Below are 48,521 nucleotides of genomic sequence, written 5' to 3'. Positions count from 1 at the left end.
GCTGTTCTTCGCGCTGGCCGCGGGTCCGGCCTTCCGGTCCTGGGCCGGTCTCGCCACGGTCCTCAACGCCGCGGCCCCGCTAGGCATCCTGGCCGCCGCCGTTGCGCTGCTGATGATCGCCGGCGAGTTCGACCTGTCCGTCGGCGCCACCATTGGCGCGTCCGGGATGCTGATGGCGGGGCTGATCGGCGAGGCGGGCTGGGATCCCACCGTGGCCGCGCTGGCCGGCCTCGCGCTGGCCGGCGCGATCGGCGCGTTCAACGGCGCCGTCGTCGTGCGCACCGGCCTGCCGTCCCTCATCGTAACGCTCGCGGTGATGTTCGCGGTGCGCGGGGCGACCATCGGGCTCGCGAGAGGGCTGACCGGGAGCACGCAGCTCGCGGCGTCCGGGTCGAGCGCGACGTGGGAGGCGCTGCGCGCGCTGCTGGCTTCCGAGGTCGCCGGGCTGCGCGTCTCCATCGGCTGGTGGGTCGCGATCACGGCGGCGCTCGGCTGGGTGCTCGCGCGTTCCGTGCTGGGAAACTGGATCCTGGCGGCCGGCGGGGCTCCTGAGTCCGCGCGCGCCGCGGGGGTCCCGGTGCGCGGGGTCAAGGTGACGCTGTTCGTGACGACATCGGTCGCCGCGTGGCTGATCGCGCTGATCCAGTTGCTGCGCTTCGGCGGCTCCGACGCGCTGCGCGGGCAGGGCCAGGAATTCCACGCCATCGTGGCGGCGGTCATCGGGGGCGCGCTCCTGACCGGCGGGTACGGCAGCGTCCTCGGCGCGGCGTTCGGCGCGCTGATCTACGGAGTCGCGCGCCAGGGGATGGTCATCACCGGGGTCGACGCGGACTGGTTCCAGGCGGCGCTCGGTGCGCTACTGCTGGGCGCCGCGTGGCTGAACCACAGGTCCAGGATCGCCGCGGCGAGATCGGCGGCGCACGCGGGCGAGACCGAAGCCCCGCCCGCCCCGACGCAGTTCGCGCCTGCCGTGCCGCCGTCTGCAGCGGGCGCGACGACGCCCGTCCTCGAGGCGCGCGAGGTGAGCCGCTCCTACGGCGCCGTCGACGCGCTGCGCGAGGCCTCGCTTCGGCTGCACGCGGGCCGGGTCACGTGCTTGGTAGGGGACAATGGGGCCGGGAAGAGCACGCTGATCCGGACCCTCACGGGGGTCGAGGCTCCGGACCAGGGCGCCGTGCTGCTCGACGGCCGGAAGGCGCGGCTGCGCTCGCCCGCACATGCGCGCAGGGCGGGCATCGCGGTCGTGCACCAGCACCTGGCGCTCGCGCCGCTCATGAGCGTGTGGCGCAACTTCGTCCTGGGCGCGGAGCAGGGCGGCGCGCCGCTGCGGCCCCTGGACGCGACCGCCTGCCGCTCCGCGACGCGAGCCGGTGCCGCGGCCCTCGGGGTGTCGCTGGATCCCGTCGACCGGCCGCTGGCGGCGCTGTCCGGAGGGCAGCGACAGGCGCTCGCCATCGCGCGTGCTCTGGCCGGCTCCCCCAGGGTGCTCATCCTGGACGAGCCCACCGCGGCGCTTGGCGTAACCGCTACGGACAGGGTGCTCGACGCGATCCGGGCGGTCCGGGGCGCCGGCGTGGCCGTGCTCCTCGTCACCCACGACCCCGCTCAGGCGCTCGCGGTGGGCGACGACATCGTCGTCCTGGCGCGCGGCGGCGTCGTCGCGGACGAGTCCGCTGAGCGATACTCGGCCGCGCGGCTGCGCTCGCTCATGAGGGGCATTGATCCACAGGACACGTGACGCAATGTTAAGACGTTCGGTTACCTGTCGACGCACACATCCTGCCGAGCGCCGAGGCCGATCGAACCCTTGATAGCCGCCGCCGCGCCAGCGCGAGACTAAGAGTCCGCAGCGCGGATTCCGATAGCGAATCGGTTCTCAGCGAGGAGGCCGCCATGGCCTACGTATCTCCCGAGGTTCTCGTAGACACGTCCCAAGTTCTCGTAAACACGGACTGGGTGGCGTCGCACCTGAACGACGCCGGTGTCCGGGTGGTGGAAGTGGACGTCGACACTTCATCATTCGATGACGGCCACATCCCCAACGCGGTGGGCTGGAATTGGACGACGCAGTTGTGCGACACCGTCATCCGGGACATCACTCCTCCGGCCGAGCTCGCCGCACTCCTGGGCGCATCCGGGATCTCTCCGGACACGACGATCGTGCTGTACGGAGACAACAACAACTGGTTCGCGGCCTGGGCGTTCTGGCAGCTCAAGCTGTACGGCCACTCAGACGTGCGGATGATGGACGGCGGGCGCGCGAAGTGGATCGCCGAGGGTCGCTCGCTGAACACCGACGCGGCGGCGCAGCAGACGACGTCCTACCCGGTGCCCGATGCCGACCCGGCGCTGCGCGCGATGCTGCCGGACGTGCAGGCGGTGGTCGATGCGAATTCGGCCGGGCTGGTGGACGTGCGCAGTCCCGCGGAGTTCTCGGGCGAGATTCTGGCGCCTCCGGGCCTGCCCGAGACGTGTCAGCGGGGAGGCCACATCCCCGGCGCGTCCAACATCCCGTGGGGCAAGGCGGTGAACGAGGACGGGACCTTCAAGTCCTACGATGAACTCGCGGCGCTATACCAGGGCGAGGGCATCACGCCCGACCGGCCGGTGATCACCTACTGCCGCATCGGCGAGCGCTCCAGCCACAGTTGGTTCGTGCTCAAGTACCTGTTGGGCTATGACGACGTCCGCAACTACGATGGGTCCTGGACCGAGTGGGGCAATCTGGTTGGCGCGCCGGTGGAGCGGTGAGCGCTATCAAGCCGGAGGATTGGGCGGAGCGGCGCCTGGAGTTGGCAGGCTGGTCCGTCAGGGTTGTTTCCTACCGATTGGGCGACACCTACCTGTGTACGGTCGACAACGTCGATCCGGGTGCGCGCGTGGCTCGCGGGCGCGGATCGACGAGGGAGGAGGCCGAGGGCGTCGCCATCGATCGAGCGGAGACGAGGCTCGCGGCGACCCGCAGGCGCTCGGCCAGCTAGCCGATCACGGCGGGGGTGGCCGTGTGGCCACCCCCGCCGACCGGCTCCCCACCTCAGAAGCGGCGCCGCTCGTCGGCCAGCAGATCCAACTCCACGAAGACGTCTCTCTCGCCGCCCTCCAGGAAGCACCGGAATTGCGCGTCGGCGAAGGCGTCGATGCGACCGTGACGGAAGCGCCCCTCCAGCCGGCGATCTCGGTGGATCACGCGACAGCCGTGCTCTACCTCGAACACCCCGAAGCGTCCGTCCCGGAGCTCTATCTCCAGGTCCAGATCGCCGTCGGAGTACACGTGTCCGCGGATCCTTCCCGAGCGCTCGGGGATACAGTCGCCGAAGGTCGACAGGATGGCGTGCCGGCCGGAGAAGTCCTCGCCGCGCTGCCGGGTAATGTCCAGGTGCCCGTCGCAGTCACCCTCGTCGGCTATGCCCAGGCTCGGCACGTCCACGTACCATATCCAGAGCGCGTCGTAGTCTCCGGTGATGCGGTGCCGGGGATCGGTGAGCGACAGGTCGCAGGCGCCGGCGGCGAGGGCCGGCACCAGCGCGAGCGCCAGGCAGGCAATTCGCTGAGCGTTCATGGCATGACGGGGAACGGCGGGGTCCTATCGATACTACCCGACCCCCCGTCTCCATGATCCGCTCGAACCCCTAGTGTACCGTTGCAGAAGTCCCGTAGGCATTCGGCCCGCCCTGCATCCCACGCGCCTCGGTGCACACGGGACTTCCGCGCCGGCACACTAGCGCTTCCGCCAGTCCGCGATCGCGCCGAACGGACCCGCGCCGGTCACCCGCACCCCCGTGAGCCGCGGTCCTACCGCAAGCGCTCGCGGTGAATAGACGGTGTAGACGGTCGGCACGTCGCGCGCGATCGCGCGCTGCAGCTCGCGGTAGATGTCCGCGCGCTCGCCGGTGTCGGTGATCTCGGAGAGCGCGTCGATCAGCGAGTCGACCTCGGCGTTGGCGTAGCCCGCCAGGTTCGCGAATCCCTCGGAGTGCAGCTCGCCGAAGGGATCGAAGGTTTCGATCCGCTCCGGCGTGAAGAGCAGAGCCATCGCCGCGGGCCGGCGCTCCGGGTCGGTGATCGCCTCGATGAAGGAAGCGCCTTCCATCAGCTCCAGGCGCGCGTCCATCCCCACGCGACGGAGCTGGGACTGGACCGCGGTGAGGATGTTCTGCGCGCCCAGCGGCGCCACGATCGCGAAAACCAGCGGCTCGCCCGACGCGTTCACGCGTACGTCGGAATCACCGGGAAGCGACCAGCCGGCGCTGTCCAGCAGCGCGGAGGCGAGCGCCGGGTCGTTGTCCGGCTGCACGATGTCCGGGTCACGCGAGCCGCTGGCGGACGGCATGAACGTGCCGGCCGGGCTAGCCACCGGCGACAGGACGCCGGCAAGTTCCTGACGATCCAGCGCCGCCGAAAACGCGCGCCGGACGCTCGCGTCGTCGAACGGAGCCACGTCGTTGGAGAGCGGGATCACCTGTACGCCGACGGGGCCGACCGCCATCCCCTCGATGCCCGCGGCTTCCTCGGCCTCGTCCAGCGCCGACCCGCCCATCAGGCAGAGGTCCGCGCCGCCCGTCTGGAGCTCGATGAGTTGGGTGGACACCTCTGGTATGAAGCGGAAAACGAGTCTCTCCGGTCCTCCCCTCGGATCGGTGGGCACCGCGTCGTGACGCTGCAACGTGAGGCTCCCGTCCGCCGCCCACTCCACGAACGCGTAGGGCCCGCTGCCGGTAGGCTCCCGGTGGAATACGGCCTGCGCGAAGGTCTCGGCGGGTTCCTCGGCGAGCAAGTGGACGGGGAGGATCGGGAGCACGGCGAACGGCTCCAGGCCCGGCACGTAGGGCCCGTCGAAGGTGACCAGGATCTCCCGCTCGGCGGTGATCTCCGCGCTCACGAGTCCCTGGAAATCGGCGCCCGCCCAGTAAGCGTAGGCCGGGTCGGCCGCGGTGCGCAGCGTCCACACCACGTCCTCCGCTACGAGCGGCGTGCCGTCGTGCCAGGTCAGGTCGTCGCGGAGACTGAATCGCACATCGGACCCGTCCTCGCTCCACTCCCAGGAGGCGGCCGCACCCGCTTCGATCCCGGCCTCTCCAACGCGTACGAGCGGCGTGTAGAGGAGCGGCAGCAGGTCCACGGCGACCTGGTCGGGAGTGACGAAAGGGTTCAGGGAGGCGGGCGGCACGTCGGTGCACACGACCGCGATGGCGGGAGCGGTCGCCCGGGCTCCGTCACCGCCGTCCCCGCACGCCATTAACGCGAACGTCCCCACGAGCAGGGTCCCCGCCGTCCGTCCTCGCATCATGCCTCCAATGTCGTTAGCAGTTCGTCCGCGGTGCGGGTCAGCGCCAGCGCTCCGAGCCGTGCGCTCGCCTCGCGCGCCTCACGCGCCAGGACGATCGCGGTCGCGGCGTCCTCCGGCGCGAGCAGCTGGGCCCGTTCCAGGTGGACCCGCGTCCATTCGTACGGGTCGAGCTGCTCCAGACGCTGCTCCGCCGCACGCATGCTCTCATCCGCATCCTCCGCCCTTCCATCGTGCGCCGCCAGCCGGGCGAGGAGGAGGGCGTAGGCCTTCCGGTCCTCGCCCCAGTCGTCGCCTTCTCCAAGCAGTTCGCGCGCTGCCTTTTCCGCCTGGCGCGCGCCTTCCACGTTCCCCAGGGCCAGTCGACAGGTACCGATACCGCACCAGGCGATGATCTCCTCGGCGGCAAAGCCCCCCGCCGAAGCTCCCTCGAGAAGCTGTCGCCAGCGCGCCTCCGCCTCCTCCCACGCACCCTCCATCTCGTAGCTTTCGGCGAGATTGTACAGCGGCGCGTACGTCTGGGCCGGCGCGTCCATGCGCTCGGCCAGGGCGATCGCCTCCATGAGCGCCTCTCTGGCGTCGTCGAAGCGCCCCTGCCGGATGAGGCTGACGGCGAAGTTCTGGCGCGCGATGGCCCCCATCGAGGGATCGACGAGGTCGTCGAAGATCGCGATCGCCTCCAGAAAGTGATCGTCCGCGGTGGCGAGGTTGCCGAGCACGGTCTGGGTGATGCCGAGGCTGTTCAGGCAGCTCCCCTCCTTCGCCCGGTCGCCCAGCCGTCGGTAGACGTCGCGGGCCATCTCCGTCTGCTCCAGCGCGGCTTCGGGGGCCCCGGCAAGCGTGAGAGCGATTCCGAAGATGCCGTGGCCCTTGGCGGTCAGCCTGTCGTCGGCCTGTTCCTGCGCGATCGCCAGCGCCTCGCCCGCCAGCTCGACGTCCATGGCGGCGTTGGTGGCCGGATGGATGATGAGCTGCCAGAGTATCTCGCACGTTTCGCCGTGCGCCTGCAGCCGGGAGGCCTCTGTCCGCAACTCCTCCAACTCGGAGAGTATCTCGGGGGCAGGGCGCGCCCCGTGGTCGCGTTCGGCCAGAAGGAGGAGGCGTCGTACGCGCAGCGTGACTTCGTCGTCACCGGCTTCCCGCACGAAGCCGAGCGACTCGCCGAAGGCGCTCTCGGCCTCCGTGTAGCGTCCGACCGCGTATCGTTCCTGTCCAAGGAGCTCCCACGCCCGGCCGGAGTCGGCAGGAGCCTCGGCGCTGCGGATCGCCCGCTCGAGCTGCTCCATCGCGTCCCAGTGGGCGTACAGCGCCGCGGCGCGCTCGGCGGCCATGACCGCGAACTCGAAGGCCCGGTCCTTGAGCCGCCCCTCCTCGAAGTGGACGGCGAGTCGCGACGAGATGCCCGCGAGATCCGGTGCGAACGTCTCCTCCAGGATCTGCGCCACCTTGCGGTGGAGGAGAATGCGGCGCTTGCCCTGGATGGCGTCGTGCAGCACCTCGTGCACGAGGGAATGGCTGAATGAGTAGATGCTGGCGAGGTCCCCATCCGGCATGTCGCGCGTGTCCACGAGCCGAATGAGCTGGTGCATTCGCGCCAGCGGCTCGAGCCTCTCCTCGAGGTCCAGCTCGTCCACGTCCAGCAGGCGCGCCACCGTGGTGGACGCGAACTCGCGGCCCTCCACGCTGGCGTACTCGAGCGTGCGCCTTTCCTCCTCGTCCAGCCGCTCCAGGCGCTTCTCGATGGTGGCTACCGCCGAGCGCGGGATCTGTACCTCCTCGGGGTGGCTCGCGAGAATGGCGGTTGCGCCCCTGGTCGCGATGAACCCCTCGGCAGACAGCCATTCCAGCATGCCCTCGAAGAACAGCGCGTTGGTGCCGGCTCTCTGCTCGAGCCACGCCAGCAGCTCTTCATCCGGCGCCGCGCCCACGCGACCGCTGACCAACTTCGCGAGCGCGGCCGTGGCGAGCCGCTCCAGGTGCAACTCATCGGCCACGCCGTAGCGCTCCAACTCTTGTCGGGCGTTCCGCATGGGATGACGGGACACGTCCACGTCCACGGGTCTGTATGAGCCCAGGATCAGGATGCGCTGGTCGCCCACTCGACGGGCCATGTGCGTGAGCAGCGAAACGCTCGCGGTGTCGGCCCAATGCAGGTCGTCGATGAACAGCACTATCGGGTCCGACTCCGCCGCCGCGAAGAACAACTGGGTGTACTGGAAGAACAGGGCTTCTTCGCTCGGCGCATCGGGGGCGCGCCCGCCGGCCCCCATCGACTGGCGCAACTCCTTGGCCGTCGTGACCGACGCCGCCAGAAACTCGCCCGCCACGGGGATCGCCGCGATCCAGTACGGCGCGATCTTCTTGGCGATCTCGCGCAGTCCCGTGGGCTTTCCTGCGGCGTCCTCGGCGAGCAGTCCGCGGAACGCCTCCACGAACGGCTGGTAGGGCTCGCCGCCTCCGTACTGCTCCGAGCAGCCCGCGCGCAGGATGCGCGCTTCGGGGTTGGAGTCGGCCACCCGGGACAGGAAATGGTCCACCAGCGTCGACTTGCCGGCCCCCGCCTCGGCGGAGAGGAACACCGCGCGCCCGCGGCCTTCCAGCGCGCCGGCGAGCGCGCCGTTCAACGCCTGCATTTCGGTGTCCCGGCCGACGAAGATGCTCATGTGAGGAAAGGTAGGGCGATGCGGCGCCGTCCGCCTCCGCGGCACCCGACCGGGAAGAAAAGCGGGGCCCTCCGATCGGAGGGCCCCGCGTGTGCCACGGCGTGTCCTGCTAGGCCCTAGAACTTCACGCTGAAGCGGCTGCCGTCGAACTCGTAGTCGCAGGACGCCGGCGGCGGCGGCACTACCTGGCGGGCTTCGCCTCCCTCCTGGGCCGGATCCGGAATGCCATCGCCGCCCTGCTCTCCGAGGGAGAAGGCGAACTCGGTACGGTCCGGGCTCAGGCCGCTCTGGATGATCGCGTACTTGACGTTCACGCCGTCATCGCTCACGCAGAAAATGACTGCGTTGCCGGTATTATCGGGGAAAGCGCAAACCACGTCCCCGTCCATCTGGCTAATCGCGGTGAACGTCAGGTTCTCCCCGTTGGCTCCGTTGGGCGTGGTCTCCTTCGACTTGAACTGGCCGTTCGCGGGGCTGCCCAACAGCAGGAAGTCGCCATAGACCGCTACCTTGGTCAGGTCGGGCACCTGGTCGTCGGGGTCACCCGGCACGCCCGGGTAGTTGAGCGCGGTGGCCCCGAACGTGGCGTTCAGGTAGTCGATGTTCTTGGCGCTGCCCCGCGTGTCCTCGATGAAGCCGGCGCCCGCCGCCGGAGGCAGCACGCACAGCGCCGGGCGCGGGAACAACCGCAGAACGTTGTTCGCGTCGGCGTCCGAGCAGGGCGCCGAGACGGCAATCAGCTCATTGCTCGCACCGCCCTCGCCTATCACTTCGATGACGCAGTCCGGGTCGTTGGGGTCGCCCATGACGAGCGCCGTAGCGGCGCCGCTCTCCTCGTCCATTCCGGTGACGTAGGCGATGCCCTTGCCGCTCTCGCACAGCGCGAGTTGCTCGGCGTCGGCCGCGATCCACGGGATGTCGTCGCACGCGGCGGCCGCGCCGAAGGGCAGCAGGGCCGACACGGGCAGTTCCGTATCCGGCAGGTCCAGGTTAAACAGCTCCACCACGATGGGCGCCTGCGGCGGCATCACGATCGTGACCTCGGAGCCGTTGTTGCGGATACGGACCGGCGGATCGTCCAGCGCGGCCAGGTAGTTGCCCAGCGTGACCGGCAGCGAGGCGCCGCGATCGCCGGTCATCGTGGCCGCGTGCGCAGGATCGGGCCCCATCAGGTCCAGGTCCGGCTCGTTCAGTGGCGGTGGCGATAAGTTCAGCGCCGCCGCCGCCAGCGTGACGCCGTCGCGGACGTGCACGAAGCCTCTGGTCGCCACGAGATCCGCGAACACGATGGTGCCGTTGAAGACCGTGTCTTCCAGGAAGCGTATCGGGCCGCACACCGGGTGCACGAACACCGCAACGAAGCCGGTGGTGAGCGGCAGACCGGTTGCGCCGTCGATGACGTTGACGGTCAGAGGGCTGGTGCCGACGAGGGCGGGGTCGCCGCTGCAATCGACGCCGCCCTGGTGTCCCGAGAACTGCGGACCCGCGGGCTCGTCGTCGCGCGTAGCAGCATCGGCGCAGGCGGCGAGGGCGACAACGACCCCTGCTGCGACAAGTCGCCAGGGGTTCCGCGTGATGGGGAGTGCACGCACTTTCTATCTCCTAGCGCAGGGGAGCGTCTCGCTCCGAAGCTTTTTGTGAGCCAGGCCTGTGATCGTCTTGACCGACGGCGCGCACCCAAGAAGCCCGAAAGCTGGGCTGAATGCGAAGTCGGGTCGGGCGCAGATACTGGGAAAATATTGCGCCGTCCGGGGGTGCTTGTCAAAGGCCCGGCCGTTCCACGGCCTGGCCCTACGCCCCTCGGGCCAATGCGGGAGGCGACGAGTCTCTCCGGCCGATTCCCCAAGTATGCAGATGCCTGGGACGCTCTATGTAGGGCAGATTACGGGAATTCGGTGGGAGGAACTCTGACTCTCATGGGCACATCGCCGCGACCAGGGCGTGGTCAGCCGGCGAGCCACGCGCGTCGGCCGGGCGGGTCAACGAACTCGAGCACGTCTACGAACTCCGCGTCGCGCTCGACGGTATCCACGATCGTGAGCACGCCGGCGCGCACGAGCCCGTGTAGCGCATCATCGAGATCCTCCGTGGAGGAGCCCACGCGGGCGGCGAACTCGTCGGCGTGGAAGCGCGCACCCAGGGATGCGGCGGTACGCAGCAGATCGGCCTGCTCTGCCGACACACCTGGTAGAGCAGCTGCCTGCGGCGGGCCAACGGCGGAGGCGGGCGGGGCGGCGCTCCAGGTCCATCGCCCCGAGACGGATGACAACGCCCCGGCGGCGTGCGCCTGCCCCAGCAGTCGCCACAGTCGCGCCGGCGTGCCGTCGAAGTGGTCGCGCCACCACGCTTCCCAGGCTTCGGGAGGCGGCGATCCCACGGCCGTTGTGACCGCGCGCATGGCGTCCTCGAACGACAGCGGCGGAATCTCGTGGTGGGCCGCGATCCCCAGCCGATCGGCCTCGAGCATCAGGTCCCGCGTTCGTCCCCCGGCCCCCGCGCGCGCGGCAGCCACGAAGACGAGCGGGACGCCCTTAAGGCGCTGCACCAGCGCGGCCGCCCCCGCGAACTCCTCCGTGTCGCCCGCGTCCAGGTTGTCCATGAGGATGAGGCGTGGGCGCTGGGCTCCCAGGCTGAGCAGCATGCGGACCTGCGCGACCGCGGCATCGGACGTCTCTTCGGGCGGTCGCTCTGCTTCGCCCTTGAGCGCGTCGCGGGTCTCGATGGTCGCCTCGAGCACGCCTCCCACGAGCGGGATGAGGCCGACCCAGCCGGACGCCGAGCGCTTGAGCGCCGCGCTCAGCCTGTCCCTACGGGTGAGCTGAGAGGCGACCTGCGACCAGGCCGACGCGTCCGGGTCGGCGGCGTCGCAGAACGCAGCCGACAGCGCCTTCCCCCTGTAGGTGGCGGCGTTGGCGAAGCGGTGGAGCAGTGTGGTCCTGCCAGATCCCGGCGGGCCCTCGATGAAGACCGCCCGACCTCCCCCCTCGACGCCGCGTGCGAGGTCGGCCGCCAGCGCCTCCAGCAGCGCCTCGCGCCCGACCCAGGGGCGGGGTCCCGGCCACGTAGGAGAAGATGCTGCCTCCAAAGGGTTCCCTCCGGTAGCTGTGCTGCGCGTACCAATCGTCCCCGGGTGTCTCAGGGTAGTCGCTGCGCGGCGCGCGTGCCAAGGCCACTTGTAGACCGCCCACGCGATCGCCAACGTGCGGCCATGGAATCCGGATCCGAGCGCCGCCCGCGCCTTCTGTTCGTGTGCGTCGAGAACTCCTGCCGCAGCCAGATGGCCGAGGGGTTCGCGCGCGCTGTCGGCGGGGAAAGCCTTGAGGCCCTGAGCGCGGGTTCGCGGCCGTCGGGCGCGGTCAACGAGCGCGCCATCGCGTTCATGGCGGAGCGCGGCGTCGACCTCTCCACGCACCGATCCCGGTCGATCGACGAGGTCGCGTCCGGGGTGTTCGACGCGGTGGTCACGATGGGCTGCGGCGACGCCTGTCCGCACGTCCCCGCCGATCGGCGGTTGGACTGGGATCTGCCGGACCCCAAGGAACTGGACGACGCCGGGTTCCGCGCCGTCCGCGACGAGATCGAGCGGCGCGTGCTGGAGCTTATCTCTTCGACCGGCTGATCCGCGCCGGCTCGTCCGGCACCTCTCTGGAACATCACCAAACCGCCCAACGCGCGCCGGTGTCACTCCTTCTGTTACCGCAGGACGTACTTTCGCCCAGGAGGTTGTTCGTGCTTCGCGTCCGCTCGGCCTTACTCGCAGTGTTCCTCGTCGCCGGCGCGGCGCCGGCGTCAGCGCAGGGTCGGCCGGCGTCGCCGGCTTGCGCCGAAGTGGAGTCGTTCGCTGAGCTGGACTTCTGGCTCGGCGAGTGGGACGTGCTGGTCAACGACCAGGTCGTTGGGCACAACCGGATCGAGAAGATCCTCGAGGGCTGCGCGGTGATGGAGCACTGGACCGACTCCGGCGGGGGAGAAGGCAAGAGCCTCTTCTACCACATCCCCGCCACGGGCGACTGGAAGCAGGTGTGGGTGACCGGTAACGCAACGAGGCCGGGCGGTGTCAAGGAGAAGACGCTGGTCGAGCGCCCGGGCGAGGGCGCGGTCCGTTTCCAGGGCCGGATACAGAGACCCAACGGCAGTACCTACCTGGACCGGACAACGCTCACGCCATCCCCGGACGGCACGGTTCGCCAGGTGATCGAACTCTCGACCGACGAGGGCGAGACGTGGCGATCGGTTTGGGACTCGGTGTACCGCCGCAAGGAAGACTAGGCGTCGCCCGCGGGGGCGCGTCAGGACCCCACCGGCCCGCCGACGACCTGTTCGCCGCGCCGCCACGAGCCATCCCCCTGGAGGGTCCAGGCGTCGGGCGCTTCCAGGTAGTCGGTCAGGATGCCATCCAGCGCGGCCTGGTGGTCGGCGTCGTAGACCGGCGTGGCGACCTCGATGCGGCGGCGCAGGTTGCGCGGTCGCAGGTCGCCGGAGCCGATGAAGTATTCCGGCTCGCCGGCGTTGTGGAAATGGAAGATCCGCGAATGCTGGAGGTAGCGACCCACCCGGCTCACGATGCGGATGTTTTCCGACAGGCCTTCCACGCCTGGCCGCAGCGCCACCAGCTCGCGAACCGCCAACTCGACGCGCACCCCCTGTTGGGAGGCCCCGTAAAGCGCACCTATCAACGTGTGGTCGGTCAGGCCGTTGAACTGGCCGCGGATCAGCCCCTCTCCGCCGGCGCGCGCGTGCTCCACTTCGCGCTCTATCCTGGACTGTAGCGCACCCGCCATGTTGAACGGCGCGACCAGGAGATGGCCGAACTCACCCGGCGCGGAGTAGCCGGACAGCAGGTTGAAGACGGCGTTCACGTCATCCGTGATGCCCTCGTGACGGGTCAGAATCCCCACGTCCACGTAGGCGGCGGCCGTCGCCGCGTTCAGGTTGCCCGTGCCCACGTATGCATAGCGCGCCAGGCCTTCGCCCTCGCGCCGCGTAACGAGCGCCAGCTTGGCGTGGACCTTGTAGCGGGGCGGGCTGAAGATCACATGGATCCCCGATCTCTCCAGGGTTTTCGCCCACTCGATGTTGCGCTGTTCGTCGAAGCTGGCCTTGAGCTCCACGAGTGCCAGGACGTCCTTGCCGTTGGCCCTCGCCCTCCTCAGAGCCGCCACCACGGGCGACGCGCGGTCGGTCCGGTACAGGGTCACGCGCAGGTTGACCACGTCGGGGTCGTCGGCGGCCTCCTCCAGGAGGCGCACCACGGTTCGCTCGAAGTCGTCCCGCGGGAATTCCAACAGGCGATCCTTGTCGGCGACTTCGGCGATTAGCGAGGCGGCGCCTTCGAAGGGGTCACTCTGCTGGGCGGGCGGGAAACGCAGGTCGGGCCGGTGTACCGCCGCCAGCTCCTTCAGCGCGGCCAGGTCCACGAGCCAGTCCGCGGCGTACACGTCCGCATCGGTGAGCGACGCCGCGCCGGCGCGATCCTCGGCCTGGAGCCGCGCGAGCAGGTGCGCGCGCATCCAGGCGGGCATGGGACGGTCCACCTCCAGCCGCACCGCCTGGCGGAACGGCCTGGACGCTATGCGCTCCTCCACGGCGCGTAGGACGTCGAGCGGCCCGTCCTCGTCGACCTCCCTGGTCGCGGCGCTGCGGGTCACGCGGAAGGTGTGGGCCGCGGCGACATCGAAGCCGGGGTAGAGCTCGGGGAGCGTGCCGACGATCACCTCCTCGAGCGGGATGAAGCGCGCGCCGCCGGGGAGCGGCACGAAGCGCGGCAGCTCGCCCGGCAACTCGATGGCCACGAAGTGCTCGCTCGCGCTCTCCGGCAGGCGCAGCACCACCGCCAAGGCCGGCCTCAGGTTGCGGATGTGCGGGAAGGGATGGCTCGGGTCTGCCGCCAGCGGCACGATCACCGCCTCGGCCTGCTTGCCGAAGCTCGAGCGGAGGTAGTCCTGCTCCTGCTCGTCCAGCGCGTCCCAGCGCGTGATCTGGATGCCCTCGGCGGCGAGCGCGGGCACCAGCTTGGTACACATTGTGATGTACGCGCGGGTAAGCAACTCGCGGGCGCGCACGCCTATGGCGTCCAGTTGGGCGGCCGGTCCCAGACCGTCGGGCGTCAGGTGAGTTTTTTCGCCGCTCAGCTCATCCTTGTACTTCGCCACCCGGCGCATGAAGAACTCGTCTTGCCGCGCGCCGAACATGGACAGGAAGCGCACGCGCTCGAGCAGCGGCACGTCGGGGTCGTTGCAGACGGTCAGGATGCGCTCGTCGAAGGCCAGCCGCAGTAATTCCTCGTTGAGCAAGTGATCGGGCGGGATGTCCTCGCCCGGCGCCACCGGGGCGGCCAAGCGGGCCCAGGGTGGAGCTCCGCTGCGCGCACCGAGCTGGCCCTGGATGGCGACGGGCAGCTCGGGCGCCCCCTCGCCGGAGCGGACGGGCAGCTCCGAGCGCGCGAGCACGTTCAGAGCCGCCAGCGTGCGCGGGTGGCGCAGCGCCGGTCCGCCCACCATGCCGAGCACCTGCTCCACCGGAAGCCACACGGATCCCTCTCCGGCGTCGTCGGCGTTGCCGCCGATGCCCTCGGCCACCCACACCTCGACGGTGGGGCGCGCCCCCGACCCGGAGCTTACGCCCAGGAGCCGCAGCGCTCCTCCGGCGCGTCCCATGCCGGCGCGGAGCGGCAGGCGCGCCGCGGCCTCGCCCGTACCGAGGCCGCACATGACCCTCAAGCCCTCCGCCGTCTCGAGCAGCGCGACGCGGCCGTCGTGATAGGGAAGGACGGCCACCTCGCGCGCCCCGCGGATGGCCTGTTCGAGGACCGCGACCTCGAGGTCCTCCAGCATGTCGCGCGCGCGGTGCGCGAGGTCGCCGAGCACCGGCCGCACCATGTATTGGGTCTCGAAGGCCTGGACCAGCCCGGCCATCTGGCCAGCTTCCTCTTCCGGAATGCGGATCTCGAGCTGGTGGATGTCGGCGGCGGTCTCGCGCCGGCGCAGGGTGACCGAGTCGTAGGCGAAGCGGATGGAGTCGCCGTCGCCATCGGGGGGCTCCGCCAGGCGGATGCGCCGCAGGGTCTCCAGCTGAAACGCCACGCCCAGCAGCTCCGGGTCCACCAGCGCCCGCACCAACGCCGCGGGCTCCGAGTCGCCGCGCACCAGGGCGGCGATGTCCTCGTCCGGCACATCCGCGACGCGCGTGCGCCGGCGCACCCCGCCGTCTTCGGCGGGCTCCCTCACGTCCGCGGTGAGCAGGCGCCGGCCGGAGTCGTACACGCGTAGCCGGACGTGGGCGCCGCGACGGTGCAGGTCGCCTGCGGGGGTGTCCAGGTAGACGTCGCGGAAGACCTCGACGATGAGCTGGCGCACGGGAAGGTCGAAGGGGAGCGGATCCTCCGCCGCCCGGTCCAGCGTAGCCCTGTCGGAAAACTCGAAAGAGAGTACTCGATCTTCTTTCATTTCAGTCTGTTATCCATAGGGGCACCACTTCGAAGCGATCTACGTCCACGAGGCCGTGGTCGGTCAGCTTCAGCGCCGGAATGACCGGCAACGCCAGAAAGGATAGCGCCATGAAGGGCTCCTCGTGAGTGCCTCCCAGGCCGGCGTACGCCGCGGTCACCCGCTCCACCCCCGCGGCCACTTCCTCGAGCGGCCGGTCGCTCATGAGTCCGGCGATCGGCAGCGGCAGCCGGTCCAACACCCGGTCTCCCCTGGCGACCGCGAGGCCGCCCGCCTGCTCGGCGAGCGCCGCGACCGCCGTGCGCATCGAGTCGTCGTCGGCGCCCGCGGCGATGACGTTGTGCGAATCGTGCGCTACGGACGAGGCGATGGCCCCGCGCGGAGGTCCCACGCCCCGCGCCAGTCCCACGCCGACGCGGCCCGAGCGGCCGTGACGCTCCACGACCGCCAGCTTGCACAGGTCTTGGTCCGGATCGAGGCCGAGCTCGCCGTCCGCGCCGCGGCGCGGGCGGGTCGTGCCGGCGCCGGTGACGATCTGGCCCGGGATGACCTCGATAACGCGGGCCGCTGCGTCCTTCCACTCGATCCGCAGGGCATCTCCCCAACCCACGGGGAGTGTGATGTTCCCGGCTGGCGCGGGCAAAGCGGGGGCCAGGGGTACCTCGAGCGCGCCTGCGCGGGCGACCCTGCGACCTCCCACGTACGTCTCGGTCACCGCGACCGCCTCGGGATCATCGAGTACCACGATATCCGCCCGGGTTCCCGGCGCTATGGAGCCGTAGCCGGCCCGCGCGAGCCCGAACCATTCGGCCGCGTTGAGCGTCGCCAGCCGGTAAGCGGTGAGCAGATCGAGCCCGGACGCGATGGCGCGCCGCAACACGTGGTCGATGTGTCCTTCGGCGAGCAGGTCGACGGGGTGTCGGTCGTCGGTCGCGAAGCAGCACCTGCGCTCCGTGGCGGGCGTGACGAGGGGGAGGAGCGCGTCCAGGTTGCGGGCGGTGCTTCCTTCGCGGATCAGGATGCGCATGCCCTTGGTCAGCTTTTCGGCGGCTTCATCCAGCGCCCGGCACTCGTGGTCGCTGCCGGGTCCCGCGACCAGATAGGCGTCCAGGGCCCGCCCCGACAGACCCGGCGCGTGTCCATCCACGATGAGTCCGTCGGCCGCGTCGAGCTTGGCCATGAGCCCCGCGTCGCCCGCCACCACGCCCGGAAAATTCATCACCTCCGCCAGTCCCAGCACGCCGGGAACGCCCAGCAGCGGAGCGAGGTCCTCCGCCTCGAGCCGCGCGCCCGCGGTTTCCATGTGGGTGGCGGGCACGCACGAGCTGGCCATCACGAAGGCGGCCAGCGGCACGCCCGCGCGGCTGTCGAGCACCCAGCGGATGCCTTCGACGCCGTGCACGTTGGCGATTTCGTGGGGATCCATTACCACCGCCGTGGTGCCCCGCGGCACCACCGCACGGGCGAACTCGGGCAGCGTGATCATGGAGCTCTCGAGGTGCATGTGGGCGTCGATGAAGCCCGGTGCGAGCCACCGGCCGCTGCAGTCCACCTCGGTCGGCCCCCTGATTTCGGGCGCCACGGCCACCACGCGCTCGCCGGAGAGCGCGATGTCGACCCGCTCGGTTCGCGCCGACAGCACGTTGAGGAGCTTGCCGCCGCGCAGCACCAGGTCCGGTGGGCGGTCTCCTCGCGCCGCCGCTATGAGTTGTTCTCGCTTCATCGCTTCACCGCGATCGGGTCCCCGAGCCGGATCTCCGCGCCCCGCCTCAGCCCGGGTGCGAGCCGGTATCCATCGAACAAGAGCACCACCGTGGAGCCGAGGTGGAAGATCATCAATTCGTCACCCCGCTCGAGCCTGGGGGTGGGGTCGTAGCGGTGCGCCCGGTCGATGCCGGCTCGCGGATTCCAGCCGGGCGCCGCGGGCACCGAGATGCGGCCTACGTTGAGCGCGCCCACGGCGACCACCGCGACCGCGGTCGAGTCGCCCTCGATGGCGCAGGCTACGCGCTCGTTGGACACGAACAGGCGGTCCACCAGCGCGACCGCCGGGGCGTTGACCGGCAGCAGCCGCCCGGCCACGTGCCGGACAGTCCGGAGCGCGCCGGCCAGCGGGGCGTGCACGCGATGGTAGTGCCTGGGGGCCAGGTAGATGGTCAGGTAAACGCCCCCAGCGAAGCGAGCGGCGAGGTCGGCGTCCCCGAGCAGCTCGTCGACGAGATAGGGGCGCCCCTTGGCCTGGAGCGCGGCGCCGTCCTCGACTTTTCCGAAGCGGCCCACCACGCCGTCCACCGGAGACCCGGCGACCGACGAATCATCGGGCCACCGGCGCGCTCCCGCTCGCAGCCGCCGGGTGAAGAACGCGTCGAAGGTGCCGTAGCTGGCCAACGGCCGCTCGGTTTCGCCCGTGTCGGCACCCACGGCCGCGGCGAAGGCCCTGTACAGTGGCCAGCGGAGGGCCTTGGGGACGGGCGAGTCGGCCAGCCGCGCCGCCAATCGGCTGGCGCGCGCCGTCGGTGCTCGCGCCAGCGCCGCGAGCGTCAGCCGCCAGGCCGCGCGCCGCAGCGGCGGCGAACTTATGCGGCGGTCGGGCCGTCCAGCGCGGGGTCCGGCAAGCGACTCGAAATCTCGCGATGGGCCGCCGGCTTCTGCTTCCCCAGCAGGTCCACCTCCACGAAGCGAGCCACCTGACGGCTCAGCGACGTGGTTGGCCCGTTCTCCACGTCCAGCGTTATCCCCGATGGCCCAGACTCACGGCAGCGGACGACGTCCCCCTCGCGCAGACCCGCCGCCTGGCAGGTCGCGCGCACTCCATGAAAGAGAATGGCGCGTATCTGCGCGCGCACGCCAGGCCGGATGGCGGCCAAGCTGCCGCGCGAGCGGGATGGAGTCATACCAGGCACGAGGGCTCCGGGGCTCGGGGTCCTGTCGCTGTACACGTGGCGCGCGCGCGCCACGGACATCGCTTCGATTCTGGGGAACGACCGCCGACCGACCGTATGGGAGAGAAAGCTTCGGCCGCGGCGGAACCGCGCCGGATCGACTCCGACGCAGACTGAAGCTAGCGCAGGCAGAGGGTCCGATCAAGGCCGGGCGAGCGCCGCGCGAAAGGGCGCCCCGGGTACCAAAGCGCCCGTGAGTTGGCGCTTTTTGCCGGCTTGCCTCGCGCGCGAGCGGGCGCGTATACTCGCAGCGCGAGACCGCCTGGCGGCAGTTCCCGCATCCGGTCGCCGATCCACCGGCAGCCAAGCTTCAGCAAGCACGCTTCCGCCGCCGACTCGACGCTCCCGCTGCGCCGCGTCGGGGCGCTTTTTCGTTCGGAGGAGTCATGTCCAGTCAGGGGTTGGAAGGGGTCGTCGCAGCCAAGACGTCCCTGAGCAAGGTCATTGGCGACGAGGGTCGCCTGATCTACGCAGGCTACGAGATCGGTGACCTCGCCGAAAACGTGTCGTTCGAGGAGGTGTGCTACCTGCTCTGGAACGGCGAGCTGCCCAACGCGACGGAGCTGGAGGGCATCGGGCGGGAGCTCGGCGAAGCCCGCCGCCTGCACCCCGGAGTCCTGGAGGTCCTGCGCCTCCTGCCCACCGACATCCACCCCATGGCGGCCCTGCGTACGGGCCTGTCGGCCGCGGGCAATTTCGACCCCGAGGCGGAGGACGACTCGCTCGAGGCCAACCGACGCAAGGCGGTGCGTATCACCGGGCAGATCTGCTCGATCAGCACGGCCTACGAGCGCCTGCGGCACGGGGCCGACCCGGTGGAGGCGGATCCGGAGAGGGGGCTCGCCGAGGACGTCCTGCGCATGCTCACGGGCAGCGCTCCGGGAGAGCTGGAAGCGCACATCATGGACGTCGCGCTGATCCTGCACGCGGATCACGGCCTGAACGCGTCCACGTTTTCGGCGCGCGTGACGGTCGCGACGCTGGCCGACATGTACTCCGCGATCGTGTCGGCCATCGGCACGCTCAAGGGTCCGCTGCACGGCGGCGCGAACCAGCGCGTGATGCGGATGCTGATGGACATCGGCGACGCGGCCGCGGCCGGCGACTGGATCCGCGGCGCGCTGGAGCGCAAGGAGCGTATCATGGGGTTCGGCCACCGCGTGTACAAAGCGCTGGACCCGCGCGCGCCCATCCTGAAAGCTCTGGCCCGGGAGTTGGGGCGGGAGCGCGGCGAGAGCCGATGGATCGATATCTCCGAAGCGGCAAACGCCGTCATGCGCGATGAAATGGACGCGCGCGGCAAGAAGATCTACGCCAACGTCGATTTCTACAGCGCCGCGGTCTACTACACGTTGGGCGTTCCGGTCGATCAGTTCACCAACGTCTTCGCCATCTCCCGCGCGTCCGGCTGGACGGCCAACGTGCTGGAACAGCTCGCCGACAATCGGCTGATCCGCCCCAAGGCGGAATACGTGGGCCCGCTGGGCAAGCGCGTCGCGCCGCTGGGAGAGCGCGCGTGAGCGGCGCCGCTGAGCCGCAAGACGGGACCCTGATCCGCAAGGACGAGTCCGGCCTCCACGTACCAGACGACCCCATCATTCCGTTCATCGAGGGCGACGGGATCGGCCCGGACATCTGGCGCGCCACGCGCGCCGTGCTGGAGGCCGCGGTCCGACGCGAGTACGGAGACTCGCGGCGGATCGTGTGGCGGGAGATCCTCGCGGGAGCGAAGGCCAAGGAAGCTACGGGCGAGTGGCTGCCCCAGGACACGATAGACGCCATCGCCGAGTACCGAGTGGCGATCAAGGGGCCTCTCACTACCCCCGTGGGCGGAGGCATCCGCTCGCTCAACGTGACCCTGCGGCAGGTGCTGGATCTGTACTCGTGCATTCGACCCGTGCGCTACTTCGATGGCGTCCCCTCGCCCATGCGCGAGCCCGAAAAGCTGGACGTCGTGATCTTCCGCGAGAACACCGAGGACGTTTACGCCGGCATCGAGTATCGGGCGGGGTCCCCGGAAGCCGAGCGGTTGCGCGAGGTCCTGGCGGAGTTCGGTGCCAACGTGCGCGAGGGCAGCGGCATAGGCGTGAAGCCCATCAGCGCTTTCGGCACCAAGCGGCTGGTGGCCGCCGCCATCCGGCACGCGCTCGAACGCGGACGGGACTCCGTCACGCTCGTGCACAAGGGCAACATCATGAAGTTCACGGAGGGCGCCTTCCGCGACTGGGGCTACGAGGTCGCGCGGGACGAGTTCGGCGACCGCACGGTGACGGAGTCGGACGCCGGCCCGGGCGAGGAGCGCCTGATCATCAAGGACCGGATCGCCGACGCGATGTTCCAGCAGGTGCTGCTGCGCCCCTCAGAGTACTCCGTGATCGCGCTGCCCAACCTGAACGGCGACTACCTGTCGGACGCGTGCGCCGCGCAGGTGGGCGGGCTGGGCATGGCGCCCGGCGCCAACGTGGGCGACGACGCGGCGCTGTTCGAGGCCACCCACGGCACCGCCCCCAAGTACGCCGGCATGGACAAGGTCAACCCGGGGTCGCTGATCCTCAGCGGCGTGATGATGCTCGAGTATCTGGGCTGGACCGAGGCCGCCGAGGCCGTGGTCCGCGGGCTCGAGGGCGCCATCCATGAGCGCCGCGTGACCTACGACCTGGAGCGCCAGATGGACGGCGCGACGCTCGTGTCCACTTCCGGATTCGGCGAAGGAATCATCGCCCGCATGTAGGCGCGTCCCGACCGACCCCGAGAACACCGAATGGCCGACATGACCATCGACGTAGTCGACCTGGCGCCCGAGGAGATCGAGACGCCCCTGCTCGTGGCGCACGCGCTCCAGAGCGAGGACGGACTCAGCGGCGCCGCGGGCGCCCTGGACGACAGGCTGGGCGGCACGATCAGCCGCGCGCTGGACGCCGGAGACTTCCGCGGCAAGCTCGCCGAAACGCTGCTGCTCTATCCGCGCGAGGGAGAGGTCGGCGCCGAGCGCGTGCTGATCGTGGGGGCGGGCGAGCCCGACGAGTACACCATGGAGACCGTGCGCAAGGTCGTGGGCACGGCGGTGCGCAAGGCCGAGGCGCTGGGCGTGAGCCGCGTGGCGTTCGATCAGCGCCTGGGCGGCGACGTGGAGGACATGGGACCGCGCAACGCGGCCCACGCGGCGGCCGAGGGGTTCGCGCTGGCTTGTTGGGACTACCGCGACCTGAAGACGGAGTCCGACGAGGACGCGCCGCGCGCGTCGGTCGCCGAGCTCACGTTGCTGGCCGGCCCGGCGGCGGACGCGGCCCGCGAAGGCGTGCGCGAGGGCCGCGCCATAGCGGGCGGTGAGAACTTCGCGCGCGCGCTTGCGACCCTCCCCGGGAACGTCGCCACGCCCACCGCGCTCGCGGACCGGGTCGCGGCGATGGCGGCGGAGCGCAGCCTGAGCTGCGAAGTGTTCGAGCCCGGGTGGATCGAGGCCGAGCGCATGGGCGGGTTGCTCGGGGTCGCCCGGGGTAGCGACGAGGAGCCGCGTTTCATCGTCCTGAAGCACGACGGCGGCAAGCCGGGCGACCGGCCGATCGCGTTGGTGGGGAAGGGCGTCACCTTCGATTCGGGCGGTATCTCCATCAAGCCGTCCGCGGGCATGGAGGACATGAAGTACGACATGTCGGGCGCGGCGGCCGTGCTCGGCGCGATGCGGGCGCTCGCCGACCTCTCGGTCGAGACCAACGTGGTGGCCATAGTACCGGCCACCGAGAACATGCCCTCCGGGCGCGCGCTCAAGCCCGGCGACGTCATCACCATGCGCTCGGGCAAGACGGTGGAGGTGGTGAACACCGACGCCGAGGGTCGTCTGATCCTGGGCGACGCGCTGGATTACGCCAAGGAGCTGGACCCGGTGGCGGTGGTGGATCTGGCCACGCTCACGGGGGCGGTCGTCATAGCGCTCGGGCACCAGGCCGCGGCGGTGATGGGGAACGACGAGGAGCTCATCGGCGAGTTGCAAGCGGCCGGCGAGCGCTCGGGTCAGCGCTGCTGGCCACTCCCGCTGTGGGACGAGTACCGCAAGCAGATCCGGAGCGACGTCGCCGACATCAAGAACTCCGGGGGCAGGCCCGCCGGCACCATCACCGCCGGTTGGTTCCTGCGCGAGTTCGCTCCGCGCAGCCACTGGGCGCACCTGGACATCGCGGGCACCGCGTACCGGTCCGAGGCCGCGGCGAGCTATCTGCGCAAGGGCGCGACCGGGTGGCCCACGCGCCTTCTGGTGGAGTGGGTGCGCACACGGGCGCGCGCGTGACGCGACACCCGGGAGGCCCGCGCCCCCGGGCTCGGCACCGGTTGGGCCGGGCGCTCGTGCCCGTCTTGATGGCGGTCCTGTACGCGGGCTCGCTGCTCGCCCAGGAGCCGGTCCCGAGCGACACGCTGCCAGCGGACAGCGCGGCGGCCCCGCCCACCGACTCGGTCCTCGACCCGGCTGTCGGGGCGGAGCAGGAGCCGACCGTCGACAGCCTGCCCATCGCGACCATGCCGATCCTGCCGGCGCCGGCCGACACCGGCTGGGTGGAGGCCGAAGTCCGCTGGGATCGTGACGCGCTGCTGTCGGCGGCCGCCATTACGCTGTCGGACCTGTTGGCCGGCGTCGCGGGCCTGCACCTGCTCAGATTCGGCTACCTGGGCGCCCCCGAGGCGTTGACCACGGCCGGCGGCGCCGGCGCCGCCGTCGAGGTCTACTGGGACGGCTTTCGTCTCGACCCGCTGGGCGCCTCGACGGTGGACCTGAGCCGGATCGAGCTCGCGAGCCTGGAGACCGTCCGCGTGGAGCGCGCGCTGGACGCCATCCGCGTCCACCTGACGACCAGGGTGGCCGACGAGGCTCGCCCCTACACGCGCGTGGAGGCGGCGGCGGGCGACCTGGACACCGAGATCTTCACTGGCGTGGCGCTGATCCCCAGGGTGCTATGGGGTCCTCTCGGATTGGGCGTGACGCGCGTGGAAACGGACGGCCGGGGCGGCGTCGAAGGGGCCGTGGCGTTGAACGCGTTCGCGCACTGGGGCGTCACGGGAGAGGACTGGGGTGTGCGCGTGCAGGCGCGCCTGGACGAAGTGCGCCGCGACCCCAATCACCCGCTCGAGGGCGATTCGCGCCGCCTGGACATCGTCGGTCGGGCGTCGGCGGAAGTCGCACCCGGCGTGGTGCTGGAGGTGTTCGGGGGGAAGAGCGAGCTGACGGTCGAGCTGCCCGTGGACACGCTGTCCCCCGACCCGGTTGCCGTGGACTCGTTCGATGTGGGACCGCGCACGCGCGAGCCCGATCCCATCCAGGCGGGCCTGCGAGTGGGCGTCGCGCGAGGGCCTGTCTTTCTGGAGGGCGATGCGCGCTGGAGGGACGAGGGCCCGTTGCCCAAGCTGGAGTTGGGGATGCGGGGAGCGTTGTCCCTCGCCGACCGCGTTCTGCTGGCCGGCGGCGTGGGGCACGACCGCTGGTCCAGCGTGGTCGGCTTCGATCCCGCCACTTCCTGGGACGCTCGGGGCGCCCTGCGGGTCGTGGGCGGTCTGGAGCTGACCGGCGCTGCCTCGGGCGGGGAGCTGGGCGTGCCGCACACGGGGCTGGGCACGGCGGGCGTCTCGCGCACGGCGCTCAAGCGGCGTCGCTACGGCGCGCGGCTCACGCTCGGTCCGCTGCGCGTGGCCGGCGGCCGCGTCCAGGTGGAGGTCGACAGCATCGTCGCGCTCGGCCTGGGCTTCGACCCGCGCGGCGCGCGCTTTTCGGGCGCGGACGCGCAGGGGTGGGAGGCGGAGGGGCGGGTGCGGGCGGGCGGCTTGCCCTTCCGGGTCGAGGGGTGGGTGCAGGACTGGAGCGAGGGCGCGACCGGGCCGTACCTGCCGGCCAGGGCGTGGCGCGCCGGTCTGGTCTACGACCACCTGCCACTCGCCTCCGACAACCTGCACATCTACGCCGGGCTATTCCACTCCCGGCGCGGCGCGGCGCTGTTCCCCGTGCTGAGCCAGCCGACGCTGGATGGGGAGCCGGTGGCGCCGGTCGTCCTGACCGAGCTGGAGGGCGTGTCCACCCTGGACTTCGTGCTCAACGTACGAGTGGTTACGGCGCGCCTGTTCGTCCGCTGGGAGAACACTCTGTTGGAGGACGGACAGGTGTTCCCCGAGCGCCGGCTGCTGCGCCAGAGGGTGATCACCGGCCTGCGCTGGGACTTCTACAACTGAACGCCGCACGCGGGAGGGCGCCTTGATCAGAAGCATGACGGGGTTCGGCGCGGGAGAGGCCGACGTCGAGGGCGGGCGCCTGCGTGTCGAAGTGCGCACGGTAAACCACCGCTTCTTCAGCGCCAACCTGCGGCTCGGACGGGGCCTGGAGGAGCACGAAGGTGGCGTCCGAGACGCGCTCAGAGCCCGCCTGCGGCGCGGCCACGCCAACGTCAGCGTGCGCTTGCTGGCTGACGCCGAACAGCCACGAGGGGCGGTGCGCGTCAACGTGCCGCGCGCGCGAGCCCTCGTTGAAGCCCTGGAGGAGCTCCAGCGCGAGCTGGGCTTGAGCGGCGCCGTGGACGTGGGCCTGCTGGCTCGCCTGGGCGACGTGCTCACGGTGGATCAGGACGCCGGTGCGGGAATCCCCGCGGAGGCGGTGGCCGCCGCAGTGCAGGACGCGGCCAGCGGGGTGATCGCCATGCGCGAGAGCGAGGGCGCGGCGCTGGCGGTGGACCTTCTCGCCCGCGTCGGCGCCATATGCGACGCGGTGGAGGCCGTGGAGGCGCGCGCTCCCCAGCGCCTGGTCGAGGAGCGGGACCGCCTGCGCGGGCGCATCCGCGAGTTGAGCGATGGCGTGGACGTGGACGAGGCGCGGCTGGCGCAGGAGGTTGCCTATCTGGCCGATCGGTGGGACATCGGAGAGGAGACGGTGCGGCTGCGCGCGCACGTCGAGCGGCTGCGCGACACCGTGGAGTCGGCGCCCGACGAACCGGTCGGCAAGCGGCTGGCGTTCCTCGTCCAGGAGATGCACCGCGAGGTCAATACCATCGGCGCCAAGGCGAACGACGCCGACATTTCGCATCGGGTGATCGAGATGAAGAACGAGGTGGAGCGGCTCAGGGAGCAGGTGGAGAACGTCGAGTGAGGGGCGCGCGTCCGTTCCCGCTGGTGGTCGCCGCGCCCAGCGGCGCCGGCAAGACGTCGCTCGCACGGGCATTGCTCGAGGCGCGCTCCGATCTGGTGTTCTCGGTGTCGGTGACCACCCGCGAGCGGCGTCCTCATGAGACCGACGGCGTGGACTACACGTTCGTGGACGATGACGAATTCGACGCGCTCATCGAGGCCGGCGAACTCGTGGAATGGGCGGTCGTGCACGACGCCCGCTACGGCACCACCCGGAGGGCGATACAGAGCGCGCTCGATGACGGGCGGGTGGTGGTTCTGGACATCGACATCCAGGGCGCCAAAGCGATCCGCGAGCGGTTCGAGGAAGCCGTTCTCGTGTTCGTGCTGCCGCCATCCGGAGACGAGTTGGCCCGGCGCCTGGCGGGGCGGGGGAGCGAGGCCGAAGCCGAGCGCCGCCGCCGGCTGCGCAACGCGCGCGACGAACTCCCCTCGGCCCCCGGTTTCGATTATGTTGTCGTCAACGACGATTTTGACGCGGGCGTGGCCGCCCTGGGTGCGATCGTGGACGCGGAGTTGCGACGCGTCCCGCGCCAGGCGGCATTGGAAGAGGCCCTGCGCAGGATCGACACGCAGATCGCGGGCATACTGGAGGAAGACTAGATGCGGGTGTTCACCCCCGGAGACGTCGCTGAGCCCTCGGGCACCAAGTACCTCGGCGTTCTGGTCGCGGCGCGCTACACGCGCGAGCTGAACGCGCTGCCGCGCGAGGCCGTGCTGACACGACACACCAAGAAGCTCACCACCCGGTCGCTCGAGGCGCTGTCCTCCGGCGACATCGAATTCCGCCTCGTCAACCGCCGGCGTCAGCCGGGCGCCTGACCCGGGTCACCCCTTGCCGAGCGGGCGCCTAGCGCGCGAGGCCGGGGCCCGGCCGGCTTCATCGTGATCGACGCGCCTCGCCGCCCCTGGCGGGGCCGACGGGTGCTGCTGGGAGTCACCGGCGGCATCGCCGCCTACAAAACCGTACAGCTCGCGCGCGATCTCACGCGCCTGGGCGCCGAGGTCGACGTCATTCTGACGCGCTCCGCGTCGGCGTTCGTTGGCTCGCTCTCCTTCGAGGGGGTCACGGGCCGGCCGGTCGCCTCCGACCTGCTCGCCCCCGGCGCCGCGCTGGACCACATCCGCCTCGCGCGAGATGCCGACGTCGTGTGCGTGGCGCCGGCGACGGCCGACTTCCTGGCGCGCGCGGCCGTCGGGCGCTCGAACGATCTGCTCGCCGCGATCCTGCTCGCGACCAGGGCGCCGGTCCTCATCTGCCCCGCCATGAACGACCTCATGTGGTCGCACCCCGCGACCCAGACAAACGCCGAGCGGCTGCGGGTGGACCTGGGATACCGCCTGTGCGGCCCCGCAGTAGGCCCGCTCGCGTTCGACGAGGGGGAGGGCCCCGGCCGCATGGAGGACCCGGCGGTGATCCGGGAGGAAATCGGTCGCCTGCTGGAGGTCGAGGGACCGTTTTCGGGCAAGCGGGTGCTGGTCACGGCGGGGCCGACGCGCGAGCCGGTGGACCCGGTCCGCTTCCTGTCGAACCGCTCCTCCGGCCGGATGGGCGTGGCGATGGCCGCGGCCGCGTGGCGGCGCGGCGCGGAGGTGGTCCTCGTCCACGGCCAGCTTTCGGTGCCGCTGCCCGCGCGTGTGAGGGCCGTCGAGGTCCACACCGCCGAGGAAATGCTGGACGCCGTCCGTCGCGAGCTCGGGGGCGCCGACGCGCTGATCATGGCCGCGGCGGTGGCCGACTTCCGGCCCGCGCAGACCTCGGAGCGGAAGGTGAAGAAATCCGAGGGCCCGGGCGCGTTGGAGCTCACGGCGGCGCCGGACATCCTGGCCGAGACGATCGGCGACCGCCCCGAGCGCCTCGCGACGCTCGGTTTCGCGCTCGAGACCGAGGCCGGGGCGGTCGCCGCGCGGGGCAAGCTGGAGCAGAAATCGCTGGACCAGATCGCGCTCAACATGGTGGGAGAGGACAGCGGCTTCGAGTCGGCCACCAATCGCGTCACGTTGATCGACGGGGACGGCGGGGAGGAGGCGCTGCCGCTCCTGCCCAAAGAAGAGGTCGCCGAGGCGATTCTGGATCGATTCGGTCGATTCCTGGCGTGAGCGAGGGGGCGTCCGGGGCGGTTATCGCGGCGCTGCTGCGCCAGTTGAGGGAGCGAGGAGAGAGCTCCCTCTTCCTGCAAGACATCACGGCCCGGGAGGCGCTGGGTCTGGTCCGCAGAGCGCGCCAGGCGACTCCCGCTTCGGCCCCAGCTCCGCGGGCGGTTCCGAGCCCCGCGGCCCCGGCCACCTCCCCGGCCGCTTCCCGGCTCGCCCAACTGGCGGCGGCGGCCGCGACGTGCACGCGCTGTCGGCTCTGCGAAGGAAGGGCCCACGTGGTGTGGGGAGACGGGCCAGCCGGCGCTCCCGTGATGGTCGTGGGGGAGGCGCCGGGCGCGGAGGAGGACCGCACGGGCTTGCCCTTCGTCGGCCCGGCCGGCAAGCTGCTGGACCTGCTCCTCGCGGCCGTCGGTCTGCCCCGGGAGCGGGTGTACATCGGCAACGTGATCAAGTGCCGCCCGCCGGGAAACCGCGATCCGAAGCCGGACGAAGTAGACGCGTGCTCGGGGCACCTGCGCGACCAGATCGACGCGGTGGAGCCCGCGGCGTTGCTGGCCGTCGGACGGTTCGCGGCTCAGCGATTGATGGGCAGCGAGAGTTCCCTGGGGCGACTACGCGGACGCGTCGGGGCGTACGAGGGCGTGCCGGTGATAGCCACCTATCATCCCGCCTTTCTATTGCGGAGCCCCGAGTTCGTGACCACCGCGTGGGAGGACCTGCAGTTGCTTCGACGCACCGTAGACGAAGGCAGCCGATGATGAGGCGCGCGTGAAGGTCATCGAGGATCTGGGGCCGCCGGTAACGCGCGCCGATCGGCGCGCGCCCTACGCCGCGGAAGCCGAGACGAGCGTGCTGGGAGGCATGCTGATCGACGAAGACGCGGTCGCCAAGGCGGTCGAGGTCGTCGACGACTCGATGTTCTACCGCGAGGCCAATCGCCGCATCTTTCGGGCGATGGCCCGCCTGTTCCAGCGCGGCGAGGTCATCGACCCGGTGACGGTCAGCGAAGAGCTCAAGAAGACCGACGAGCTGGACGGCATCGGCGGGCTCCCCTACCTGGCCGAGCTGCTCGACGCCGTGCCCACCGCGGCCAACGTCGACTACCACGCCCGGATCATCCGCCAGCGGGCGATCCAGCGGCGCCTGATCGAAGCCTCGTCGAACATCATCCGGGACGCTTACGAGCCCGGAGTGCGGACGGTGGAAGAGCTCCTGGACGAGGCCGAGCAGAAGATCTTCCAGATCGCACAGTTGCACGACAGGGAAGGCTTCATCTGGATCAAGCAACTGCTCTACGGCGCGTTCGAGCGCATCGAGCGGCTGCAGGAGGCGAAGGGCGGCATCACCGGCGTCTCCACGGGCTATTACGATCTGGACCAGAAGACCGGCGGGTTCCAGAAGGGGGACCTGATCATCGTGGCCGCCCGCCCCAGCATGGGGAAGACCGCGCTGACGATCGGCATGAGCCTGCACGCGGCGATATCGCACCAGGTGCCGGCCGCCATCTTCTCATTGGAGATGAGCCGCGAGCAGCTCGTCCAGCGCATGCTCTGCTCCGAGGGCCTGGTGGACCTGAGCCGGCTGCTGCGCGGCCGGCTGGAGGACGACGACTACGTGCGCCTGGCTCAGGCCGCGGGTCACCTCAACGCCGCCCCCATCTGGATCGACGACTCGGGGTCCCTATCCATGCTGGAGATGCGCGCGAAGGCGCGGCGGCTCAAGGCCGACGTGCCGGACCTCGGCCTCATCATGGTCGACTACATCCAGCTGATGCACGGGCCCAACGCGGAGAGCCGGCAGCAGGAGGTGAGCGCCATCAGCCGCGGCCTCAAGGCGCTTTCCAAGGAGTTGTCCGTGCCGATCGTCGCGCTGTCGCAGTTGTCCCGGGCGCCGGAGCAGCGCGCAGACCACAGGCCGCAGCTGTCGGACCTGCGCGAATCGGGATCCATCGAGCAGGACGCCGACCTGGTGATGTTCCTCTATCGCCCGGAGTACTACCTGGGCGACCTCGAGGCCCGGGAGCAGGAGGTCGTGGGGCGCGCGGAGCTGATCATCGGCAAGCAGCGCAACGGACCGACCGGCACCGTGGAGCTCTTCTTCCGCAAGGAGTTCACGCGCTTCGAGTCGATGGCGCGATCCCCCGTTTCCGCGGCCTGAGCTCCGCCGTGCCGGCCACCCGGACGCTCTTCTTCTGCACCGAATGCGGCAACGAGTCCGCCCGCTGGGCGGGCCAGTGTCCCGCGTGCCAAGCCTGGAATACGCTCGCCCAGGCCCCCGCACCGGCGCGCGGCAAGCGCGGACCCACCCTCAGGGCCGGGGCGGCCGCCCCGGCCAGGCTGGGCGAGGGGCCATCGGCGCCGCGGTCGCGCCGGCGCACCGGCATCGCCGAGCTGGACCTCGTGCTCGGCGGCGGACTCGTGGCCGGGTCGGTGGTGCTGCTGGGCGGCGAACCCGGGGTCGGGAAGAGCACGCTGCTGCTCCAGGCCGCCGCCGCGCTGACCAGCGACAGCGGGCCGGTCCTTTACGTGTCCGGCGAGGAGTCGGCCGAGCAGGTGGCGCTCCGGGCGGAGCGGCTCGGGCCCGGCACGCGCGACGTACTATTCCTGGCCGAGACAGACGCGGACGCGGTCGTCGCCGCCGCGCTTTCTGAGTCGCCCTCGATCATCCTCATCGACTCGATCCAGACCATGCGGGTCGATGACGTCGATGGTACTGCTGGAAATGTGGGACAGGTAAGGGAATGCGCCGCGCGATTACAGCGATACGCGAAGTCGACCGGGGCCGCGGTGGTGCTCGTCGGGCACGTGACCAAGGACGGCGCCGTGGCCGGACCGAGGACGCTCGAGCACATGGTGGACGTGGTGCTCTACTTCGAGGGGACGCGCGGCGCCGAGCACCGCATCCTGCGGGCGGCCAAGAACCGGTTCGGCAGCGCGCAGGAGGTGGGCCTGTTCACGATGACGGGGGCGGGCCTCGTGGCCGTGGAGGATCCCTCCGAGGTCCTGCTGTCGAACCGGAGCAGATCGGCGCCGGGCGCGGCGGTGACGGTGACGATGGAGGGCACGAGGCCGCTCCTGGTCGAGGTGCAGGCGCTGTGCGCCGAGTCCACCTTCGGGTCGCCGCAGCGCGTCAGCACGGGCGTGGACGCGCGGCGGCTGGCGATGCTCCTCGCGGTGCTGGAAAAGGGCACGGGCGTGACCTTCGGCCGACAGGACGTGTTTCTCAACGTCACCGGTGGCGTGCGCCTTGGCGAGACGGCCGCGGATCTGGCGGTGTGCACCGCCATCCTGTCCAGCGCGCGCGGACGCCCGGTCGCGCACGATACGGTGGTCCTGGGGGAGGTGGGGTTGACCGGCGAGCTGCGGCCCGTGCCCGGTCTGGCGAGGCGGCTGGCCGAGGCCGCCCGGCTGGGTTTCGAGCGCGCCCTCATCCCGGACGCGGCGGAGGATCCGGGGCCGTCGGCCGACCGCCTCCGCGTCACCCGGTTGCCGGACATCGGCGCGATCGCGGAGGTGGCGTTCGCGTGAGCGTCGGCGGCGATCCCCGACCCCGCGCGGTCGTCCCCTACGGGACCGAAGCGGAAAGGCGCGTGGCGGCCGCCACGGTGCGCGCACACCTGGTCGGCGGAGGGCTGCTGGCGTACCCGACGGAAACCGTCTACGGCCTGGGCGGGCTCCTGTCCGACGAAGGCCTGACGTCGCTCGCGGCGCTGAAGGCCCGGCCCCGGGACAAGCCCTTCCTGCTCCTGCTGAGGGATCGATCCGAGGCGGGGGCGCTGTCGTGGACGCCGGCCGCGGAGCTGCTGGCCGACTCCTTCTGGCCCGGCCCTCTGACGCTCATTCTGGACGACCCGGAGGGGGCGTTTCCCGCGGGCGCCCGTGCGGACGACGGCGGCGTGGCCATCCGCGTTTCCCCCCATCCGGCGGTGCGGGATCTGCTCGAGGTCGCCGGCGGTCCGCTGACCTCCACCAGCGCCAACCGGCCCGGCGAGCGCCCGGCCCGCAGCGTGGAGGATCTCTCCTGGCTGGCCGAGTCACGCGCCGGCGAGCTGCTCGTGCTGGACGCGGGGCGCCTGCCCGAGGCGCACCCGTCGACCATCGTCGACTGCCGCGGCCGCCCGCGCCTGATCCGCCCCGGGGCCATCGAAGAGGGCCGGATCAGGTCGGCGCTGGCCGACATCGACGGCGACTACGACGCGCGCGCCGGCTCGGGCCGGGACGAGGAGCGCGCAGGGACCACGTTCAATCTGCTGTTCGTGTGCACCGGCAACACCTGTAGAAGCCCCATGGCCGAGGGCGTTACGCGCGCCCTGCTGGCGGAGCGAGGCTGGGGTCCGGTGGCGGTGACGTCGGCGGGCGTGGCGGCGGCGGTCGGCGCGCCGGCGTCTGCGGGCGCGCTGCGCGTCGCCGCAGGGCAGGGGATCGACCTGGCGGACCACCGCGCGCGGCAGCTATCGCGCGAGCGCGTCCACTGGGCCGACCTGATCCTGGCGATGGGGCCTGCGCACGTCGAAGCCGTCCATCACCTGGGCGGTGGCGACCGGGTGGATCTGCTCACCTCTTTCGCATCCGAGGGTGCCGAAGAGCGGGCGATCCAGGACCCCTTCGGGGGCTCGGACGCCGCCTACGAGGAGACCTACCTGACGTTGCGTCGGGCGATCGAGAACGCGCTGGAACGCCTGGCTCCGATCCTGGCGCCGTGACGCGCGTTTTCGCGCTCCTGGGCGACCCCGTCGGCCACTCGCTGTCGCCTGCTCTGCACTCCGCCGCCCTGTCGGCGGCCGGGCTCGACGGCTCCTACGTGGCGCTGCGCTGCGGCGCGGACATGGTCGCCGAGCTGATGCGCGGGCTGGCCGACGCGGGTGGCGGGGGCAACGTCACCGTGCCGCACAAGGAGGTCGCCTTCTCGGCGCTGGACGCCGCCTCCGCCGAGGCGCGCGCCACCTGTGCCTGCAACACCTTCTGGCAGGAGGAAGGCGCGCTGCACGGGGACAACACGGACGTGCAGGGCTTCGCCGCGGCGAAGCGCCAGCTCCTGGAGGGTGAAGGCCGCGTGAAGCGGGCGCTGGTGCTCGGCGCGGGGGGCGCGGCGCGCGCGGCGGTGGCGGTCCTGCTGGCGGAGGGCGCCGAGGCGATCGTCGCCGGCCGCACGCGCGAGCGCGCCCTGCGACTCGTGGGCGAGCTCGGCGCCGGAGCCCGCGTCGGCGACCCGTACGCCGACGGCCCCTTCGACCTGGTCGTCAACGCCACCCCGCTGGGACTGCACGCCGCCGACCCGGCGCCCGTGGAGCTGGAGCGGGTGGGCAGGGTGAGCGCGGTCATGGACCTGACCTACGCGGAGACCCCGAGCCGACTGCTCCAGGACGCGGCGCGCCTCGGGCTCAGCGCCTCCGACGGCCGTGAGATGCTGGTTCGGCAGGCGGCCGCGGCGTTCAGCATCTGGTGGGGCCTGGAGGCGCCGCTGGAGGAGATGCGGGCCGCGCTGCGGCGCGGCTGAGGGGAGGCGCCCCCCAGCGCCATGGCGGCGCCGGCCCGGGTGCGTGAGCGTGGCCGCATGGGGTTGCTCGCGGCGGTTGCGGATCTGGTGCTGTCGCCCGTATGCCTGGGCTGCGACCGGTCGGTGCTGCCGGGCCCGGAGCGACCCCTGGTGTGCGGCCGGTGCCGGGTGCGCCTGCGGCCGCCCCCCGCCCCCCGCTGCGGTCGCTGCTCGGCGCCCCTGCAACTGACCGGCCGCGCGGTCGAGCCCACCTGCCCGGACTGCCGCGAGTGGGACGCGGCGCTCGAGTGGGCGGAGTCCGCGTGCCTGCTACGGGCGCCCGCCGACCAGCTCGTGTACCGCCTCAAGTACGGCGGCTGGCGGCTCCTGGCCGAACCGCTGGCCGAATTGATGGCGAGGAGCCTGGCGCGCTCCTGGCGCTGGGCCGCCTCGCACGGCGGCGCGGTGCCGCTCCTGGTGCCGGTGCCTACCACCCGCGCCAGGCTGCGATCGCGCGGGTACAACCAGGCGGAGTTGCTGGCGCTGGGGCTGTCGTCTCGCACCGGAATTCGCTCGCTCGATGCGCTCGCCAGGGCGCACGCCACGGGGTCGCAAATCGCCTTGCAGCCCTCGGCGCGCCGGGCTAACGTGGCCGGCGCCTTCCGGACGCTGGCTCGAGCGGGCCGGATCCGGGGGCGCAGTGTCCTGCTGGTGGACGACGTTTTGACCACGGGCGCGACGGCCGGCGAGTGCGCGCGCATGCTGAATGAAGCGGGCGCCCGCGCGGTCGGGCTCGTGAGCTTCGCCCGCGCGCTCGACGCGCGGCGTTCAGACACCGATTGAGGAGATTCGACATATGGCGACGCGCGTCGCGATCAACGGCTTCGGCCGGATCGGCCGCAATATCCTGCGAGCCGCCAAGAAGAGGGGCATCGACCTCGACTTCATCGCGGTCAACGACCTCACCGACCCGGCCACGCTCGGCCATCTGCTCCGACACGACTCGGTGCACGGCCGTTACCCCGGGGAGGTGGAGGTCACTGACGACGGCCTGGTGGTCGACGGAGACACGCTGCGGGTCCTCAGCGTCCGCGATCCGGCCGAGTTGCCCTGGAAGGAGCTGGGCGTGGACGTGGTGCTCGAGGCGACGGGGATCTTCCGGGACCGCGCCTCGGCGTCCAAGCACCTCGAGGCCGGGGCCCGCAAGGTGCTCATCACCGCGCCGGCCAAGGGCGAGGACATCACCGTCGTGCTGGGCGTCAACGACGACCAGTATGACCCGGCGAATCACCATATCGTGAGCAACGCCAGCTGCACCACCAACTGCCTGGCGCCGCTGGTCAAGGTCCTGCGGGAGAGCTTCGGTATCGAGAACGCGCTCATGAACACCGTGCACGCCTACACCAACGACCAGCGCATCCTGGATCTTCCGCACTCCGATCTGCGGCGTGCGCGCGCGGCGGCGCTCTCCATCATCCCCACCACCACCGGGGCCGCCAAGGCCACCGCGCTCGTCATTCCGGAGGCCAAGGGCATCATCGACGGGATGGCCATGCGCGTGCCTACCCCCGACGTGAGCATCGTGGATCTGACCGCGGTGCTGGAACGCGAGGCCGACCGCGAGCGGGTCAACGACGCGTTCCGGGAGGCCTCCGCGGGGCCACTGAAGGGCATCCTGGAGGTGTCCGACGAGCCCCTGGTCAGCGCGGACTACATCGGCCACCCGGCCAGCTCCATCGTGGACGCGCTGTCCACCTTCGCCATCGGCAGGCTCGCCAAGGTGGTGTCCTGGTACGACAACGAGTGGGGCTACTCCAACCGCTGCGCCGAGCTCGCGACCGTCATCGGGGACCGGCTGGACTAACGTTTCGGGCGCGGAAATCGTCTCTATTATGGACGATCACGCGTTACAGCATCGTTGACTGGGCCAAGAAGCCGGGTGTAGCGTTCGGTAGCCATGAGGATGCGCATGACGGACGTGGAAGATCTGCTGATCGGGACCTACCGTTGCCCCGTGTGCGGCCACAGAGACGTGACCGAACTCGAGATGGCGCAGCGCCGGGCCGTGATCAGTTGCAGCTATTGCGACACCCCGCTGGAGGTGTCTTCGCGCGGCTCGGACTCCGTCCGGTTCGCGGTGCAGGTGGCGGGGCAGCCGAGCGCCCGCTGACGGACCGCGCCCGCGGCATCGGCGGGCACCGTGAACGGCCACGGGGCGACACACCCCCGTGGCCGTTTCGCGTTCGGGGCCCAGCCTTGATCGCGCGGGGCGCGCCCCGGTAGGTTCGGCGGCCGACGCCTCGACCCTCACCGACCGCGCGCATGCCCGTACCGACGATAGACGACCTGAGCGATTCGCTGGAGGGCAAGCGCGTCTTCCTGCGCGCGGATCTCAACGTGCCGCTCCAGGACGGGCGCGTCACCGACGCCACCCGCATCGAGGAGACGATCCCCACCCTGCGGCGACTGCTGGAGCGCGGCGCGGCGGTGGTCGTGGCGTCGCACCTGGGGCGCCCCGGCGGCGTCAGCGATCCCGCGCTGTCGCTGCGGCCGGTGGCCGACGCGCTGGCGCGCGCGCTCGGCGCCCCGGTGCGTTTCGCGGAGACCGACGAGGAGGCGCGCGCGCCGCTCGCCGCGGGCGAAGTGGTGGTGCGCGAGAACCTGCGCTTCGATCCCCGCGAGGAGGCCGATGACCCCGCGTTCGGGGAGGCGCTGGTGGAGGGGGCGGACGTGTACGTCAACGACGCCTTCGGGGCCGCGCACAGGTCCCACGCTTCCGTCCACGCCGCCGCCCTCGCGGCGCGCCGTTCGGGTCGGCCCGTGGTGGCCGGGGACCTGATGGCGCGCGAGCTGCGCTACCTGGCAGCGGCCCTCGACGACCCCGACCGGCCATTCCTGGCGATCCTCGGCGGGGCCAAGATCAGCGGCAAGATCGAGGTGATCGAGCACCTGCTGGAGCGGGCGGACGGCCTGCTGATCGGGGGCGCGATGGCCAACACCTTCTTTCGCGCGCTGGGACTCGAGACGGGGCGGTCTCTGGTGGAGGAGGACCGCGTCGACACGGCGGCCAAGCTCCTGCGCGCCGCCGGCCCCCGGCTGACCCTGCCGGTGGACTGCGTGGTGCTGCGCGAGGGGGCGGACGAGCCCGCGCGGTTGAGCCGCGACCAGGTACCGGCGGACGGCAGCATTCTGGACATAGGATCGCGCTCGGTGGGCATCTTCGCGCGCGCCGTCGCGGCTTCGCGGACGGTGATCTGGAACGGCCCCATGGGGCGGTTCGAGCGGCCCCCGTACGACGCGGGCACGAACGGACTGGCGCGCGCCGCCGCGGAGGCCGTCGAGCGTGGCTCGACCGTAATCGTGGGCGGGGGCGACACCGCGGCCGCGCTGGCCGCGGCGGGTCTGGATGATCGCATGACGCACGTGTCCACCGGCGGAGGGGCTTCGTTGGAGTTTCTGGAGGGGAAGCCGCTGCCCGGGGTAGCGGCTCTGGAGACGGAGGTAGCATGAGCGCCGTACGGCCGCCGGTGATCGCCGGTAACTGGAAGATGCACCACGCGCCCCAGGCGGCGCGCGCCTTCGGCTCGCGTCTCGCCGACGCGCTGGGCGAGCCCGGCCCCACGGTGGCGCTGTTCCCGCCGGCGCTGTCCCTGGCGGCGCTCGCCGAAGGCCTCGGCGCGGGCACGCCCGTGCGGCTCGGGGTCCAGCACATTCACTGGAAGGACAGCGGGGCGTTCACCGGCGAGGTGTCCGCGCCCATGGCCGCGGCGGCCGGCGCCACGCTCGCGCTGGTGGGGCACAGCGAGCGACGCCACCTGTTCGGCGAGACCGACGAGGAAACCGCGCGCAAGGTCGGAGCGGCGTTCGAGGCGGGGCTCACGCCCGTGCTGTGCGTTGGCGAAACCGAGGCCCAACGCGACGCGGGTGAGGTGGAGGCGGTGCTGGCCAGGCAGCTCGACGCGGTGACCGCCCGGCTGGACGACGGGCGCCTGGCCGCGCTGGTCCTGGCGTACGAGCCGGTATGGGCCATCGGCACCGGTCGCACGGCCACGCCCGGGGACGCCAGCGCGGCGCACGAGGTGCTGCGCGCGCGCCTGACTGCGAGGCTCGGCGCCGCGGCCGCCGGGGTGCCGGTCCTGTACGGCGGTTCCGTCAAGCCGGCGAACGCGGCCGAGTTGCTGCGTGCCCCCGAGGTGGGCGGCGTCCTGGTCGGCGGAGCGAGCCTGCAGGTGGAGAGTTTCGCGGCGATCGTGGCGGCGGCGCCTGCGTCGGCCGATGGCGCTTGACACGAGGCAGAAAACCCCGATTTTTCAAGGCTTGACCGGGGTCAGATATACCAGGGAGACGAACGCGTGTTCGGATTGACTTTCGCGGTGCTGCTGACGATCGGCGTCCTGCTCATGGTCGTCGTGCTTCTGCAGGCAGGGAAGGGCGGCGGGCTCGCCGCGATGGGGGGCGCCAACGCCTCGACGGACTCGGTTCTCGGGGGTCGCCAGGCCGCTACCCTGCTGACCAAGCTGTCGTGGTGGTTCGGCGGGAGCTTTCTCGTCCTGGCGCTCGTGCTGAGCATCATGTCGTCGCGCGGGACCGCGCCGACGTCGGTCCTCCAGGACGAGTTCCAGAACGGCGCGGCGGCGCCCACCCCGGTGCTGCCCGGCGCCGTGGCTCCAGCCGAGGACGGCGCCGCTCCCACGGAGCCGCCCGCGCAGGATGGAGACGACCCCGGAGGACCTTGACGCTCCGGATCTCCCCGGCATGACCCAGACCCGCCCCGAGCACGTCTCGCAGTCTCTGCGCGGGGAGCCGGTCACCATGCTGGAGGCCATCCGCGAGGCTCTCTGGGACGAGATGGAGCACGACGAGCGGGTGTTCCTCCTGGGCGAGGACATCGGCTTCTACGGCGGCGCCTTCAAGGTCACCGAAGGTTTCCTGGACCGCTTCGGCGGGCAGCGCGTCGTGGACACGCCCATCAGCGAGGCCGGGTTCACCGGCGCCGCGGCGGGCGCGGCGCACATGGGCCTGCGTCCGGTGGTGGAGATGCAGTTCATGGACTTCGTCTCGTGCGCCTACCAGCCGCTCACCAACTACATCGCCACGTCTCGGTACCGCGGCAGCGGGCCCATGCCCGTGGTCGTGCGCGGCCCGGTAGGGGGCGGCGTGCGGGGCGGTCCGTTCCACTCGCAGAACCCCGAAATGGCGTTCTTTCACACGCCCGGGCTCAAGATCGTCTACCCGTGCACCGCCCGAGACGCCAAGGGGCTCCTCAAGGCCGCCATTCGCGACGACGATCCGGTCCTCTTCTTCGAGCACAAGAAGCTCTATCGGGCCCCCGCGCTGCGCGAGACGCTGCCCGCCGAAGACTACGTGGTGCCGCTCGGGGAAGCGCTCGTGCGCCGCCCCGGCGCCGACGTCACGGTCGTGACCTACGGCATGATGGTGCACGAGAGCATGAGCGCGGCCGAAAGATTGGCCGTCGAAGACGGCATCGACGTGGAGGTCCTGGACCTGCGTACGCTTCTTCCGCTGGACGAGGACGCTATCTTGGATAGCGTGAAGCGGACCAACAGACTACTGGTGGTGCACGAGGACACCCGCACGGGGGGCATCGCCGGTGAGATCTCCATGCGCGTGAACGAAAAGGCGTTCGAGTGGCTGGATGCGCCCATCCTGCGCGTGACCTCGATCGATTCGCCGGTGCCGTACTCGCCTCCGCTGGAGGACTACTTTCTGCCGCAGGTCGATGACATCGTGACGGCCTGCAGATACCTGGCTCACTACTAGCGCCCGAAGAGTACCATGTCTCGAATCGAAGTCCCGATGCCTCAGATGGGCGAATCGATCGCCGAAGGCACCGTATCCAAGTGGCTGAAGACGGTGGGAGACGCGGTTGAGCGCGACGAGCCGATCCTGGAGATATCCACCGACAAGGTGGACGCGGAGATCCCGGCTCCGGCCGCCGGCACCCTGGTCGAGATAAGCGTCCAGGAGGGCGAGACCGTAGAAGTGGGGACCGTCGTGGCGTTCATCGACACCGAGGCCGGAGGCAACGGCGGGGCGCCGGTGGTGGCGCAGGAGGCACCGGAGCCGGCCGCCGAAGAGGAGGCGCCCGAAGAGGTCGCAAAAGAGGCGGCGCCGGCTCCGGCTGCAGCGGCCGAGGAGAGCGCTCCCGCCGAGCCCGCCTCGGCACCCGCCGCACCTTCCGCCCCGGCGCCGGCCGCGCCCGCCACTCAGGCCGCCGAGCCCGCCGGGCCCGAGACCGCCGATGAGCGCCTGAGGCGCCGCTCGACCCCGCTGGTGCGGCGCATCGCCGCCGAGCACGGAGTGGACATCGGCGCGGTGCCGGGGACCGGACGCGCGGGACGCGTGACCAAGCAGGACATCCTCGCCTTCGTGGAGGGAGGCCCCCCGGCCGCGCCGACGCCCGCCGCGCCCGTGCCGGCGGCGCCGGTGGTCGCCGCGCCGGCCGCGGGTGGCGCGCTGGACGAGGCCGCGCTGTGGCAGACCTTCTACGGCAAGGTCCAGCACCCCGAGTACCCGGTGCGCGACGCGGACCGCGTCGAGCCCATGAGCCGCATGCGCAAGCTCACCGCCGACCACATGGTCCGCGCCAAGCGCATCGCGCCGCACGTGCACTCGTTCATCGAGGTCGACTTCACGGCCATCGACCGGGCCCGCCGGGCGGGCAAGGCGCGCTGGGCCGAGAAGGGCGTCAAGGTCAGCTTCACCGCGTTCGTCGCCCAGGCGGTGGCCCGCGTGCTGCCCGAGTTCCCGACGGTGAATGGCGTGGTGTCCGGTGACAACCTGGTCTATCGGGGCAACGTCAATCTGGGCATCGCGGTGGACCTGAACCCCGGCCTGATCGTGCCGGTGATCCGCAACGCCGACGAGTTGACGCTGGTGGGGGTCGCGCGCGCCATCAGCGACCTCGCCGCGAGGGCGCGCGATCGCAAGCTCATGCCGGACGAGATCCAGGGTGCGACCTTCAGCATCACCAACCCCGGGGTGCTCGGCACCTACGTGGGCATGCCCGTGATTCCCGAGGGTACCGCGGCAATCCTGGGGACCGGCGCCATCGAGAAACGGCCGGTGGTGGTGGAAGTGGACGGGCAGGACGCGATCGTCATTAGCAAGCGCTCGATGTTCTCGCTCGGCTACGACCACCGCATCGTGGACGGCGCCGACGCCGCGCGCTTCCTGGCGCGGCTGAAGGAGGTCATGGAGAGCGTCCCGGAGGACGCGGCCTAGGCGCGCACACGAACGGGCGATGCGCGTCGAAACCTCGCTGACCGTAAGGCGCCTGGGCCGCGTCTCCTACGCGGAGGCGGAGCGGATCCAGGCGGCGCTGGTGCGCCGGCGCCGCGCCGGCGACATCGGCGACCAGCTGCTGCTGCTCGAGCATCCCCACGTGATCACGCTCGGCACCGCCTCGGACGAGGAGCACGTCCTGCTCGACGAGGCCGACCGCCGGCTGCTCGGCATCGAGCTCTTCGAGTCCGGCCGCGGCGGCGACGTCACCTACCACGGTCCCGGCCAGATCGTCGGCTACCCCATCCTCGCGCTGGCGGAAGAGCGCCGCGACCTGCACCGCTACGTGCGCGACCTGGAGCGCGTGCTGATCGACGCGCTGGCGACGTTCGGCATCGACGGGAAACGGGAAGAGGGCCTGACCGGGGTGTGGACGGACGCGGGCAAGGTGGCCGCCATCGGCGTGCGCGTCTCGAGCGGCTGGATCACCTCGCACGGCTTCGCGCTCAACGTCGCGACCGACCTGTCCTACTTCGCGTCGATCGTTCCCTGCGGCATACACGGCCGCACGGTCATCTCGATGCGGTCGATTCTGGGCGAAGAAATCTCGATCGTACGCGCCCAGGACGCCGTGGTCGCGGCGTTCGCGGCGGAGTACGGCTACGCGTCGGTGGTGGAGGAAGGCCCGCCGCCGCCGGAGTGGCTGTCCACCCCGCTGTCGCCCGCGAGCTCCAGCTCCGGCCAGGTGCCGTCGGGTCCCGCGAACTCGTCGAAGTCCAGGTAGCGGCCCGAGTCGCGTTCGGCCAGCAGCCAGTCGTCGAAACCGGAGGGGATCAGCCCCGCGCTCCCGGTGGCGCCCCGAGCCGCCTCGATCGCCAGGTAGTTGGCGAATTCGTTGCGCGGATGGCCGGAGTGGCCCCGCACCCAGTGCCAGCGCACGTCGTGTCGATCGGCCTCCTCGACCAGGTCCTGCCACAGCTCGAGGTTTTCGATGGGCCCCGCCTTGCGCCTCCAGCCGCGGCTGATCCAGCCGGCGACCCACTCCGACATGCCCCTGACCAGGTACTGCGAATCCGACGTGAAGCGCACCCGGCAGCGGCGGCTGAGGGCGCCGAGGGGCTCGATGGCGCTGCGCAGCGCCATGCGGTTGTTGGTGGTGGCCGGTTCGCTCAGCCAGAAGTCGCGGCGGGCCCAGGCGCCGTCCCGCCATATCTCGACCAGGCCGCCGGCGCCGCCCGGCGACGGCTTGTCGCGCCGGTTGCCCAGGCAGGACTCGTCCGCGTGGATGAAGATCAGGTCGCTCACGCGCGCGAACCTGACCCGAGGGCGGTGCCGGAGGCAAGCCGGTTGACAGGAGCGCCCCGGAGCCTTCGGTTGCGCCACGGCGCGGCGTGATGGCCGGCGCCAGGGTCGGCCTGGAGCGGATCCGAGCCTAGCGTTAGTGTCATGTGGTAGTCGATAGCCCGTGGGTTAACACGCATAATGACAATGAATTGACTAGAAACGCATACTTGCTCCTGGAGGACGGGAGGGCTTTCCCGGGAGAGCCCTTCGGGGCGCTCGGGCCGGCGCACGGCGAGGCCGTGTTCAACACCGTCATGTGCGGATACCAGGAGGTCCTCACGGATCCGTCCTACGCCCGCCAGATAGTCGTGATGACCGCCCCTCAGGTAGGCAACTACGGGGTCAACGGCGCCGATCCGCAGTCCAGCAAGGTGCAGGTGGCAGGCTTCGTGGTCCGCGACCTGTCGCGCGCCCCGGCCAGTTGGCGCTCCGAGGGTACGCTCGAGGACTACCTGACGGAGGCAGGCGTGGCGGGCCTGACCGGCGTGGACACGCGCGCGCTGACCCGACACATCCGCTCCGCCGGGGCCATGCGCGCGGCGATCGCGGCCCCCGGCACCGACAAGGACGCGCTGCTGGCCGAGATCCGCGCCCAGCCAGGCATGGAGGGGCGCGACCTGTCCGGCGAGGTGACCACCGCGGAGCCGTACGTCACGCCGGCGGCGGGGCGGCGGCGCTTCCGAGTGGCCTCGCTGGACTTCGGCGTGAAGAGCCGCTCGCTGGACATGCTTGCCGAGCGCGGCTGCGAGTGCCACACGCTGCCCGCGAGCGCGGGCCTGGAGGACGTGGAGGCGCTGGATCCGGACGGCGTCTTCGTGTCGAACGGCCCGGGAGACCCGGCCGCCATCCCGGACGCGGATGCCGTGCTGCGCGCGGTGGCAGAAAGAGGCGTGCCCATCTTCGGCATCTGCCTGGGCTGCCAACTGATCGCGCGCTCCTGGGGGGCGGACACCTACAAGCTCCTGTACGGCCACCGCGGCGGGAATCACCCCGTGCGGAGGGTGGAGGACGGGGCGGTGGAGATCACCAGCCAGAACCACGGCTTCGCGGTGCACGCGGACGGCGAGGAGGGGGTGAGCGGGGCGCCAGATCTGGTGGTCACGCACTGCAACCTCAACGACGGAACCGTGGAGGGCGTTGCACACCGCTCCCTGCCGGTTTTCGCGGTCCAGTATCACCCCGAGGCGGCTCCCGGGCCGCACGACGCGAGCTACCTCTTCGACCGCTTCGTGGCGGCCATGGAAGAGCGTCTGAATCGGGGTTGACGCTTACACCATATGGACTTATGGTGGTCGCGCCTCGCCCGCGGAGCGGGTTCCGAAGGCGATTTTCCAGCACGCCGAATGCTGCTCTCCGTTCCGTTCGCGAGACCGTGGACGACTCGACGAGCCTCGGTCCGCACGTGAGAAACGCACCGCCGCAATGGGTCTGGGAGGAGACATGACGAAAGCGGACCTCGTGGAGCAGGTCGCAGACGCGATCGGCCCCGGGATTACCAAGAAGGACTGCGCCCTGGTCGTGGACGGGCTGCTGAACGCGATCAAGGAGGCCTTGGCGGAGCACCGCCATATCGAGATCCGCGGTTTCGGGACGTTCAAGGTCCGGGAGCGCAAGTCTCGCATGGCGCGCAACCCGCGCACTGGCGACCGCGTTCACGTGCCGTCCCGGGCCGTCCCCGTGTTCAAGCCCTCCAAGGAGATGCGGGGGCAAGTGGCCGGGGAGCCGCTCACGGCCGAGCCCCTTTTCTGACCCACCATGCCGGGGCGCGCTGACCCACGGCGCGCCCCGGTTCGGCCTCACCCGTGTCCGCTCCGCCACCCGTCGGCCCCAACAGAGGGCCTAACACTCCGGACGCCTCGCGCGTCCAACTTTCGGTGAACGATCCGGCAGCCCTCCAGGTCGGCCCGCTCGCGCAGGGGCCGGACGACGCGTCGCTGGTACGGCGTGCGCGGCTGGGCGACGAGCGCGCGCTGGAGACGCTGGTCCTCCGGCACCAGGACGTGGCCTTCGACGCGGCGTTTCGGGTGGTCGGCGACGAGGACACCGCCGCCGACGTCGCCCAGGATGCTTTCTTGAAGGCGTTCAAGGGCCTGGATCGATTCCGCGAGGAGGCGAGCTTTCGGACGTGGCTCATCCGCATCGTGATCAACACCGCGAGATCGGCGTTGCGCACGCGCGGGCGACGCCGGGAGCGCTCGCTGGAGAGCGTGGATGAACCCGTCAGCCAGGAGGATCCGGCGCGGATCGCGCTGATCCGAACGGAAGCGGACCGGGTGGGGGAGAGGTTGGCAGAGTTGCCGGAGAAGCAGCGCTTGGCGATAACGCTGAGGGTATTCGAGGGAATGAGCTACCGTGAGATCGCCGAAGCGTGCGGATCCACGGAAGGCGCGATGCGAGTAAATTACCATATGGGGATCAAGCGGCTCAGGGAGTGGCTCACATGAGCGGACAGATCTGCGAGACGGTGCGCGATCGCCTGGTGGAGTTCCAGGGCGGCGCGCTGGAGGCGCTCGCGGCGGCCGAAACCGGCGCTCACCTGGAGCGCTGCGCGGAGTGCGCCGCGGAGTTGACGCTGCTGCGCGACCTGGCGGCCAAACGCCGGCAGGCGCCGGCGGGGTTTTCGGACGCGGTGCTCGCCGCGGTGCGCGCGGGAGGCGTTGCGGGCGCCGGTCGGGGGGCGCGCTTCAGGGCTTTGCCCATGGCTGCTGCGGCGGCAGGCGTGTTCCTGGTCGGGACCGTTCTCGTGCGCGCGGGCTTCGGCCCGGCCGCGGACGAGCCGGGCGAGCAGGCCGCCACCGAGGCGGTGCTGGCGGTCGCTCCCTGGCCCGGCGAGGACGGCCTCCTGGCGGGGGCTCCCGTCCTGGACGCATTGTCGAACGCTGAGCTCGAGGCTCTGTTGAAGGAGTTGGAATCGTGATGACACGGCTGAAGGGGATAGCGGTGCTCACGCTCGCGCTGGCCGCGCTCGCGCCCGCCGCGGGCGTGGACGCCCAGGTGCGCACCGATCGGAGGCCCGGGCGGGCCGCGCTCGAGCAGCGCTTCCACAGGCAGTTCATGGAACGCTCCCGTCGCCAGCTCGACCTGCAGGAGGGCCAGAGCCAGCGACTGGAGGACGTGCTGCGGAGGGGCCGCGAGAACCGCCGGGAGTTGCAGCGGCAGCTCATGCAGGAGCGCCACCGGTTCATCCGGGCGATCGAGGACGCCAACACCAGCGACGACGAATTCCGCCGCCGGCTCGGCGCCATGGAAGACCTGAGGCGGCGCGAGTACGAACTTTGGCGCTCGGAGCAGGACGCCCTGGCGGGGTTCATGACGCCCAGGCAGAGGGCTTCCTTCATGCAGCTACAGATGCACATGAACGACGCCGTGAGGAACGCGAGGCGTCGCGACCAGGACAAGGACGACTCGGACCGGCCGCCGCGGTGAGGAGCGTCCCGGCCACCGTCGATGCGGTTACGCACGTCGCGGCCGCTGCCGCTGTGGAGGCGCCGGTCCCGGCCGACGCCGTGGGGGCGCCGGTCCCGGCCAGTGGGGACGCCGGCGACGGCCACGTGCCGGTCGCCCCCAACGCGCGCGTCCGCGTGCTGCTCTTTGCTTCCTACCGCGACCTGGCGGGGACCGGAGAGCTGGAGGTGCGCGTGCGAGTGGGCGACGACGTGGCAGCCGCGCTGGCCGAGGCACGGGCGCGTGCGCCGGGACTCGAGCGGCTCCCGCAGACGCTCGCCGTGGCGGTGAATGGCGTTTACGCGGACTTCGCCACTGCGCTGGCGGACGGCGACGAAATCGCGCTGCTGCCACCCGTGGCTGGAGGGTGATGAGGGACGACTCTGGGTGCATAACGGCTCAGATCACGGACGAGCCGATCGACACCGCGCGCGTGCTGCGCGAGGTGAGTGACGCCGCGCACGGCGCGGCGCTTCTGTTTCTGGGCGTGGTCCGCGACCATAACGAGGGCCGCGCCGTATTGGGCATCCGCTACGAGGCGTACCGCGACATGGCCGAGGCCGAACTCCTCCGAATCGCCCGAGAGGCCGCGGGCGACCGACCCGCCCGGGTGTCACTGACGCACCGCGTCGGCGACCTGAAGGTGGACGACGTCAGCCTGGCGGTGGCGGTGTCGACGCCGCACCGCGCCGACTCCTACGAGCTGTCCCGGACCATCCTCGAAGAGATCAAGCGACGCGTGCCGGTGTGGAAGTTCGAGCGCTACGCCGACGGAGCGGAGGAGTGGCTGAGCGGAGTAACGCCCGGAGGCGGGTCGCCGGGTGACTCGCCGTCGGCGAGCGCAGCGTCGCCGGGAGCCACGCCCACGTGAGCGACCTTCTCGACCGCCCGAACGACCTTCTCGATAGCGCGACCTTGCTCCGCCGCGGGCACGAGGCCTCCGACCCGGGCCCGGCGGGGATGACCGACGTGCACGGCCGCCGCATCCGCTACCTGCGCGTGTCCGTCACGGACAAGTGCAACCTGCGCTGCGTGTACTGCATGCCCGTCGAGGGGCTGCCGTGGCTGCGCCGCGACGAGCTGCTCACGTACGAAGAGATCGCGCGCGTCGTAGGCGAGATGGCCGAGTTGGGACTCGAGCGCGTGCGCGTGACCGGGGGTGAACCTCTGGTCCGGCGCGATCTGCCGGAATTGATCGCACAGATCGCCGCGGTGCCCGGGATCGAGGACGTGTCCCTGTCGACCAACGCGGTGCTGCTCACTCAGCACGCCGAGGCGCTGAAGGACGCGGGCCTCGATCGCGTGAACGTGTCGCTCGACTCGCTGCGGGCCGACCGCGTGGACGCCATCGCCCGCCGGCCGGGGTCCTTCGAGCGCATCATGGCGGGATTGGACGCCGCCGAGCGGGCGGAGTTTACGCCTATCAAGCTCAACGTGGTGGTCATGCGCGGGCGCAACGACGACGAGCTCGAAGACTTCGCGCGCGTCACCGTCGAACGTCCCTGGCACGTCCGCTTCATCGAGCTGATGCCGGTCGCCGGCAACCTGGACCTGTCCGTCGACGAGTTCGTGGGCGCCCCCGAGATGCTGGACCGGCTGCGTCGGATCGACGACCTGGAGCCCGCGGAGGGGCCCGCCGGCAACGGACCCGCGACCTACTTTCGCCTGCCCGGCGCGCGCGGCACGGTGGGCGTGATCACGCCCATGAGCCACAACTTCTGCGAGCGCTGCAACCGCATGCGCCTGACCGCCGACGGCCAGCTCCGGCCCTGCCTGTTCGGGCACATCCAGACCGACCTGCGGACGCCCCTGCGCGCGGGCCAGTCGATCGTCCCGCACGTTCTCGAGACCCTGGCCATCAAGCCACTCCAACACGACCTCGTGGCCGGATCCGCGGCGGGCTCGGGCGGACTCGTGGCGCTGTCGCAGGTGGGCGGGTAGGGGGCAATTCTGCGCGGGTCGATCGAGCCCGCGTCGCTGACTGAGTACGTTTCCGCGGGAACGCCGCTGGGGTTGCGGTGTCGCGGGGCTCTTGGACGGACGCGGGCGTTTCCGCGGAAACGTGTGGGCGACGATTTTCCTCTTCTGCCCGCCCCCCGGGACCTGCCCATGGTGATTTGCGCCGAAGTCGTCCCAATCAGCCATTGACAGATTTGAGGCGCTGAAGACGCCCCGGTCTCGGCCTGGCTCCGCTCGCGGTGCTGTACTCGCCTCGCCCGGGGCGTGCCGCTCGCCGCGCGCGCACGCAACCTCCGACGCCCCCCGACCCCCCCCCGCGCCGGCTCACGGGCGCCTGAGAGCCTCGCCAGGTGGCCCCGTATATTGGTACAGGCGGTTGCGGTGCTGCGACTTACGACGATCCGGGGGGGTGAGGCCGATGTACGCTGCGATGAGGGCGCAGGCGCGGGGGATGTGGGTGTTGCGGGAGCGGGCGGCGCCGGTCGAGGCGGCGTCAGAGTCAGTCGACCCCGAAGACGAGCTGTACCTGCTGGGCGAGCGCTGCGCTGCGACCTACATGCAGGCCGAGGTACTGAAGTACGAGGCTATGCTGCTGTTGGCGGAGTTCGACGAGCGCGGGGGCTGGCGTAACACCGGCTTCGGCTCGAGCGCCGAGTGGCTGGCCTGGCGCGTGGGCATCAAGCGCGGCCCGGCCAGGGAGCGGGTGCGCACGGCCAGAGCGCTGCGAGAGCTGCCGCTGACGTCGGCGGCGATGCGCGAGGGCGAGCTGTCGTTCACTAAGGTGCGCGCGCTGACGAGGGTGGCGGGGCCAGCGAGCGAGGCGGCGCTGCTCGAGCTCGCGCGCTCGTGCTCGGCGGCGAAGCTCGAGCGCCTCGCGCGCGGCTGGACGGAGCTGTGCGCCGGTGAGGAGGCGAAGGCCGAGGAACGGCGCCACAGGAGCCGCACGTTCAGCGTGTTTCCCGACGAGGACGGCATGTACGTCGTCAGGGGCAGGCTCGACCCGGAGGTGGGCGCGGCGCTGATGAGGGCAATCGAGGCCGCGAGCGACGCTCTGTACGGCGCAGAGCGAGAGGGCGCCGACGCGCCGGGAGCCGAGCCAGACCAGACGAAGCCCGAGCAGCGTCGCGCGGACGCGGTCGGGCTGGTGGCCGAGCGCGCGCTCGCGGCCGGCTTCACGGACGGCCCGCTCAGCGGCTCACGCGCCGAGCGTTACCAGGTCATGCTGCACGTGGAGGAGGCGACGTTAGCTGGGGCGGAAGACAGATCCGGGCACCGTGTCCCCTCCGCGCATGGCGCCGCCCACGTTTCCGCGGAAACGTCTGGGGAGCAAGTGGCGAGGGCGGGCGGCCCGCCGCGCTCGGAGCTTGGGGACGGCGTGCGCGTTTCCGCGGAAACGTCCAGGCGAATCGCGTGCGACGCTGCGGTGGTGCGGATCACGCGCGGCCGTGACGGCGGGGTGCTGGGCGCG

The 48,521-nt window shown here is 71.1% G+C and carries 45 protein-coding genes and 1 pseudogene; 36 read left to right on the top strand and 10 right to left on the bottom strand.

Annotated elements, in window-relative coordinates:
• The 3 genes from ABFS34_04705 to ABFS34_04695 all read left to right on the top strand — a co-directional run.
• Positions 1–1,738: ATP-binding cassette domain-containing protein (locus tag ABFS34_04705; protein MEN8374727.1), on the top strand; the 1,738-nt coding region annotated here is incomplete at its 5' end.
• A gap of 155 nt (positions 1,739–1,893) precedes the next feature.
• On the top strand, positions 1,894–2,751 hold the full coding sequence (locus ABFS34_04700; GenBank protein MEN8374726.1) for a sulfurtransferase: 858 nt from the start codon (positions 1,894–1,896) through the stop codon (positions 2,749–2,751).
• A complete protein-coding gene (locus tag ABFS34_04695; protein ID MEN8374725.1) occupies positions 2,748–2,981 on the top strand; it encodes a hypothetical protein in 234 nt (77 codons plus the stop codon). The genes ABFS34_04700 and ABFS34_04695 overlap by 4 nt, the downstream gene beginning before the upstream one ends.
• Positions 2,982–3,034: 53 nt before the next feature.
• Here ABFS34_04695 and ABFS34_04690 read toward each other — a convergent pair whose 3' ends face one another.
• The 5 genes from ABFS34_04690 to ABFS34_04670 form a co-directional block, all read right to left on the bottom strand.
• Positions 3,035–3,559, bottom strand: a complete 525-nt coding sequence (locus tag ABFS34_04690; protein MEN8374724.1) for a hypothetical protein — start codon at positions 3,557–3,559, stop codon at positions 3,035–3,037.
• Between the two features lie 159 nt (positions 3,560–3,718).
• Positions 3,719–5,287 carry an ABC transporter substrate-binding protein gene (locus ABFS34_04685; GenBank protein ID MEN8374723.1) on the bottom strand — a complete coding sequence of 523 codons (1,569 nt, stop codon included), beginning with the start codon at positions 5,285–5,287 and terminating at the stop codon, positions 3,719–3,721.
• Positions 5,284–7,947 carry an AAA family ATPase gene (locus ABFS34_04680; GenBank protein MEN8374722.1) on the bottom strand — a complete coding sequence of 888 codons (2,664 nt, stop codon included), beginning with the start codon at positions 7,945–7,947 and terminating at the stop codon, positions 5,284–5,286. Before ABFS34_04680 ends, ABFS34_04685 begins: the two co-directional genes overlap by 4 nt.
• Positions 7,948–8,063: 116 nt before the next feature.
• Entirely contained in the window at positions 8,064–9,539 is a 1,476-nt protein-coding gene (locus ABFS34_04675; protein MEN8374721.1) for a hypothetical protein, read from the bottom strand.
• Between the two features lie 353 nt (positions 9,540–9,892).
• A complete protein-coding gene (locus ABFS34_04670; GenBank protein ID MEN8374720.1) occupies positions 9,893–11,032 on the bottom strand; it encodes an ATP-binding protein in 1,140 nt (379 codons plus the stop codon).
• Between the two features lie 123 nt (positions 11,033–11,155).
• Here ABFS34_04670 and ABFS34_04665 point away from each other — a divergent pair, with 123 nt between their 5' ends.
• Together ABFS34_04665 and ABFS34_04660 are read left to right on the top strand one after the other, a co-directional pair.
• Entirely contained in the window at positions 11,156–11,566 is a 411-nt protein-coding gene (locus tag ABFS34_04665; GenBank protein ID MEN8374719.1) for an arsenate reductase ArsC, read from the top strand.
• A 110-nt stretch (positions 11,567–11,676) separates the two neighbouring features.
• Entirely contained in the window at positions 11,677–12,216 is a 540-nt protein-coding gene (locus tag ABFS34_04660; protein ID MEN8374718.1) for a hypothetical protein, read from the top strand.
• 20 nt (positions 12,217–12,236) lie between these two features.
• Here the strand turns inward: ABFS34_04660 and ppk1 are convergent, their stop codons facing one another.
• From ppk1 to ABFS34_04640, 4 genes are all read right to left on the bottom strand, one after another.
• Positions 12,237–15,392 carry a polyphosphate kinase 1 gene (ppk1, locus tag ABFS34_04655; protein ID MEN8374717.1) on the bottom strand — a complete coding sequence of 1,052 codons (3,156 nt, stop codon included), beginning with the start codon at positions 15,390–15,392 and terminating at the stop codon, positions 12,237–12,239.
• Between the two features lies 1 nt (position 15,393).
• Positions 15,394–17,115 carry an adenine deaminase gene (gene ade / locus ABFS34_04650; GenBank protein ID MEN8374716.1) on the bottom strand — a complete coding sequence of 574 codons (1,722 nt, stop codon included), beginning with the start codon at positions 17,113–17,115 and terminating at the stop codon, positions 15,394–15,396.
• On the bottom strand, positions 17,112–17,888 hold the full coding sequence (asd, locus tag ABFS34_04645) for an archaetidylserine decarboxylase (GenBank protein ID MEN8374715.1): 777 nt from the start codon (positions 17,886–17,888) through the stop codon (positions 17,112–17,114). The genes ade and asd overlap by 4 nt, the downstream gene beginning before the upstream one ends.
• Positions 17,889–17,968: 80 nt before the next feature.
• A complete protein-coding gene (locus ABFS34_04640) occupies positions 17,969–18,286 on the bottom strand; it encodes a FeoA domain-containing protein (GenBank protein ID MEN8374714.1) in 318 nt (105 codons plus the stop codon).
• 434 nt (positions 18,287–18,720) lie between these two features.
• Here ABFS34_04640 and ABFS34_04635 point away from each other — a divergent pair, with 434 nt between their 5' ends.
• The 22 genes and pseudogenes from ABFS34_04635 to lipB all read left to right on the top strand — a co-directional run bounded on the left by ABFS34_04635 (position 18,721) and on the right by lipB (position 40,943).
• The gene (locus ABFS34_04635; protein MEN8374713.1) at positions 18,721–19,854 is read left to right on the top strand and encodes a citrate/2-methylcitrate synthase; all 1,134 of its coding nucleotides are present in this window, start codon (positions 18,721–18,723) and stop codon (positions 19,852–19,854) included.
• Positions 19,851–21,065 carry an isocitrate dehydrogenase (NADP(+)) gene (icd, locus tag ABFS34_04630; GenBank protein ID MEN8374712.1) on the top strand — a complete coding sequence of 405 codons (1,215 nt, stop codon included), beginning with the start codon at positions 19,851–19,853 and terminating at the stop codon, positions 21,063–21,065. Before ABFS34_04635 ends, icd begins: the two co-directional genes overlap by 4 nt.
• Before the next feature lie 30 nt (positions 21,066–21,095).
• Positions 21,096–22,619, top strand: coding sequence for a leucyl aminopeptidase (locus ABFS34_04625; GenBank protein MEN8374711.1), 1,524 nt, complete (start codon positions 21,096–21,098; stop codon positions 22,617–22,619).
• Between the two features lie 56 nt (positions 22,620–22,675).
• Positions 22,676–24,544 (top strand): Plug domain-containing protein, encoded by a 1,869-nt coding sequence (locus ABFS34_04620; GenBank protein ID MEN8374710.1) that lies wholly within the window; start codon positions 22,676–22,678, stop codon positions 24,542–24,544.
• A 22-nt stretch (positions 24,545–24,566) separates the two neighbouring features.
• Positions 24,567–25,451 carry a YicC/YloC family endoribonuclease gene (locus ABFS34_04615; protein ID MEN8374709.1) on the top strand — a complete coding sequence of 295 codons (885 nt, stop codon included), beginning with the start codon at positions 24,567–24,569 and terminating at the stop codon, positions 25,449–25,451.
• Entirely contained in the window at positions 25,448–26,092 is a 645-nt protein-coding gene (gmk, locus tag ABFS34_04610) for a guanylate kinase (GenBank protein ID MEN8374708.1), read from the top strand. The genes ABFS34_04615 and gmk overlap by 4 nt, the downstream gene beginning before the upstream one ends.
• A complete protein-coding gene (locus ABFS34_04605; protein MEN8374707.1) occupies positions 26,093–26,311 on the top strand; it encodes a hypothetical protein in 219 nt (72 codons plus the stop codon).
• A 63-nt stretch (positions 26,312–26,374) separates the two neighbouring features.
• Positions 26,375–27,589, top strand: a complete 1,215-nt coding sequence (coaBC, locus tag ABFS34_04600) for a bifunctional phosphopantothenoylcysteine decarboxylase/phosphopantothenate--cysteine ligase CoaBC (GenBank protein ID MEN8374706.1) — start codon at positions 26,375–26,377, stop codon at positions 27,587–27,589.
• Positions 27,586–28,344: a uracil-DNA glycosylase gene (locus ABFS34_04595; protein ID MEN8374705.1), complete on the top strand. Its 759-nt coding sequence runs from the start codon at positions 27,586–27,588 to the stop codon at positions 28,342–28,344. The genes coaBC and ABFS34_04595 overlap by 4 nt, the downstream gene beginning before the upstream one ends.
• A 10-nt stretch (positions 28,345–28,354) precedes the next feature.
• Positions 28,355–29,743: a replicative DNA helicase gene (gene dnaB / locus ABFS34_04590; GenBank protein MEN8374704.1), complete on the top strand. Its 1,389-nt coding sequence runs from the start codon at positions 28,355–28,357 to the stop codon at positions 29,741–29,743.
• Positions 29,744–29,751: 8 nt separating this feature from the next.
• Positions 29,752–31,113: a DNA repair protein RadA gene (radA, locus tag ABFS34_04585; GenBank protein MEN8374703.1), complete on the top strand. Its 1,362-nt coding sequence runs from the start codon at positions 29,752–29,754 to the stop codon at positions 31,111–31,113.
• Positions 31,110–32,288, top strand: a complete 1,179-nt coding sequence (locus tag ABFS34_04580) for a Sua5/YciO/YrdC/YwlC family protein (protein ID MEN8374702.1) — start codon at positions 31,110–31,112, stop codon at positions 32,286–32,288. Before radA ends, ABFS34_04580 begins: the two co-directional genes overlap by 4 nt.
• A complete protein-coding gene (gene aroE, locus ABFS34_04575) occupies positions 32,285–33,082 on the top strand; it encodes a shikimate dehydrogenase (protein ID MEN8374701.1) in 798 nt (265 codons plus the stop codon). Before ABFS34_04580 ends, aroE begins: the two co-directional genes overlap by 4 nt.
• 21 nt (positions 33,083–33,103) lie before the next feature.
• Positions 33,104–33,904 (top strand): ComF family protein, encoded by an 801-nt coding sequence (locus ABFS34_04570; protein MEN8374700.1) that lies wholly within the window; start codon positions 33,104–33,106, stop codon positions 33,902–33,904.
• Positions 33,905–33,917: 13 nt separating this feature from the next.
• The gene (gap, locus tag ABFS34_04565; protein ID MEN8374699.1) at positions 33,918–34,925 is read left to right on the top strand and encodes a type I glyceraldehyde-3-phosphate dehydrogenase; all 1,008 of its coding nucleotides are present in this window, start codon (positions 33,918–33,920) and stop codon (positions 34,923–34,925) included.
• A 105-nt stretch (positions 34,926–35,030) separates the two neighbouring features.
• The gene (locus ABFS34_04560) at positions 35,031–35,231 is read left to right on the top strand and encodes a hypothetical protein (GenBank protein MEN8374698.1); all 201 of its coding nucleotides are present in this window, start codon (positions 35,031–35,033) and stop codon (positions 35,229–35,231) included.
• Between the two features lie 152 nt (positions 35,232–35,383).
• The gene (locus ABFS34_04555) at positions 35,384–36,571 is read left to right on the top strand and encodes a phosphoglycerate kinase (protein ID MEN8374697.1); all 1,188 of its coding nucleotides are present in this window, start codon (positions 35,384–35,386) and stop codon (positions 36,569–36,571) included.
• The gene (gene tpiA / locus ABFS34_04550) at positions 36,568–37,347 is read left to right on the top strand and encodes a triose-phosphate isomerase (GenBank protein MEN8374696.1); all 780 of its coding nucleotides are present in this window, start codon (positions 36,568–36,570) and stop codon (positions 37,345–37,347) included. The genes ABFS34_04555 and tpiA overlap by 4 nt, the downstream gene beginning before the upstream one ends.
• A 66-nt stretch (positions 37,348–37,413) precedes the next feature.
• Positions 37,414–37,797, top strand: coding sequence for a preprotein translocase subunit SecG (gene secG / locus ABFS34_04545; protein MEN8374695.1), 384 nt, complete (start codon positions 37,414–37,416; stop codon positions 37,795–37,797).
• 19 nt (positions 37,798–37,816) lie between these two features.
• The gene (locus ABFS34_04540) at positions 37,817–38,842 is read left to right on the top strand and encodes an alpha-ketoacid dehydrogenase subunit beta (protein ID MEN8374694.1); all 1,026 of its coding nucleotides are present in this window, start codon (positions 37,817–37,819) and stop codon (positions 38,840–38,842) included.
• A 15-nt stretch (positions 38,843–38,857) separates the two neighbouring features.
• The gene (locus tag ABFS34_04535) at positions 38,858–40,306 is read left to right on the top strand and encodes a dihydrolipoamide acetyltransferase family protein (GenBank protein ID MEN8374693.1); all 1,449 of its coding nucleotides are present in this window, start codon (positions 38,858–38,860) and stop codon (positions 40,304–40,306) included.
• A gap of 19 nt (positions 40,307–40,325) precedes the next feature.
• Positions 40,326–40,943, top strand: a pseudogene (gene lipB, locus ABFS34_04530) (lipoyl(octanoyl) transferase LipB).
• A 23-nt stretch (positions 40,944–40,966) separates the two neighbouring features.
• On the opposite strand, the gene ABFS34_04525 reads toward lipB, so the two are convergent.
• Complete coding sequence (locus tag ABFS34_04525; protein MEN8374692.1) at positions 40,967–41,611, bottom strand: ribonuclease H; 645 nt, start codon at positions 41,609–41,611, stop codon at positions 40,967–40,969.
• Between the two features lie 188 nt (positions 41,612–41,799).
• On the opposite strand from ABFS34_04525, the gene carA reads away from it, so the two are divergent.
• From carA to ABFS34_04480, 9 genes are all read left to right on the top strand, one after another.
• On the top strand, positions 41,800–42,915 hold the full coding sequence (carA, locus tag ABFS34_04520) for a glutamine-hydrolyzing carbamoyl-phosphate synthase small subunit (GenBank protein ID MEN8374691.1): 1,116 nt from the start codon (positions 41,800–41,802) through the stop codon (positions 42,913–42,915).
• Between the two features lie 175 nt (positions 42,916–43,090).
• Positions 43,091–43,399, top strand: coding sequence for an HU family DNA-binding protein (locus ABFS34_04515; GenBank protein ID MEN8374690.1), 309 nt, complete (start codon positions 43,091–43,093; stop codon positions 43,397–43,399).
• 125 nt (positions 43,400–43,524) lie between these two features.
• Positions 43,525–44,094 carry a sigma-70 family RNA polymerase sigma factor gene (locus tag ABFS34_04510; GenBank protein MEN8374689.1) on the top strand — a complete coding sequence of 190 codons (570 nt, stop codon included), beginning with the start codon at positions 43,525–43,527 and terminating at the stop codon, positions 44,092–44,094.
• A complete protein-coding gene (locus ABFS34_04505; protein MEN8374688.1) occupies positions 44,091–44,567 on the top strand; it encodes a hypothetical protein in 477 nt (158 codons plus the stop codon). The genes ABFS34_04510 and ABFS34_04505 overlap by 4 nt, the downstream gene beginning before the upstream one ends.
• Positions 44,564–45,076 (top strand): hypothetical protein, encoded by a 513-nt coding sequence (locus ABFS34_04500; protein MEN8374687.1) that lies wholly within the window; start codon positions 44,564–44,566, stop codon positions 45,074–45,076. Before ABFS34_04505 ends, ABFS34_04500 begins: the two co-directional genes overlap by 4 nt.
• Positions 45,073–45,465: a MoaD/ThiS family protein gene (locus tag ABFS34_04495; GenBank protein MEN8374686.1), complete on the top strand. Its 393-nt coding sequence runs from the start codon at positions 45,073–45,075 to the stop codon at positions 45,463–45,465. The genes ABFS34_04500 and ABFS34_04495 overlap by 4 nt, the downstream gene beginning before the upstream one ends.
• Entirely contained in the window at positions 45,465–45,965 is a 501-nt protein-coding gene (locus ABFS34_04490) for a molybdenum cofactor biosynthesis protein MoaE (protein ID MEN8374685.1), read from the top strand. The genes ABFS34_04495 and ABFS34_04490 overlap by 1 nt, the downstream gene beginning before the upstream one ends.
• Positions 45,962–47,035, top strand: a complete 1,074-nt coding sequence (moaA, locus tag ABFS34_04485; protein ID MEN8374684.1) for a GTP 3',8-cyclase MoaA — start codon at positions 45,962–45,964, stop codon at positions 47,033–47,035. Before ABFS34_04490 ends, moaA begins: the two co-directional genes overlap by 4 nt.
• A gap of 436 nt (positions 47,036–47,471) precedes the next feature.
• A partial coding sequence (locus ABFS34_04480) for a DUF222 domain-containing protein (GenBank protein MEN8374683.1) occupies positions 47,472–48,521 on the top strand: 1,050 nt, incomplete at its 3' end.

The sequence above is a fragment of the Gemmatimonadota bacterium genome (genome assembly GCA_039715185.1).
In the GTDB taxonomy this organism is placed as follows: domain Bacteria; phylum Gemmatimonadota; class Gemmatimonadetes; order Longimicrobiales; family RSA9; genus DATHRK01.
This window is presented reverse-complemented; position numbering and strand designations above follow the sequence as displayed.

What these genes read in the sequence shown, in the direction of transcription:
- ABFS34_04700 (MEN8374726.1), top strand. Translation starts at nt 1,894, where the DNA reads ATGGCCTACGTATCTCCCGAGGTTCTCGTAGACACGTCCCAAGTTCTC.
- tpiA (MEN8374696.1), top strand. Translation starts at nt 36,568, where the DNA reads ATGAGCGCCGTACGGCCGCCGGTGATCGCCGGTAACTGGAAGATGCAC.
- ABFS34_04560 (MEN8374698.1), top strand. Translation starts at nt 35,031, where the DNA reads ATGACGGACGTGGAAGATCTGCTGATCGGGACCTACCGTTGCCCCGTG.
- ABFS34_04605 (MEN8374707.1), top strand. Translation starts at nt 26,093, where the DNA reads ATGCGGGTGTTCACCCCCGGAGACGTCGCTGAGCCCTCGGGCACCAAG.
- gap (MEN8374699.1), top strand. Translation starts at nt 33,918, where the DNA reads ATGGCGACGCGCGTCGCGATCAACGGCTTCGGCCGGATCGGCCGCAAT.
- ABFS34_04505 (MEN8374688.1), top strand. Translation starts at nt 44,091, where the DNA reads ATGAGCGGACAGATCTGCGAGACGGTGCGCGATCGCCTGGTGGAGTTC.
- ABFS34_04640 (MEN8374714.1), bottom strand. Translation starts at nt 18,286, where the DNA reads ATGACTCCATCCCGCTCGCGCGGCAGCTTGGCCGCCATCCGGCCTGGC.
- ABFS34_04625 (MEN8374711.1), top strand. Translation starts at nt 21,096, where the DNA reads ATGGCCGACATGACCATCGACGTAGTCGACCTGGCGCCCGAGGAGATC.
- ABFS34_04490 (MEN8374685.1), top strand. Translation starts at nt 45,465, where the DNA reads ATGAGGGACGACTCTGGGTGCATAACGGCTCAGATCACGGACGAGCCG.
- ABFS34_04685 (MEN8374723.1), bottom strand. Translation starts at nt 5,287, where the DNA reads ATGATGCGAGGACGGACGGCGGGGACCCTGCTCGTGGGGACGTTCGCG.
- ppk1 (MEN8374717.1), bottom strand. Translation starts at nt 15,392, where the DNA reads ATGAAAGAAGATCGAGTACTCTCTTTCGAGTTTTCCGACAGGGCTACG.
- ade (MEN8374716.1), bottom strand. Translation starts at nt 17,115, where the DNA reads ATGAAGCGAGAACAACTCATAGCGGCGGCGCGAGGAGACCGCCCACCG.
- ABFS34_04690 (MEN8374724.1), bottom strand. Translation starts at nt 3,559, where the DNA reads ATGAACGCTCAGCGAATTGCCTGCCTGGCGCTCGCGCTGGTGCCGGCC.
- ABFS34_04535 (MEN8374693.1), top strand. Translation starts at nt 38,858, where the DNA reads ATGTCTCGAATCGAAGTCCCGATGCCTCAGATGGGCGAATCGATCGCC.
- ABFS34_04555 (MEN8374697.1), top strand. Translation starts at nt 35,384, where the DNA reads ATGCCCGTACCGACGATAGACGACCTGAGCGATTCGCTGGAGGGCAAG.
- ABFS34_04515 (MEN8374690.1), top strand. Translation starts at nt 43,091, where the DNA reads ATGACGAAAGCGGACCTCGTGGAGCAGGTCGCAGACGCGATCGGCCCC.
- ABFS34_04570 (MEN8374700.1), top strand. Translation starts at nt 33,104, where the DNA reads ATGGCGGCGCCGGCCCGGGTGCGTGAGCGTGGCCGCATGGGGTTGCTC.
- ABFS34_04540 (MEN8374694.1), top strand. Translation starts at nt 37,817, where the DNA reads ATGACCCAGACCCGCCCCGAGCACGTCTCGCAGTCTCTGCGCGGGGAG.
- ABFS34_04635 (MEN8374713.1), top strand. Translation starts at nt 18,721, where the DNA reads ATGTCCAGTCAGGGGTTGGAAGGGGTCGTCGCAGCCAAGACGTCCCTG.
- ABFS34_04665 (MEN8374719.1), top strand. Translation starts at nt 11,156, where the DNA reads ATGGAATCCGGATCCGAGCGCCGCCCGCGCCTTCTGTTCGTGTGCGTC.
- ABFS34_04680 (MEN8374722.1), bottom strand. Translation starts at nt 7,947, where the DNA reads ATGAGCATCTTCGTCGGCCGGGACACCGAAATGCAGGCGTTGAACGGC.